Genomic DNA, 56,574 nt, shown 5'->3' on the forward strand with positions numbered 1-56,574 from the left:
CTCCCACAGGGATAGCGCCGATCCTAGGAGCAGCGCTATCCCTGTGGGAGCGGGCTCGCCCGCGAAGGGCCGCAAGGCGGCCCCAAAACTGACGACATGGTGGCAGTGCGCTTCGGCGGTTTATGCAGCGTCATGACATGTCGCGCAGGCTCACAAGCCCCTCTGCCGTCCGCCAGGCAATTACACGCTGGACAATCTGCTCAGCGCTTTCATCCTTCCCCGAGGCCGGGTTGTAGATCAGGTCGGAGCCGGATGGGTGTCCCACCAGCTCAATGAAATGCTCAAGCAAACGGTCCTGCCAGGCGCGCGTCCCGGCGGCCTGGATCAACTCCTCGACCAGCGCCTTGAACTCGCCATAGCTGTAATCAGCGAGGCTGGTTCTATCAAGGATCACCACGGAAACTCCGACGAAAGCGCAAATTGCAGGGCGCTCATGACCCTCAGGTTGTATGCGTCATACGGCGAGCCACCAAACTCGGGTGAGTCGAGGTGGCGGATCTCATAGGAGCGCAGCCCCTTTGCAGTGTCCTTGAACGGCGCACGGGGTGGCCAGCCTTGTTTGATTCGATGCAGCTGAGCACTGATGAACTGCTGGGAGTAGACCGGGTCTTCGGCAATCGCCATCCAGAAGGCCATGGAATATTGCTCGAAACTTTCGAATGTGTGCCCTGCCAGTTTGCTGGTGATGTGCCGGGGTAGGTAGGCGGCCATGAGTATTTACCTGCGTAAGTGACGACAAGCGATGAGCAGGGAGAGTCAGCCCGCTGCTAGTGCAATTGCAGGTATTGATGATCGCTTGGAATACGTAAGGGAAATAGTTTTCGCTGGCCGAATAAACTGTAAGTGATTTTTGGCGCTCGCGTAGGTTAATTCTTGCGAGGCGAACTGCAGTTAATTCAGAGGTTTCCTACGCCTTACCTACGATCAGGCAAACAATAAAAGGCCCTGAGGTCAGGGCCTTTTAGTGTAATATTTAGGACGGTTTGAAGCCGTCCTTGCCATTGGCTAGCCGCCATTCCTTGACAATTCTGAGAACCTCCGCTGGCTCTCCTGCCTTTTTAGTGGTGGGCCTATATAATAGGTCTATTCCAGAGGGGTGCTCAGTTATTTTTCTAAAGTGCATTAGCAAAGGTGTGAGCACATTATCAGGCTCGTTCTCATTTGCTTTGTCTATCTCCGCTATAAAATCGAGAAAATCCTTTTCTGTATAGTCGCTGAGTTTTGGTTTAAGGATCATTCCTTGCCTCCATAGTGGATTTTATTATGGGATCGCGGTGTGACGATTCTAATGTTGTTCATGTCATAAACTCCGCCACCTTCGCTTATTGGTACGGTGTGGTGCAGTACGTAGGCTGCCTGACTCATATAAATTTCGCTGTCGGGTACTAATGGCGCATATCCAAATTTCTTCATACGTTGCAAGCTTCTTTCGTCGAATTGTTTTGACAGCTCAGGATCGTTTGCAACAGCCTTCCATAGCCTCGTTCGAAAGCCGTCGAAATTTTTGAAATCTACGCCCCTGAGAAGATCAGCAATATGTGCTGGAATCGGGGCGCCTTCTACACGTGCAGTTTCTCCAGGCCACGCTCCAGAAACTTGTGGCGTCTGTCCGACGGCGACTCCCGGCTCGAATCGCGGACTCTTGAACACCACCAGAATGGGCGGTAACCCCGAGTCGAGTGGGAAGGTAACGATCAATCGTTCCTGATCAAGGTCTAGGGCTGGATACTGCTCCTGCTCCTGCTCCGAGATGACCGGATTGAGGCTGCTGCCGCTATAAACAATCGTACCGGGAGGTACTGGCAGAAGGCTGGTCGAGCTACCGTGTTCACTGCCTGGCGCACTGGCGGGTGTCCAGGTGAGGAAGCGTTGGGGATTATCCAGCGCCACGGTATATAGTTGCCGCTCAGAGTCGAAGCCAGCGGCACGCACGGGGATAGCTCTGCCTCCAGACTCTACGTAGAGGCTCAGTTCCTCAGCTGTTTCAGTTGCTGTGAGAAGGTAGGGCAGGTCAATGCTCTTCGAGGTCATCGCCAGTGCGGATAAGTTCGGCCCGCCAGGGGGTGACAAATCGCTAAGTGGCACGCTGATCAGGTAGCGCCGCTCGCTGTTGCCTAGTGTCGATGGCCAGGCCAAGGAGAGGGTTGCGATCAACGCTCTCCCAATAGCGGGCACGACAGACACGGCTATGTTTGCAACTGCCGCTCGGGTGGCAGTTTGTAATGCCGTGTAGGCTGCTTGCGAGATTGCGAAAGTCGCAGGCCCCAGCGGCAGAATTAGTGGCAGCGAAGCCGAGGTGCTGCCAATCGCGTTGTAGCTGGTACGGCGTCTTTCAGCATCCGCCAGCTCGCGTCGCTGCGCTTCAGCTTTTTGGGCGGCGTCCTTGGCTTTACGTTCAGCCTCCGCTTTTTGTGCAACTTCCTTGGCCTTGCGCGCTGCTTCAGCTTTTTGGGCGGCGTCCTTGGCTTTACGTTCAGCCTCCGCTTTTTGTGCAACTTCCTTGGCCTTGCGTGCGGCTTCAGCTTTTTGGGCCGCCTCCTTGGCCCGACGCTCAGCCTGGGCCTTTTGAGCTATTTCCCTTGCCTTCCGTTCGGCTTCTTGTTTTTGTTTCAAGGAGTCCGCATGCTGAACCTGCAGACGCTCAACTTCCAATGCACGTTGGCGAAGAGCGGTCAGCGCCGCTGAGAACTGTTGCAAATAGCGGATCGACTCGTTCAGCGCAAGCGCGCGGTGATAGTCTTTCCAAAGTTGGCCCGCACGCCGTTTGGCCTGATCATCAACAAGGTGCAGCAGTGCCTCGACCTCCGGTTTGGAGAGAGGACTTTTAATTTTTGAGTTACGCTCCTTGAACGGAGGGACTTGCGATCTTTTGAGGTTAATCAGCTTGCCAGCGGCAGTCAGACTAACGGCTAGATTCTGCTCAAGTTTTGAAGGCTTTTCGTGCTTGGTGAGTTCAACTAGCTCATGCTGCAAGAGGCTGGGCAGGCAGTCGAAGCAAATCTGTCGCTCCAGCAGTATTTGTGCGGCCCTGCGTGTGATGATCGTGGGCAGGTTGGTGGGCTGTTCTTGAAGCTCGGCATGATCCAGTTGACGAGCAAGCGTGGGGAGGTCGTTTGCCAGTGCCTGGATTTTTTCTGCCTGCAGATGCAATTTATAGGCAGCGTCTACGGAAGCATCGAAAGTAGTCCAGAGCTTTTTAGCACCCTGTCGAGTGAGATGCCCAGGGAACGCGCCGGGATCATTCATACGAGTAGAGAACGAGTCGTAGCGTTTAAAGAAGGGTATCGCGCCGTAGAAACTTACCGCTTGAGGTAAAGTTTGCAGGTAATCGATACGCTTTTGCTGAATACTCAGAATAGAAAGCTTTTGTTGTTTTCCAACTATTTGGGCACGCGAGCCACCGAATTCTATGGCCTGCTGTTCAATGTTCGCGCGTTCTGACGCTATCTGAGCGGAGAGTTGTTTGAGCAGCGGAGCGTAATGTCGCGCATGAATGCGCATGATCGTTAGCTGTTCTTCTCCGTATATGCGGCGCCAGGCCAACTCCTTACCGATTTGGCTTTTAGAAAGGGAGGTGCCTCGTGGTTGTCCTGCGTCCATTCCCCAGCCACCGTAGCCAGGTCCCCCGCCACCGGATTGAAGTGGCACCAGAGGTTTCCGGTCAATAGGCTCGGCACTTATGTAAACAGCTTCTGTGAGATGAAGTACAGGATTTGCGGTTACATGTGTATTTTCGAGATGTACTGTCTGTTGTTTAGCCATGTAGGTTCTCCATGATCGCTACACGGCAAATCTGTCAAATGCACTATTTTTTGTAAGTCGGGAACAGCAGATCTAAAAAGTAGGGCAATGCCTGCCCATGAGTAGGAGGCGTCCTAAATATGCTTTTCTGTTACCGGAATCACCCGCCGCTCTTTGACCGCCTTATACGAGAAACTCGAATAAATCTCCTTCACCCCCGGCAACCGCTGCAGCACTTCCCGGGTGAACTCGCCAAACGACTCCAAGTCCCGCGCCAGGATCTCCAGCAAAAAATCATAGCGCCCGGAAATGTTGTGGCAGGCGACGATTTCGGGAATTTCCAGCAGCCGCTTTTCAAACGCCAGGGCGATTTCCTTGGTGTGCGAATCCATCATGATGCTGACGAAGGCGGTCACGCCAAAACCCAGTGACTTGGGCGAGAGAATGGCCTGATAGCCGGTGATATAACCGTTGTCTTCGAGCAGTTTGACCCGCCGCCAGCACGGCGAAGTGGTCAGCGCGACCTGGTCGGCAAGCTCGGAAACGGTGAGGCGGGCGTTGTCTTGCAGGGCCGCGAGCAGGGCGCGGTCGGTGCGGTCGAGAGTCGAAGGCATGGTTTGCCCTCCAGGGTGGCTAATTGTTGTTTTTGTTCCAAGAAGCACCCGCTTGCGTGGGCGACTTTGGAAAAATCCCGGCAGCTCGTTGGCATAAGCTTATAACAAACCACACGAGGCTGTTGCCATGCGCGACTCCAACAATAATTCAGGGTTTTCCACGCGAGCGATCCACCACGGTTACGACCCGCTTTCCCACGGTGGCGCGCTGGTACCGCCGGTGTATCAAACCGCGACCTATGCCTTCCCCACTGTTGAATACGGCGCTGCCTGCTTTGCCGGCGAAGAGCCGGGGCACTTCTACAGCCGCATTTCCAACCCGACCCTGGCCCTGCTGGAGCAGCGCATGGCTTCGCTGGAGGGCGGCGAGGCGGGGCTGGCGTTGGCTTCGGGGATGGGCGCGATCACCTCGACCTTGTGGACCTTGCTGCGCCCTGGCGATGAGCTGATCGTCGGGCGCACGCTGTATGGCTGTACCTTTGCCTATCTGCATCACGGTATCGGCGAATTTGGGGTCAAGGTGCAGCATGTGGATCTCAACGATCTACAGGCGCTCAAGGCCGCGATCACGCCGAAGACGCGAATGATCTACTTCGAGTCGCCGGCCAACCCCAACATGCAGTTGGTCGATATCGCGGCTGTGGTGGCGGCCGCTGCTGGCCATGACATTCGGGTGGTGGTCGACAATACTTACTGCACGCCTTATCTACAGCGCCCGCTGGAACTGGGCGCGGACCTGGTGGTGCACTCGGCCACCAAGTACCTCAGCGGCCATGGCGATATCACGGCTGGGCTAGTGGTCGGGCGCAAGGCGCTGGTCGATCGTATTCGCCTGGAAGGGCTCAAGGACATGACCGGCGCGGTACTGTCGCCGCACGATGCTTCGCTGCTGATGCGCGGTCTCAAGACGCTGGCCCTGCGCATGGATCGGCATTGCGCCAATGCTCGCCAGGTGGCGGAGTATCTGCAAGAGCAGCCCCAGGTGGAGCTGCTGCATTACCCAGGGCTGCCGAGCTTCCCGCAGTACGCGCTGGCGCAGCGGCAAATGCGCCAGCCGGGCGGGATGATCGCCTTTGAGCTCAAGGGTGGCATCGAGGCTGGCAGGCGTTTCATGAATGCCCTGCAACTGTTCAGCCGGGCCGTGAGCCTGGGCGATGCCGAGTCGCTGGCCCAGCATCCGGCCAGCATGACCCACTCCAGCTACACCCCAGAGGAGCGTGCGCATCACGGGATTTCCGAAGGGTTGGTGCGGTTGTCGGTGGGGTTGGAAGATGTCGATGATCTGCTTGCTGACATTGAGCAGGCACTTCGGCTGTGTGCCTGAGCAGTGGTTGATGGCTTCTTTGCGAGCAAGCCCGCTCCCGCAGGGCCTGCGCGGCTCTACTAAACCTTCAGGGATGAGGCGATGCCATGGTAGCGATGATGAATCCCAATGAGCCGCTGAGCGCCGAAGATGCCGATCTGGATAGCGACCCCGGCGAGACCGCTGAATGGTGTGAAGCGCTGGAGTCCACGCTGGCCCACTGCGGCCCGGCGCGGGCGCGCTACTTGTTGCAGCGGTTACAGGCCCATGCCCTGGAGCTGGGCCTGGAGCGCGATACCCAGGCTTTTTCCGCCTATCGCAACACCTTGCCGGTGGAGCAGCAGGGCGTTTATCCCGGTGACCTTGAGCTGGACGAGCGCATCACCAGTATCCTGCGCTGGAACGCCCTGGCGATGGTGGTCCGGGCCAACCATGCCTATGGCGATCTGGGCGGTCATATCGCCAGCTACGCCTCGGCAGCGGAGATTTTCGAAGTGGGCTTTCAGCACTTCTTCCGGGGCGAGGGCGGCGGTGAGCAGCGCAGCGCGGACCTGGTGTTCTTCCAGCCGCATTCGGCACCAGGCATCTATGCCCGCGCCTTTCTCGAAGGGCGCTTGAGCGAGGCGCAGTTGGCCAATTACCGCCAGGAAGTCGCAGGCAATGGCTTGTGCTCTTATCCACACCCTTGGCTGATGCCCGAGTTCTGGCAGTTCCCGACCGGCTCCATGGGCATTGGCCCGATCAATGCGGTGTACCAGGCGCGCTTCATGCGTTATTTGCAGCACCGCGGCCTGCTGGATACTTCACAGCGACACGTCTGGGGTGTGTTCGGCGATGGCGAGATGGACGAGCCGGAATCGATTGCCGGACTCACCCTGGCGGCGCGCGAAGGCCTTGATAACCTGACTTTCATCATCAATTGCAACTTGCAGCGCCTGGATGGCCCGGTGCGTGGCAACGGGCAGATCATCCAGGAGTTGGAGGCGCTGTTCAGCGGTGCCGGCTGGAAAGTGATCAAGGTGCTGTGGGGTTCGGAATGGGATGCGTTGTTCGCCCGTGACCATGAGCATGCGCTGCTGCGCCAATTGGCAGCGACCCCGGATGGCCAGTTCCAGACCCTGGGCGCCAACGATGGTAGCTACAACCTCGAGCATTTCTTCAAGCAAAGCCCGGCGTTGCAGCGGCTGGTCGAGCACATGAGCTCAGAGCAGATCAATGCGCTCAGACGCGGTGGCCACGACATGCGCAAGCTGCATGCCGCCTACGCCGCAGCCAAGGCCTGCAAGGGCCGGCCGACGGTGATCCTGGCCAAGACCAAGAAGGGCTATGGTATGAGCAGCGCCGGTGAGTCGCGGATGACCGCGCATCAGGCCAAGAAGCTCGATGTGCAGGCACTGCTGGCGTTTCGCGATCGCTTCCATTTGCCATTGTCGGACCAGGCGGTGGAGCAGCTGCAGTTCTATCGCCCCGCCGAGGACAGCGCCGAGATGCTCTACCTGCGCCAGCGCAGGGCCGCCTTGGGCGGACTTTTGCCGCAGCGGCGCAGCGACTGCCGCAGGCTGCCAGTGCCGGATCTGCAAGCGTTCGGCAGTTTCGCCCTGCACGCCGATGGCAAGCCGATGTCCACCACCATGGCCGCCGTGCGCTTGCTTGGCAGCTGGCTGAAGACGCCGGAGCTGGGCCCGCGGGTAGTGCCGATCGTGGCTGACGAGGCGCGCACCTTTGGCATGGCCAGCCTGTTTCGCCAGATCGGCATCTACTCGTCTTGTGGCCAGCGCTACGAGCCTGAGGACGCCGGTTCGCTGCTGACCTACAAGGAAGCGCGCGACGGCCAGTTACTTGAGGAAGGCATCACCGAGGCAGGGGCGATTTCGTCCTGGGTGGCGGCGGCAACCTCCTACGCGGTGCACGGCGAGCCGATGTTGCCGGTGTACATCTATTACTCGATGTTCGGCTTCCAGCGCGTCGGTGACTTGATTTGGGCTGCCGCCGACCAGCGTGCCCGGGGCTTACTGCTCGGGGCAACTGCCGGGCGCACCACACTGGGCGGTGAGGGGTTACAGCATCAGGATGGTTCGAGCCTGGTGATGGCCGCGTTGGTGCCCAACTGCCGGGCCTGGGATCCGTGCTTTGCTGGCGAGCTGGCAGTCATCCTCGATTACGCCGCGCGGCGCATGTTGGTCGAGCAATGCGACGAATTCCACTATGTGGCGGTGATGAATGAAAACTATCCACAACCCACACTGGCTGCCCAGGCCTATGAGGATGTGCTGCGTGGGATGTACCGCTTTAGCCAACAGCAGGCGCTGAATCCGCGTGGCAAGGTGCGGTTGTTGGGCTCAGGGGCGATCTTGCGGGAGGTGATCGCCGCCAGCGAGCTGTTGGCCACCGAATGGCAGGTCGACAGTGACGTGTTCAGCGTGACCAGCTTCAGTGAACTGGCGCGTGAAGCGCGGCAAGAGCGCCGGTCTGCGGCGATGGGGCAGGGCGGCGAAGAAGAGAGTCATGTACGCCGCTGCCTGGCAGGGGATGCGCCGGTGATAGCCGCCAGTGATTATGCGCGGGCCTGGCCGCAGCTGATTGCCGAATACATCGAGGCGCCCTATATGACCTTGGGCACCGATGGCTTTGGGCGCAGTGATACGCGCCAGGCGTTGCGCCAGTTCTTCGAGGTGGATCGGCATAGCGTGGTGATGGCGGCGTTGTATAGCCTTGTCAAGCAGGGGCAGTTGGCAGAGCAGGTGCTGGGGCAGGCGAGGGCGCGTTATCAGCTGAGTGATTCACAAGCGCCCTGGTGCCGCTGATCCTGGAGGTGACGCCAAGTGTCAATGTGTCTCAAATAAACAAGGCCTCTTGCGAGGCCTTGTTCGTTACATCCTGATCAACGCTTGAGCCCGTAGCTCTCGTCGAGCATGCCCGGCGAGTTAGGTGCCTTGGGCGCGTAGTCACGCGGTACTTCAGCCGTGTCCTTCGGCGGGGTCAGGCGGTCACGTGGACCTTGCGCCGCTTCCGAGTGCAGGGCGGCCAGCAGGCGCTGACGGGTCAGTTCGTCGAGGGCCAGGCGGTTGGCGCCATCGGCCAGGTGATCCTGCACATCCTGGTAGCTCTGGGTCAGGCGTTGGACCAGGGCAGCAGTGCTGTTGAAGTGCGTCACCACTTCGTTCTGATAGCTGTCAAAACGCTGCTGGATGTCATCCAGCTGGCGTTGCGTGCTGCTGGGTGCAGCGTTGGGCAGCAGGCGGGCCACGACGAAGCCGACGACTACGCCGACGACCAGGGCCAGGGTCGGCAACAACCAAACAAGGAGCGAGAGTTCCACGAGTCCTTCCTCTATAAACGGCTTTGCTTTACGTTAACGGCTCAGACCTGCGCTGTATACCGCGAGCGATCGCAAATATTTCAGAACAGAATTCATCAGCTAGACGAGTCGACCCCTCCTGAGGTCACGGAGTAGTGATTTGCTTATCCGCGAAACCCCTTTGTTCATCGATGGCCCCTGCGGCCAACTTGAAGCCTTGCACCTGGAAGTCGCCGAGCCGCGCGGGGTGGTATTGATCTGCCATCCCAACCCGGTCCAGGGCGGCACCATGCTCAACAAGGTGGTCTCGACCCTGCAACGCACTGCCCGTGATGCTGGATACACCACGTTACGCTTCAACTATCGTGGGGTCGGGCAAAGCGCGGGCAGCCACGACATGGGCGCAGGCGAAGTAGACGATGCCGAGGCGGTCGCCGCCTGGGTGCGTGCTACCCATCCGCACCTGCCGCTGGTGTTGATGGGCTTCTCCTTCGGCGGCTTCGTTGCCGCCAGCCTGGCCGGGCGCCTGGAGGCCACTGGTGTAACCTTGCAGCACCTGTTCATGGTCGCGCCAGCGGTGATGCGTTTGAACGCCGACTTCCCATTGCCGCAGCGCTGCCCGTTGAGCGTGATCCAGCCAGACACCGACGAGGTGGTCGATCCGCAGCTGGTTTACGATTGGTCCGACGCCCTGTCGCGCCCCCATGAGCTGCTGAAAGTGGCAGAATGCGGACACTTCTTCCATGGCAAGCTGACCGATCTGAAGGATCTGGTGCTGCCGCGTCTTTCGAACTGAGCCAAGCCTGATCAAGCGATTACCCATGACTACGCGCATTCTTACCGGTATCACCACCACCGGCACCCCGCACCTGGGCAACTACGCCGGGGCCATCCGCCCGGCGATTCTCGCCAGCCAACAGCCCGGTGCCGACTCGTTCTACTTCCTGGCCGACTACCACGCGCTGATCAAGTGCGATGACCCGCTGCGCATCCAGCGCTCGCGCCTGGAGATCGCCGCTACCTGGCTGGCCGGCGGCCTGGATCCGGACAAGGTGACCTTCTACCGCCAGTCCGACATCCCTGAGATCCCCGAGCTGACCTGGCTGCTGACCTGCGTCGCCGGTAAAGGTCTGCTCAACCGCGCCCATGCCTACAAGGCCTCGGTGGACAAGAACCTGGAAAACGGCGAAGACCCGGACGCCGGCGTGACCATGGGCCTGTTCAGCTACCCGGTGCTGATGGCCGCCGACATCCTGATGTTCAACGCCCACAAGGTGCCAGTGGGCCGTGACCAGATCCAGCACGTGGAAATGGCCCGCGATATCGGCCAGCGCTTCAACCACCTGTTCGGCCAGGGCAAGGAGTTCTTCGCCCTGCCGGAAGCGGTGATCGAAGAAAGCGTGGCTACCTTGCCAGGCCTGGACGGTCGCAAGATGTCCAAGAGCTACGACAACACCATTCCGTTGTTCAGCAGCGCCAAGGACATGAAGGACGCCATCTCGCGGATCGTCACCGACTCGCGCGCGCCGGGCGAGGCCAAGGATCCGGACAACTCGCACTTGTTCACTCTATTCCAGGCCTTCTCGACCCAGGCGCAGTCGGCCGAATTCCGTGAAGAACTGCTGCAGGGCTTGGGCTGGGGTGAGGCCAAGCAGCGCCTGTTCCAATTGCTCGATGGCCAACTGGCCGCGCCGCGTGAGCACTACCACCAGTTGATCGCGCGCCCTGCAGACCTTGAGGACATCCTCTTGGCCGGCGCCACCAAGGCGCGCAAGATCGCCACGCCATTCCTTGAGCAACTGCGTGAAGCGGTCGGCCTGCGTTCGTTCCGCACCAGCGTGCAAAGCACCGGCGAAGTGAAGAAGAAGGCTGCCAAGAGCGCCCGCTTCGTCAGCTTCCGCGATGACGACGGCAGCTTCCGCTTCCGCCTGCTGGCTGCTGACGGTGAGCAACTGCTGCTGTCGCGCAGCTTTGCCGACGGCAAGACCGCGGGCGCTGTCAGCAAGCAACTGCAGCAGGGTGGTGATGCCGATGTTCGGGTCGATGGCCTGAGCTTCTCGCTGTGGCTTGAAGGCGAGCAAGTCGCCGACGGCCCGCAGTTCGCCGACGCCACCGGCCGCGACGCAGCGCTGGTCAGCTTGCGTGCAGCACTGCAACCACAGGCAGACTGAGGCATTTCGCCGCAACTCTGATTGCCATTATGCGGGCCCGTCGCTACAGTGACGGCCCGCTTTTGTTACCTCGCTAACGAATTATGACGCCCTTAGAACGATATCAAGCAGATCTGAAACGTCCCGATTTCTTCCATGACGCGGCGCAGGAAACAGCGGTGCGTCATTTGCAGCGTCTGTACGACGATCTGGTCGCGGCGCAGAACAACAAGCCGGGCGTGTTCGGCAAGCTGTTCGGCAAGAAAGACCAGACGCCGGTCAAGGGCCTGTACTTCTGGGGCGGGGTAGGCCGGGGCAAGACTTACCTGGTGGACACCTTCTTCGAGGCCCTGCCGTTCAAAGAGAAGATGCGTACCCACTTCCACCGCTTCATGAAGCGCGTGCACGAAGAGATGCGCACGCTCAAGGGCGAGAAGAACCCGCTGACGGTGATCGCCAAGCGTTTCTCCCAGGAAGCCAAGGTCATTTGCTTCGACGAATTCTTCGTTTCCGACATCACCGATGCCATGATCCTCGGCACCTTGATGGAAGAGCTGTTCAAGAATGGCGTCTCCTTGGTGGCAACCTCCAACATCGTCCCTGACGGTCTGTACAAGGATGGTCTGCAGCGTGCGCGCTTCCTGCCGGCGATTGCCATGATCAAGCAGTACACCGACGTAGTGAACGTCGACAGCGGGGTCGACTATCGCCTGCGTCACCTGGAGCAGGCCGAACTGTTCCACTACCCACTCGACGCGGCGGCTCACGAGAGCCTGCGCCAGAGCTTCAAGGCGCTGACGCCGGAGTGCACCCAGGCCGTCGAGAACGACGTACTGATGATCGAGAATCGCGAGATCCACGCCCTGCGTACTTGCGATGACGTTGCCTGGTTCGACTTCCGCGCCCTGTGCGACGGGCCGCGCAGCCAGAACGACTACATCGAGCTGGGGAAGATCTTCCACGCCGTGTTGTTGAGCAATGTCGAGCAGATGGGCGTGACCACCGATGACATCGCCCGGCGCTTCATCAACATGGTCGATGAATTCTATGACCGCAACGTCAAGCTGATCATCTCGGCCGAGGTCGAGCTCAAGGACCTGTACACCGGAGGCCGCTTGAGCTTCGAGTTCCAGCGTACCCTGAGCCGCTTGCTGGAGATGCAGTCACACGAATTCCTGTCGCGCGCACACAAGCCCTGAGTGTGCCACTGCCCCTGTAGGAGCGGGGCAAGCTCGCTCCTACAGCGGCCTCGCTGCTTTCACGCTTCCTGCATGAACTGCTGCCGGTACTGGTTCGGCGACAATTCGGTGTGCTGGCGGAACAGGCGGGCAAAGAAGCTGGCATCGTCGTAACCCACCTCATAGCTGATGGTCTTGATGCTCTTGCGGGTGCTCGACAGCAGGCCTTTAGCCGTCTCGATGCGCAGCCGCTGCAAGTAGTGCAACGGCTTGTCGCCAGTCGCCGTCTGGAAGCGGCGCATGAAGTTGCGAATGCTCATGCCGTGGTTGCGGGCCACGTCCTCGAAGCGGAACTTGTCGGCGAAGTGCTCTTCGAGCCAGTGCTGAATCTGCAGGATGATCAGGTCCTGATGCAGCTTTTGTCCGCCAAACCCCATTCGCCCTGGGGTATAGCTGCGCTGCACTTCATACAGAATGTCACGGGCCACGGCGCGGGCGACGTTGGCCCCGCAGAAACGCTCGATCAGATAGATGTACAGATCGCAGGCCGAGGTGGTGCCGCCGGCGCAATAGAGGTTGTCAGCGTCGGTCAGGTGCTTGTCCTGATTGAGCTTCACCTTGGGGAAGCGTTCGGCGAAGCTGGCGAAGAAGCGCCAGTAGGTGGTTGCCTCCTTGCCATCGAGCAGGCCGGCCTCGGCCAGCCAGAACACGCCGCTGGCCTCGCCGCACAGTACCGCGCCACGCGCATGTTGCTCGCGTAGCCAGGGCAGGACGTGTGGGTAGCGTTGCTGGAGATTGTCGAAGTCGTCCCAGAACGCCGGGAGGATGATCACATCGGCATCGCCCAGGCCGCCATCGACCGGCACCTGCACGTTGCTGAAACTGTCCACCGGCTGGCCGTCGGGGCTTACCAGGCAGATCTCGAACATCGGTTGCAGGCCCAGGCCCAGCTGTTTGCTGTAGCGCAGGCTGGCCAGGTGGAAGAAATCCTTGGCCTGCATCAGCGTCGATGCGAACACTTTGTCGACAGCCAGAATGCTGACGCGCCGCAGTGAAGCGGAGGGTTGGGTAAACATCATTGTCATTGTTCTTATAGGGTAGAGTGGTCAATCACCGGCTGGATCGTCTTATTTTTTGGCGATTGTGTCTACCCCGGGAATCGAAGGCGATTCGGTTGGTAGGGGGAGGAGCGGGCATGCCCTGCGATGTTGGATGGATAACCGACGTCATCGCGGGGCCAGCCCGCTCCCACGCATGGAAGAAGGCAATCAGGGCGCCGGGTTAGGCTGCTCCTGATGAATCGCCTCGATCGCCGCCAGCAACTCATCACCGAGCACCAGGTCGGCGCTCGCCAGGTTGCTGTCCAACTGCTCCAGGCTGGTCGCGCCAATGATGTTGCTGGTCACGAACGGCTGACGCGTGACGAACGCCAGGGCCATCTGTGCCGGATCCAGGCCATGCTCGCGGGCCACCTGCACATACCGGCTGCAGGCTGCGACCGTCTGCGGATTGGAGTAGCGGGAAAAGCGGCTGAACAAGGTCAGGCGGCCTTGCGCCGGCCGCGCGCCATTTTCGTATTTACCCGAGAGCATGCCGAACGCCAGTGGCGAGTAAGCCAGCAGGCCGCATTGTTCGCGAATCGCCACCTCGGCCAGGCCCACCTCGAAACTGCGGTTGAGCAGGTTGTAGGGGTTCTGGATCGACACCGCCCGTGGCCAGCCGCGGCTCTCGGCCAGGTGCAGGAACTTCATCGTGCCCCACGGCGTTTCATTAGATAGGCCAATGTGACGGATCTTGCCGGCGCGCACCTGCTCATCGAGCACCTCGAGGGTTTCTTCCAGCGGCGTGAAGTGATCTTGAGGCAGGTGCTGGTAGCCCAGCTTGCCGAAGAAGTTGGTGCTGCGCTCTGGCCAGTGCAGTTGATACAGGTCGATGCGGTCGGTCTGCAGACGTTTGAGGCTCTCATCCAGGGCGGCGACGATGTGCTGGCGGTTGTGCTTGAGCTGGCCATCACGGATATGGCTGATGCCGTTGCCGGGGCCGGCGACCTTGCTGGCGAGGATCCACTGGTCGCGATCGCGGTTGGCTGCGAACCAATTGCCGATGATTCGCTCGGTGGCGGCGTAGGTCTCCGGGCGCGGCGGCACCGGATACATTTCGGCGGTGTCGATGAAGTTGATCCCGCCGCTCTTGGCCCGGGCGATCTGCTCGAAGGCCTGCGCCTGATCGTTCTGCTCACCCCAGGTCATGGTGCCCAGGCACAGGGCGCTGACGTTGAGGTCGGTACGGCCGAGCTTGCGATGTTCCATGCGGGTGCGTCTCCTCGGGAAATAAGCCATCAAATCAGGTTGAATTTTTTTGCGCAATCTGGATAATTCTGCACCTCTGCGTTCTGCGGAAGTGATGCACCGCCTTACGAGAGTAACCCCGCCGAATATTGGACGTGCCCGACCCGAGCCCCCAATAGCGTCCGTATCCGGCTGCGCGCTTGCTTGTCAAGCTGTGCACTATCCAGTAAGATTCGCCGTCTATTTTTCGCTGGGCGGCCTCTGAGGCTTTAGAGATAATGAAAACTTTTACTGCTAAACCAGAAACAGTAAAGCGCGACTGGTTCGTCGTCGACGCCGCTGGTCAGACCCTGGGTCGTCTGGCTACCGAAATCGCTCGTCGTCTGCGTGGCAAGCACAAAGCTGAATACACCCCTCACGTTGACACCGGCGACTACATCGTCGTTATCAACGCCGAGCAGGTACGTGTCACTGGTGCCAAAACTACTGACAAGATGTACTACTCCCACTCCGGCTTCCCAGGTGGCATCAAGGAAATCAGCTTCGACAAGCTGATCGCCAAAGCCCCTGAGCGTGTCATCGAGACCGCGGTCAAAGGCATGCTGCCTAAGAACCCGCTGGGTCGCGACATGTACCGCAAGCTGAAAGTGTACGCGGGTGCTGCTCACCCACACACTGCTCAGCAGCCTCAAGAACTGAAGATCTAACGGGATAGTTCATTATGTCGGCGACTCAAAATTACGGCACTGGCCGTCGCAAGACCGCAACCGCTCGCGTTTTCCTGCGTCCAGGTACCGGTAACATCTCCATCAACAACCGTCCTCTGGACACCTTCTTCGGTCGCGAAACCGCTCGCATGGTTGTTCGCCAGCCGCTGGAGCTGACCGAGAACGTGGCCAAGTTCGACATCTACGTCACCGTTTCCGGTGGTGGTGTTAGCGGTCAAGCCGGTGCGATCCGTCACGGTATCACCCGCGCTCTGATGGCCTACGACGAAACCCTGCGTGGCGCTCTGCGTCGTGCTGGCTACGTCACCCGCGACGCTCGTGAAGTTGAGCGTAAGAAAGTGGGTCTGCGTAAAGCGCGTAAGCGTCCTCAGTACTCCAAGCGTTAATTTCGCTTCGGCAGTCGAAAAAAGCCCGGTTCTTTGGAACCGGGCTTTTTTTATGTCTTGAACTAACCTGTCAGCATGTCCGTGACCACTTGCCACATAGACGCAGATCAAGCAAAGAGAGGGTTATAGCCCAGCCAGGGGGTAATCACCTTGTCAGTGTGTGGATTTGTTTCTTACCATGGCGACCAAAATTTAGTGCCACAGACTTAACTAAATACAGGCCTGATCCAACAGGCCAAAAGCAGCTGATGGGAGAGGACTGAATGAGTAATGACGGCGTCAACGCAGGCCGGCGCCGCTTCCTCGTAGCCGCCACGTCCGTGGTGGGTGCAGCGGGGGCTGTGGGGGCTGCGGTACCGTTCGTGGGGTCATGGTTTCCCAGTGCCAAGGCGAAAGCCGCAGGTGCACCGGTGAAGGTCAATATTGCCAAGGTTGAGCCGGGCCAGCAGATGGTTGCTGAGTGGCGCGGTCAGCCGGTATTCATCGTGCGGCGAACGCAGGAGATTCTGGGGAATCTGCAGAAAATCGCCGGCGAGCTATCCGATCCCGAATCGAAGGCGTCAGTGCAGCCGACCTATGTCGACCCGCAAGTGCGTTCGATCAAGCCAGAAATTCTCATCCTCGTGGGCCTGTGTACCCACCTGGGCTGCTCGCCGACCTTCCGCCCTGAAGTGGCACCGGCTGACCTCGGTCCGAAGTGGGTAGGTGGCTACTTCTGCCCTTGCCATGGCTCCCACTACGACCTCGCGGGTCGCGTCTATAAATCGCAGCCCGCGCCTCTCAACCTGCCAGTGCCTCCGCACTCATACGAGACGGACGACATCATCGTCATCGGCGTCGATCAGGAGAACGCATGATGAGCAAGTTCATGGACTGGATTGATGCTCGCTTCCCCGCCACCAAGATGTGGGAAGACCACCTGAGCAAGTATTACGCGCCCAAGAACTTCAACTTCCTGTACTTCTTCGGCTCCCTGGCGCTGCTGGTGCTGGTCAATCAGATCGTGACCGGTGTCTGGCTGACCATGAGTTTCACCCCCTCGGCGGAAGAGGCGTTCGCCTCGGTCGAGTACATCATGCGCGATGTCGAGTACGGCTGGATCCTGCGCTACCTGCACTCCACCGGCGCTTCGGCGTTCTTCATCGTGGTCTACCTGCACATGTTCCGCGGGCTGCTCTACGGCTCCTACCAGAAGCCACGTGAGCTGGTCTGGCTGTTCGGCATGCTGATCTACTTGGCACTGATGGCCGAGGCCTTCATGGGCTACCTGCTGCCGTGGGGGCAGATGTCCTACTGGGGCGCCCAGGTGATCATCTCGCTGTTCGGCGCGATTCCGCTGATCGGCGATGACCTGACCCAGTGGATCCGCGGTGACTACCTGATTTCCGGGATCACCCTGAACCGCTTCTTCGCCCTGCATGTGATCGCCTTGCCGATCGTGATCCTGGGCCTGGTGGTGCTGCACATCCTGGCGCTGCATGAAGTGGGTTCGAACAACCCCGATGGCGTCGACATCAAGAAGAAAAAAGACGAAAACGGCATTCCGCTGGACGGCATTCCGTTCCACCCGTACTACACCGTCAAGGACATTGTCGGCGTGGTGGTGTTCCTCTTCGTGTTCTGCGCCGTGGTGTTCTTCTTCCCGGAAATGGGCGGTTACTTCCTGGAAAAACCGAACTTCGAACAGGCCAACGCGTTCAAGACCCCCGAGCACATCGCTCCAGTCTGGTACTTCACGCCGTTCTACGCGATCTTGCGTGCGGTGCCTGACAAGCTGTTCGGCGTGATCGCCATGGGCGCCGCCATCGCTGTGCTGTTCGTGTTGCCCTGGCTCGACCGCAGTCCGGTGCGCTCCATGCGCTACAAGGGCTGGTTGAGCAAGATCTGGCTGCTGGTGTTCTGTGTGTCCTTCGTCATCCTTGGCATCCTCGGTGTGCTGGCGCCTACGCCGGGTCGGACCTTGCTCTCGCAGGTCTGCACCGTGCTGTATTTCGCTTACTTCCTGCTGATGCCGTTCTACACCAGGCTTGAGAAGACCAAACCGGTTCCGGAAAGGGTGACTGGCTGATGAAAAAGCTTATTGCAGTATTGTTCCTGGCTGTGATGCCTGCCTTGTCCTTTGCCGCGGAACACGGCCTGGAGCTGGACAAGGTCGATATCGATCTGACCGACAAAGCCGCCATGCAAGATGGTGCGCGCACTTTCGCCAACTATTGCATGGGGTGCCACAGCGCCAAGTTCCAGCGTTACGAGCGGGTGGCCGATGATCTGGATATTCCGCATGAGCTGATGCTGGAGAACCTGGTGTTCACCGGGGCCAAGATCGGCGATCACATGAAGATCGGCATGCAGCCGGACGACGCCAAGACCTGGTTCGGCGCCGCGCCACCGGACCTGACCCTGGTCGCCCGGGTGCGTGGCAACGACTGGCTGTATTCTTACCTGCGCAGCTTCTACGAGGACAAGTCGCGGCCTTATGGGGTCAACAACAAGGTCTTCCCTAACGTCGGCATGCCTAACGTGCTGGTCGGCTTGCAGGGTAACCAGGTGATTGGCTGCAAGCAGGTGCAGAGTGTGGTCGATGGCAAGAAGCAGTACGACCCGCTGACGGGCAGCCCATTGACCCATGAAGCGTGTGACCAGCTGACCATCGAGCCGAAATCCGGTACCCTGACGCCCGAGCAGTTCGACGAGAAGGTCAAGAACCTGGTGACCTTCCTGGCCTATTCGGCCAACCCGGTCAAACTGGAGAGCCAGCGCATTGGTACCTATGTGTTGCTGTACCTGGCTTTCTTCTTCGTGTTCGCCTACTTGCTCAAGCGCGAATACTGGAAGGACGTGCACTGATCACGCAGTAATTTCTGGTTAGTTGAACGCGCCCTGGGGCGCTCCCCGCAGCTGCGGAGAGCCTCCCAGGGCGCGTTTGCATTTCAGTTTCACGAGCATCCCATGCGAGGAGGCGCTTCATGGGCGTAACCAACAGGTTAGCCTGCTATTCCGATCCCACTGATCACTACTCTCACCGGGTGCGCCTTGTGCTCGCCGAGAAGGGCATCAGTGTGCAGATCATCGACGTCGATCCTGGTCGTCTGCCACCCAAGCTGGTTGAAGTGAACCCCTATGCCAGCGTACCGACCTTGGTCGACCGCGATTTGGCGTTGTACGAATCGACCGTGGTCATGGAATACCTCGATGAGCGTTATCCGCATCCGCCGCTGATGCCGGTCTATCCGGTCGGGCGCGGCAACAGCCGCTTGCTCATGCATCGCATCCAGCGTGACTGGTGCGCACTGGCCGATGTGCTGCTCGACAAGCGTAGCGCCGAGGCTGCCCGCGCCCAGGCGCGCAAAGAGCTGCGCGAGAGCCTGACGGGCGTTGCGCCGCTGTTCGGCGAGATGGCCTGCTTCATGAGCGAGGAGCAAAGCCTGGTCGATTGTTGTCTATTGCCCATACTCTGGCGCTTGCCGGTAATGGGTATCGAATTGCCGCGGCAAGCCAAGCCGCTGCTTGATTATATGGAGCGACAGTTTGCTCGTGAGCCTTTCCAGGCGAGCCTGTCTGCTGCTGAACGTGAAATGCGCAAGCTTTAAGGAGCCGTTGATGAACTCCAGTCGCCCCTATCTGGTTAGAGCACTGTACGAGTGGATCGTCGACAACGATTGCACGCCCCATATGCTGGTCAACGCCGAGTACCCGGCCGTCCAGGTGCCTCAGGGCTTCGCCAGTGATGGCCAGATAGTTTTGAATATTTCCCCTAGTGCAGTGCGTAGCCTGCACATGGACAACGAGGCGGTGAGCTTCGAAGGCCGCTTTGGTGGGGTTGCCCATTCGTTGTATGTGCCGATCAGCGCGATCCTGGGGATCTACGCCCGAGAGAATGGCCAGGGCATGGTCTTCGAGCTGGAGCCGCCGTTGAGCGATGATGAAGATGAGTTCGAAGACGAAGGTGTCGAGCCAGATGACGATGGTCCGCCAGAGGGTGGCGGGCAGCCGCCGCGTCCGAGTGGCCGGCCGAGTCTGAAGGTGGTCAAGTAACGAAAAAGGCGATCCGTGATGGATCGCCTTTTTTGTGTTGCCGCGTCTGACCTGTCGTGGGGCAGGCTCGCTCGTACACGTTCGTAGCGGGCTGGCGTGCTATCAGAGGTCGCTGATGGTGCGAACCTGATCCTTGTTGATGCGGGTGCGCTTGCCGTCCAGTTGCTCGAACTCGTAGAAGCCGGAGTTGCGGTCGTAGTGCGGTTGGTCCACGGCCTGGATCTCGCGGCCATCGTTCAGGGTGATGAGGCTCGGGGTGGAGCAGCCGGCCAGGGTGGCGCAGGCGCCGATCAGCAGGGCGGGCAGCAGGTACTTGTTCATGCGGTGTTTCCTGAGTTGTCGAGGTGTAAGCACCGCGGGGCAAGTCTGCTCGCACGCGATTGCTCAGAGCAAGGTCGCGTGGGAGCGGGCTTGCCCCGCGATGGTAGTGGCTGATCAGTCGATGTATTCGAACAGCTTGACGATCTTCTGCACGCCAGAGACGCCCTGCACCACGTTGGTGGCGGCATTGGCTTCGTTTTGGGTGACCAGGCCCAGCAGGTAGACGATACCGTTTTCAGTGATCACCTTGATCCGCGAGCCAGGGACGTTGGCGTCACCGAGCATCGAGGTCTTGATCTTGGTGGTCAGCCAGGCATCGTTGTTGCGCGCCAGGATCGACGACGGCTGCATCACCTGCAGCTCGTTGTGGACCTTCTTGACCCGTTGCACCTGGCCTGCGGTCTGCTCGGCGAGGCTCTTGAGGTCGGCGCGTGGGGTTTGGCCGGCCAGCAGTACAACACCGTTGTAGCTGCTCACGACAATGTGCGAACCCTTGTCCAGGTCAGGGTTGGCCTTGGCGACGTTGACCGAGACCTTGGTCTCGATCAGCGAGTCGTCGATCTTGCTGCCGATGGTACGGGTGCCGCGATCATCCTCGATGGGGTTGTCGCGGGTCGAGGTCAGTACCGAGCTGCAGCCGGAGATGCTCAGGCACAGGGTCAGGGCCATCAGGCCGAAACGCTTGGGGATCATTCTTCACTCCCGAACAGTTGGCTGTCGATCAGATCGCACAGGCAGTGGATCGCCAGCAGGTGGACTTCCTGGATCCGCGCGGTGACCGTCGAAGGCACGCGGATCTCTACATCTTCGGGCAACAGTAGCGAGGCCATGCCACCGCCGTCGCGCCCGGTCATTGCTACGACAATCATTTCGCGGTCATGTGCGGCCTGGATCGCTTGTATCACGTTGGCCGAGTTACCGCTGGTGGAAATCGCCAGCAGTACGTCGCCGGGCTGACCCAGGGCGCGGATCTGCTTGGAGAAGACTTCGTTGTAGCTGTAGTCGTTGGCGATCGAGGTAATCGTCGAGCTGTCGGTGGTCAAGGCGATCGCCGGCAGGCTTGGGCGTTCGCGCTCGAAGCGATTGAGCAGCTCGGAGGAGAAATGCTGGGCGTCGCCGGCCGAGCCGCCGTTGCCGCAGGCGAGCATCTTGCCCTCGTTGAGCAGTGCATTGACCATGACCATGCTGGCATGTTCGATGTGCGGTGCCAGGATGTCCATTGCCTGTTGCTTGGTGTCGATGCTGGCCTGAAACAGCCGGCGAATTCGGGATTGCATGTCCATCTGGTGTGACCTTAAGAGGGGCGGTGGCCTTTGCTACGCGCAACAGGGACCAGCCCGCGAAACATAGAGCAAAAAATTCGGAATGGGTTCAGCATTCGAAGGCGTTTTGCAGCCATTGCAGCGGTTGGCCTGCGTGGCCACTGCCTTGCAGAGCGACTACATCGAAGCGGCAGGGATGATTGGCCCAGCGGGACTCCTTCTGCAGGAACAGGTTGGCGGCTAGCGCCAGTCGCTTCTGCTTGCGCCCGTCGATGCTACCGAGGGCGCCGCCGAAGTCCGCGTGCAGCCGGTAGCGGACTTCGACGAATACTACTGTATCGGTGTCGAGCATGACCAGATCAAGCTCACCACCCTTGCATCGCCAGTTGCGCGTGACTAGCTGCAAACCTTGCCCTCGAAGATACTCGAGGGCTTGCTCTTCAGCGGCTTGGCCGGCGCGGCTGGGCGATGCGTCGGGCATTAGCGCGGGGTGTCCGGCAGGCGCTTGACCTGGCCGCCAGCAAACTCTGCCCACGGCAGTTGACGTTCAATCCGCTGGTTGGCATTCATGCTCAGGCTACCCGACAGGCCTTCGACGCGGTTGTCCGGCAGTGCCTTGAGTTGGCCCAGGCGTGGCGCCAGGCTGTAGGCATCGACGCCCATCGCATACAGGCGACCCAGGCTGCCGGCAGCTTGCGGCCACTGCTGGACCACTTGCTGGCGCAGGCTGTTGCTGCTGTCGAGCAGCCAGGGCGTTTCGCAGAAGCGGATGCCGGTCATGTCGTTGTACTGGTTGACGTCACCGCTGGCGCTGTACAGGTTGGACGTGGCATAGACTGGCACGTCCCCGGCGTACTGGAAGTTCAGGGTCGGCTTGATCTGCTGGGCCTGCTGCGGCGTCGAGGCGAGGAAGATGAAGTCGATGTCCTGGCGGCGCGACGGCTGGGCGGCGATGTTGCCACCGACAGTGCTCTGCAGGCTCTTGGCGCGGCCTTCGCTCTGGCGCAGCTGGAACAGCTCGGCAATCTGTTGGGCCAGGGCGATCGGTTGAGCGATGCGCTCGGCAGCCAGCAGGGTGCCGCCATTGGCTTCCCAGTCCTTGCGGAAGGCGGCCAGTACGCGGTCGCCCCATTCGCCGCTAGGCACCAGGGCGACAGCGCGAACCATGCCATCGGCACGGGCGCGGCGCGAGACTTCGCGGGCTTCGTCTTCAGCAGCCAAGCCGAACTGGAACAGTTGTGGCGGGGCTTTCTGGCCGGCGTCGGCGTAGTTCAGGGCCAGGGTAGTGATCGGCAGCTGCGGGTAGGCGGCGAGCTTCTTCACCAGCGGCTTCTCCAGCGGGCCGATGACCAGTTGCACGCCAGCGGCCTGGGCCTGACGGTAGAAGTCGTCCAGCGAGCTGATGCGCGAGCTGTCGAAGACCTGCACCGCTGGCACCGCTTGACCGGATTGCTGGGCCTGGAAGTGGGCGGCCATGAAGCCATCGCGCAGGGCGCGGGCGACACCGGCCAGTTGGCCTTCCTGAGGCAGCAGCAGGGCGATCTTGGTCAGGGGCTGGCTGGCCAGTTCCTTGAGCTTGACCAGCGCGGTCGGCAGTTGCTTGGCCGCCGGGTGCTCTGGGTTCTGAGTGCGCCAGGTATCGATGGCGGCCTGTTGTTGCTCCAGGGTGCCCGCGCTTTTCACTGCCAGGGCCAGGCTGGTCCAGCCGGCCAGGGTTTGATCGGTGCTCGGTTGCAGTTGCTCGGCCGGCAATGCGGCGACCAGTGCCCAGATCGCGTCATTGTTGGCGCTGGCGGCCTCACCGCTGAGCAGTGGCGTCAGCGCTACGCGCTGCTGGGCAGCGGCGAGGGTCTGGCCATCGGCCTCGAGCGCCGCGGCGTGCACGCTATAGGTGCGCACCTGTTGCTCTTCGGGCAGCTCGCCAAGGCGCTGCAGGCTCGGGTGGGCGAGGGCGGTCAGGGCGGCCTTGGGCTGGTTACGGCTCATGGCCAGCTCAGCGCTGAGAGTGCTGGCGAACACTTGCTGGGCAGGCTTGAGTGGATCCAGTGGCACCTGCTCGAGAATGCGTGCGGCGCGTGGGTAGTCCTTCTGCTTGTAGGCAAGGTCGGCGGCGCTCAGGCGCAGCAGGGCGGCGTCCTCCGGCGACTTGCTGTTGGCTGCCTTGTCGAGCAACTGCTCGATGCTGGCATCCGGGGTGCGCGGGAGTTCGCCCAGGCTGGATGAGGGCGAGCTGGCGCAAGCTGCCAGCAGGGCAGCGAGGCAGAGGGCTGTAAGCAGCCGCAGGCAAGCGATCATGTAAAGGTCCTGTTACTCGATCAAGTTGGCCGGCAATTGTACCCAACCACTGGCCGGGGCGCGATGTTGCTGATGCCGAACCTTCACTATAGGTCGCTTGAGGGCGTGCGCCGGTGAAGTTCATTGCGCCCTATTGCCAAGGCTCGGGCTACAATGGCGCCTTTGATCCGAAAGACAGGTGTGCGCAGTGACAGATGTAGCAGGGGCTTCGAAATCCACCACCGGTACGCTGTACGTCGTCGCCACGCCTATCGGCAACCTCGATGACATGAGCGCGCGGGCGCTCAAGGTATTGGCCGATGTCGCCCTGATCGCTGCCGAGGATACTCGCCATTCGGTGCGCCTGATGCAGCATTTCGGTATCGATACCCCCCTGGCTGCCTGTCATGAGCACAACGAGCGTGACGAAGGCGGGCGCTTCATTACCCGACTGCTGGCGGGTGACGATGTGGCGCTGGTCTCCGATGCGGGCACGCCGCTGATCTCCGATCCGGGTTATCACCTGGTGCGCCAGGCGCGTGCCGCTGGGGTCAAGGTGGTGCCAGTGCCGGGCGCTTGCGCGCTGATCGCGGCGTTGTCCGCTGCCGGGCTGCCGTCTGACCGATTCATTTTCGAAGGCTTCCTGCCAGCCAAGACCGCCGGGCGCCGCGCTCGCCTGGAACTGGTCAAGGAAGAGCCGCGCACGCTGATTTTCTATGAAGCACCGCACCGTATTCTTGAGTGCCTCGAAGATATGGAGGCCGTGTTCGGTGCTGATCGTCCGGCGTTGCTGGGACGTGAACTGACCAAAACCTTCGAGACTCTCAAGGGTTTGCCCTTGGGTGAGCTGCGCGCATTCGTCGCTGGCGACAGCAACCAGCAGCGTGGCGAGTGCGTGGTGTTGGTAGGTGGGTGGAGTGCGCCAGAGGATGAGCAGGCGATCAGTAACGAGGCGCAGCGGGTGCTGGACCTGCTGTTGGCGGAGTTGCCGCTCAAGCGTGCGGCTGCTTTGGCAGCAGAAATTACCGGTGTGCGGAAAAACCTGCTTTATCAGGCCGCGCTGGAAAAGCAAAAAGCTCAGTAATGGCTTGCTGCAATTCAATTGAGTGTTTCGAATTATTTGCTGGTGCCCGAACAGGCTTGCTCGATAATCAGCCAGTAAAGCGCGCTCGGCTTGGCGATATAGCTGCTATATCACTTGTTCTTGAGCGCGCCTGCCGTTAACCTTGTCGGCGGAGAGTCGATCGGACAGTCGCTGCCTTCTTTTGTTCCGCAAAAGAGGGGGGAGGAAAGTCCGGGCTCCATAGGGCAGAGTGCCAGGTAACGCCTGGGAGGCGCGAGCCTACGGAAAGTGCCACAGAAAATAACCGCCTAAGCACTTCGGTGCCGGTAAGGGTGAAAAGGTGCGGTAAGAGCGCACCGCACGTCTGGCAACAGTTCGTGGCTAGGTAAACCCCACTCGGAGCAAGACCAAATAGGGTTCCATTAGGCGTGGCCCGCGTCGGAACCGGGTAGGTTGCTAGAGGCGTCCAGTGATGGCCGTCGTAGAGGAATGACTGTCCTCGACAAAACCCGGCTTACAGATCGACTCTCCACCTCTCCCTCCCTGCTTCAATCGATAGCAGGAACGCATTGGTAATACCGAAAAAATCTTACTCTTAATAAATCACTTTAACTTCGCACTCTATCCGACTGAGTGTGCGCGATTTTTTTCCTCAGATTTACCCGCCGATACTCCTTCTTCCTCTCATTGTTACGCTAAATCGCCGTCCTGTAAGGGATTTCCCTACGAGCGTGCCTTGACGGTGTGGCGGGCGGATTCCTATAGTGTGCGCAAGTGGCAGAAAGTGGGATGAAGTGGGTTTTCTGACACAAAAACGCTAACATTGTGGGGAATCGCAGCCGTGTTCCGCGGAGCCAACGCCGTCAGCCTCGATGCAAAGGGCAGACTCGCCATGCCGAGTCGGTACCGTGACGAGCTCGATTCGCGTTGCCAAGGGCAGTTGATCGTGACCATTGATGCGGTCGATCCCTGCATTTGCGTATACCCCCTCGATGAGTGGGAACAGATAGAAGCCAAGTTGCGCGCCTTGCCGTCGTTGCGTGAGGAAAACCGCCGCCTCCAGCGTTTGCTGATCGGTAATGCGGTTGACCTGGAGCTCGATGGCAGTGGACGTTTCCTGGTGCCGCCCCGCCTGCGTGAGTACGCCAAGCTCGACAAGAAGGCGATGTTGGTGGGGCAGCTGAACAAATTCCAGCTGTGGGATGAGGATGCCTGGAACGCAGTTTCGGCAGCCGATCTTGCAGCTATCCAACAACCGGGCGCCATGCCTGATGAATTGCGTGACCTGATCCTGTGACGATAGATAGCGGCTTCAACCACATCACCGTGCTACTCGACGAAGCTGTCGAGGCACTGGCCCTGCGCGACGATGGTTGCTATCTCGATGGCACCTTCGGCAGGGGTGGTCACAGCCGCCTGATTCTCAGCAAGTTGGGGCCGCAGGGCCGGCTGCTGGGGTTCGACAAAGATCCACAAGCGATTGCCACCGGGCAAGCGCTGGCGGCCGAAGACGGCCGCTTCGTCATTGTGCAGCGCAGCTTTGCCGAGCTGGGCCAGGAAGTGGCCGAGCGCGGCCTGGCGGGCAAGGTCAGCGGCGTGCTGCTTGACCTGGGTGTGTCCTCGCCGCAGCTCGATGACCCTGAGCGCGGCTTCAGCTTTCTCAACGACGGCCCGCTGGACATGCGCATGAACCCTGCCCAGGGCATCAGCGCTGCCGAGTTCATTGCCACTGCCCCGGTCGAAGAAATCGCCCGCGTCTTCAAGGAATATGGCGAAGAGCGTTTCTCCGGGCGTATGGCCCGTGCCGTGGTCGAGCGCCGCGAAAAACAGCCGTTCACCCGTACCGCCGACCTTGCCGAAGTGCTCAAGGTCGCCAACCCAGCCTGGGAAAAGGGCAAGAACCCGGCGACCCGCGCCTTCCAGGGCCTGCGGATTCACGTCAACAACGAGCTGGGCGATCTTGAAGCCGGTCTTGAAGCGGCGCTCGATGCGCTGCAAGTCGGTGGGCGCCTGGTGGTGATCAGCTTCCACTCTCTGGAAGACCGTATCGTCAAGCTGTTCATGCGCAAACTGGTCAAGGGCGAGGCAGACAACTTGCCGCGCAACCTGCCGGTGCAGCACAAAGTCTTCGAGCCGAAGATCCGCTTGATCGGCAAGGCGCAGTTCGCCTCCGATGCCGAACTCAAGGCCAACCCGCGGGCGCGCAGCGCCGTCATGCGGGTGGCGGAGAAGTTGCGGTGAGCCGGCTATTTGCCAAACCTTTGCCAGGCGGTAGCTTCCTGATGCTCCTGCTGTTTGTCGGTGTGCTGGTTTCAGCGATCGCCGTGTCCTACAGCGCGCACTGGAATCGCCAGTTGCTCAATGCCCTGTACGGCGAACTGAGCGAGCGCGACAAAGCCCAGGCCGAATGGGGCCGGTTGATTCTTGAGCAAAGCACCTGGACTGCCCACAGCCGCATCGAGAGCCTGGCCAGCGAGCAGTTGAAGATGCGCGTGCCTGCCGCTGACGAAGTGCGGATGGTGGCGCCATGATGAAGCTCGAAGGCGCACTCTACCCCTGGCGCTTCCGCGTCGTGATCGCTTTGCTGGCACTGATGGTCGGCGCCATTTGCTGGCGGATCATCGATCTGCAGGTGGTCGATCGTGCCTTCCTCAAGGGCCAGGGCGATGCGCGCAGCCTGCGCCATATCCAGATTCCGGCACACCGTGGGCTGATCACCGACCGCAACGGCGAACCGCTGGCGGTGAGTACCCCGGTCACCACCTTGTGGGCCAACCCCAAGGAAATGCAGCCCTACAAAGACCGTTGGGCGCAATTGGCTGCCGTGCTCGGGCAAAACCCGCAGCAGTTGACCGAGCGTCTTACCCAGCAGGCCAACAAAGAATTCATCTACCTGGTACGCGGCCTCACCCCAGAGCAAGGCCAGCAAGTGCTGGACCTGAAAGTCCCGGGTGTCTACGGCATGGAAGAGTTCCGCCGTTTCTACCCGGCCGGTGATGTCACCGCGCATATGGTCGGCTTTACCGACCTGGACGACCACGGCCGCGAAGGGGTGGAACTGGCCTACGACGAATGGCTGGCCGGGGTGCCCGGCAAGCGCCAGGTGATCAAGGACCGGCGCGGCCGGCTGATCAAAGACATCCAGGTAACCAAAAACGCCAAGGCCGGAAAGACCTTGGCGTTGTCGATAGACCTGCGCCTGCAATACCTGGCCACCCGCGAGCTGCGTAACGCTATCGCCGAACAGGAAGCCAAGGCCGGCAGCCTGGTGATCATGGACGTCAAGACCGGCGAAGTGCTGGCCATGGTCAACCAGCCGACCTACAACCCGAACAACCGTCGCAGCATGTTCCCGGCCGCCATGCGCAACCGGGCGATCATCGACGTGTTCGAGCCAGGCTCGACAGTCAAGCCGCTGTCGATGAGCGCCGCCCTGCAAAGCGGGCGCTGGAAGCCGACCGACAAGGTCGAGGTCTACCCGGGCAGCCTGCAGATTGGCCGCTACACCATCAAGGACGTGTCGCGCAGCGAGGGCCCGATCCTCGACCTGACCGGCATCCTGATCAACTCCTCCAACGTAGGCATGAGCAAGATCGCCTTCGATATCGGCGGTGAAGCCATCTACCGGGTCATGTCGCAGCTGGGCCTGGGGCAGTACACCGGGCTGGGCTTCCCGGGCGAGCGCGTGGGTAACCTGCCTAACCACCGTGAATGGCGCAAGGCCGAGACTGCGACCCTGTCGTACGGCTACGGTCTGTCGGTCACCGCGCTGCAACTGGTGCACGCCTACGCCGCCTTGGCCAACGACGGCAAGATGGTGCCGCTGAGCATCGTCAAGGTCGACAAGACCCCTGAGTCCACCCAAGTGGTGCCCAAGGAGACCGCCGAAACCATCCAGGGCATGCTCCAGCAGGTCATTGAAGCGCCGCGCGGTGTATACCGGGCGCAGGTGCCGTTCTATCACGTCGGTGGCAAGTCCGGTACCGCGCGTAAGGCGACCGTCGGCTCCAAGGGCTACACCGAAAACGCCTACCGTTCGCTGTTCGCCGGCTTCGGCCCGATGAGCGATCCGCGTTATGCGATCGTCGTGGTCATCGATGAGCCGAGCAAGGGTGGCTACTTCGGCGGTCTGGTCTCGGCGCCGGTCTTTAGCAAAGTGATGTCGGGCACCCTGCGCCTGATGAACGTACCGCCAGACAACCTGCCGCCGCCTGCACCCGCAACGCCTGCCGCGCCGCAGCAGGTCAACGCCGCAGTCGCCAAAGGAGGGCGTGGTTGATGACAATGCCACTGAGCAAGCTGTTCGCCCATGCCAGCCGCGATCCGCTGATCCGCGAATTGACCCTGGACAGCCGCGCCGTGCGTCCAGGCGACCTGTTCCTGGCTGTGCCAGGGGCCAAGGTCGACGGCCGCGACCACATCGCCGATGCCTTGGCCCGTGGCGCTGCCGCCGTTGCCTATGAAGAGCAGGGCGCAACCGTACTGCCGATCACCGACGCGCCGCTGATCCCGGTCAAGGGCTTGATCGCCCAGCTGTCGGAAATTGCCGGGCGTTTCTACGGCGAGCCGAGCCGTCAGCTCAATCTGATTGGCGTCACCGGCACCAACGGCAAGACCAGCGTTACCCAGCTGCTGGCGCAGGCGCTCGATGCGTTGGGTCAGCGTTGCGGGCTGATCGGCACGCTTGGCACCGGATTCTACGGCGAACTGCAGAGCGGTCGCTTGACCACGCCTGACCCGATTGCCGTGCAGGCGACCCTATACGACCTGAAGAAAGCCGGTGGCAAGGCCGTGGCCATGGAAGTCTCGTCGCATGCGCTGGAGCAGGGCCGGGTTGCCGCGCTCGCCTTCGACATCGCGGTGATGACCAACCTGTCGCGTGACCACCTGGACTACCACGGCAGCATGCAGGCCTATGAAGCGGCCAAGGCCAAGTTGTTCGCCTGGCCCAACCTGCGCGCCCAAGTGGTCAATCTGGACGATGAGTTCGGTCGCCGCCTGGCGGCCGATTTCGCCCGCAAGCCGGCTGCCGACCACGTCGAAACGCGCCTGCTCAGCTATAGCCTGGAAAACCCCGAGGCTTCGTTGTTCTGCCGCGAAGCCACGTTCGACGACGATGGCGTGCGTGCCATCCTGGTGACGGCGCAAGGTGAAAGCATCCTGCGCAGCCAGCTACTGGGGCGCTTCAACTTGAGCAACATGCTCGCGGCGGTCGCCGCTTTGCTCGCCCTGGACTACTCGCTCGACGAAATCCTCAAGGTAACGGCGAAACTGCAAGGCCCGGTCGGGCGCATGCAGCGTTTGGGTGGCGGCGACAAGCCGTTGGTCGTGGTCGACTACGCGCACACGCCCGACGCCTTGGAAAAAGTCCTCCAAGCCCTGCGCCCACATGCTCATGGCAAGCTGCTGTGCCTGTTCGGCTGCGGCGGCGACCGTGACCGTGGCAAGCGTCCACTGATGGCCGAAGTGGCCGAGCGCCTGGCTGATCGCGTGCTGGTCACCGACGACAACCCGCGTACTGAAGATCCTGCGTTGATCTTCGACGATATCCGCCCTGGTTTCGCCCAACCTGGTGCCGTCGAATTCGTCGCCGGCCGTGGCGCGGCCATTGCCCACCTGATCGCCACCGCCGCAGCCGACGATGTCATCGTCCTGGCCGGCAAGGGGCACGAGGACTACCAGGAGATCAACGGCGAGCGCCACGATTTCTCCGACCTGGTCGAAGCCGAAAAGGCACTAGCAGCCTGGGAGGCTCCACATGCTTAAGCCCATGACCCTTAGCCAGCTGACGGCACCACTGCAAGCGCGCCTGGTGGGTACTGACATCAGCTTCAGCGGGGTCAGCATCGACAGTCGCACGGTCACCGATGGCCAGCTGTTCGTCGCGCTCGCCGGACCACGTTTCGATGGTCACGATTATCTGGCCGACGTGAAGGCCAAAGGCGCCGTGGCGGCTCTGGTCGAGCGCGAAGTTGCCGATGTCGATCTGCCGCAGTTGGTCGTCGCCGACTGCCGCCTGGCCCTCGGCCAGCTCGGTGCGCTGAACCGCGCCGCCTTCGACAAGCCGGTCGCAGCCATTACCGGTTCCAGCGGCAAGACTACGGTCAAGGAACTGCTGGCCGCCATCTTGCGCACGCGCGGGCCGGTGTTGGCCACCCGTGGCAACCTCAACAATGATCTCGGTGCGCCGCTGACCCTGCTGGAAATCGGCGCCGAGCATACGGCGGCAGTGATCGAGCTGGGCGCTTCGCGCATCGGCGAGATCCGCTACACCGTTGGCCTGACCCAGCCGCAGGTGGTCATCATCAATAACGCCGGCACCGCCCATGTCGGTGAGTTCGGTGGTCCGGAAAAAATCGTCGAAGCCAAGGGCGAGATCCTTGAAGGCCTGGGCGAGGGCGGCACGGCCATTCTCAACCTGGACGACAAGGCCTTTGCGATCTGGCAAAAACGTGCCGGCAACCACGCCATCCTCAGTTTTGCCTTGGCTAACAGCCAGGCAGATTTCCACGCCAGCGACGTCGGTCGCGACGAGCGCGGTTGCCCATCGTTCACCCTGCACGGTCCGGCCGGTTCGGTCCCGGTGCAGTTGAACCTGCTCGGCACCCACAACGTCAGCAATGCCCTGGCCGCGGCCGCCGCCGCGCATGCCCTGGGGGTCAGCCTGCCGGGGATCGCCGCTGGCTTGAACGCGGTGCAGCCGGTCAAGGGACGTACCGTGGCGCAAGTTGCGCCCAATGGCGTGCGGGTCATCGACGACAGCTACAACGCAAATCCCACCTCGATGTGCGCCGCCATTGATATACTCGCCGGCTTTTCCGGACGCACCGTCCTGGTGCTCGGGGATATCGGCGAACTGGGTCAATGGGCGGAGGAAGGCCACCGGCAGGTGGGCGACTACGCACGCGGCAAGGTCGACGCCTTGTACGCGGTAGGGACCAACATGACACATGCGGTCAAGGCGTTCGGCGCCAATGGCCGTCATTTCGCTACTCAAGCTGAGCTGATCGACGCCGTTCGCGGTGAGAGCGCCAGCGACACCACTATCTTGATCAAGGGCTCGCGCAGCGCTGCGATGGAAAACGTCGTGGCGGCATTGTGTGGTGCCAGCGGGGAGAAACATTAATGCTTTTGCTGTTGGCTGAGTATCTGCAGCAGTTCCACAAAGGCTTCGCGGTCTTCCAGTACCTGTCCCTGCGCGGGATTCTCGGGGTACTGACTGCGTTGTCGCTGTCGCTGTGGCTGGGCCCGTGGATGATTCGTACCCTGCAAGTCCGTCAGATCGGTCAGGCTGTGCGCAATGACGGCCCGCAATCGCACCTGTCCAAGTCCGGCACCCCGACCATGGGCGGTGCCTTGATCCTGTCTGCCATCGCCATCAGCACCTTGCTCTGGGCTGACCTGACCAACCGCTATGTCTGGGTGGTGCTGATCGTCACCCTGCTGTTCGGCGCCATCGGCTGGGTCGACGACTACCGCAAGGTGATTGAGAAGAACTCGCGTGGCCTGCCGAGCCGCTGGAAGTACTTCTGGCAATCGGTGTTCGGCCTGGGCGCGGCGATCTTCCTCTACATGACCGCGCCGACCAGCGTCGAGACCACGCTGATCGTGCCGTTCGTCAAGGACCTGACCATCCCCCTGGGGATCGGCTTCGTGGTGCTGACCTATTTCGTCATCGTCGGTTCGAGCAACGCGGTCAACCTGACTGACGGCCTCGATGGCCTGGCGATCATGCCGACGGTGATGGTCGGCGGTGCACTGGGCATCTTCTGCTACCTGTCGGGTAACGTGAAGTTCGCCGAGTACCTGTTGATTCCGTACGTGCCGGGCGCCGGCGAGCTGATCGTGTTCTGCGGCGCGCTGATCGGTGCGGGCCTGGGCTTCCTGTGGTTCAACACCTATCCGGCCCAGGTATTCATGGGCGACGTCGGCGCACTGGCGCTGGGCGCAGCGCTTGGCACCATCGCGGTGATCGTGCGCCAGGAAATCGTGCTGTTCATCATGGGCGGTGTGTTCGTCATGGAAACCCTGTCGGTGGTGATCCAGGTCGCCTCCTTCAAGTTGACCGGCAAGCGCGTGTTTCGCATGGCACCGATCCACCACCACTTTGAACTCAAGGGTTGGCCTGAGCCACGGGTGATCGTCCGCTTCTGGATTATCACGGTGATTCTGGTGCTGATCGGCCTTGCAACCCTGAAACTGAGGTAGACGAGCGTGTCACTGATCGCTTCCGACCAATTCCGCATCGTTGTCGGCCTCGGCAAGAGCGGCATGTCCCTGGTTCGCTTCCTGGCGAACCGGGGCATTGCCTTTGCGGTCGCCGATACCCGCGAGCAACCGCCGGAACTGGAAACCCTGCGCCGGGAATACCCGCAGGTGGAAGTACGCTGTGGTGAGCTGGACGTCGACTTCCTCTGCCGCGCCAACGAGCTGTACGTCAGCCCGGGCCTGGCCCTGGCCACTCCGGCCCTGCAGCAAGCGGCAGCCCGCGGCGTCAAGCTGTCGGGCGACATCGAACTGTTCGCCCGCAACGCCAAGGCACCGATCATTGCCATCAGCGGCTCCAACGCCAAGAGCACGGTGACCACCCTGGTCGGCGAGATGGCCGCCAAGGCAGGCAAGCGTGTGGCAGTCGGCGGTAACCTGGGGACGCCAGCGCTGGACCTGCTCGATGACAGTGTCGAGCTGTACGTGATGGAGCTGTCGAGCTTCCAACTGGAGACCACCGATCAGCTCAACGCCGAAGTGGCGACCGTGCTGAACATCAGTGAAGACCACATGGATCGCTACAGCGGTCTGCCGGCCTACCACCTGGCCAAGCACCGGATCTTCCGTGGCGCCAACCAAGTGGTCGTCAACCGCCAGGACGCGCTGACCCGGCCACTGCCGGTCGAAGGCCGTCCATGCTGGAGCTTCGGTTTGAACGCCCCCGACTTCAAGGCCTTTGGCCTGCGTGAAGTCGATGGCGAGAAATACCTGGCATTCGAGTTCCAGAACCTGATGCCGGTGCGCGAGCTGAAGATTCGCGGTGCGCACAACCAGAGCAATGCCCTGGCGGCCTTGGCCCTGGGCCATGCCGTGGGCTTGCCGTTCGCGCCGATGCTGGCAGCACTGCGCGAATTCAGCGGCTTGGCCCATCGTTGCCAGTGGGTGCGCGAGCGCAATGGGGTGAACTGGTACGACGATTCCAAGGCGACCAACGTCGGTGCCGCCCTGGCGGCCATCGAAGGTTTGGGCGCCGATATCCAAGGCAAGCTGGTGCTGATCGCTGGCGGTGACGGCAAGGGCGCCGACTTTGCCGCGCTGCGTGAGCCCATTGCGCGCTACTGCCGCGCCGTGGTGTTGCTTGGCCGCGATGCCGAGCGCCTGGCGCAAACGCTGGGTGACGCCGTGCCGCTGGTGCGGGTCAAGACCCTGGACGAGGCCGTCCAGCAATGCGCCGAACTGGCCCAGCCTGGCGATGCCGTGTTGCTGTCGCCCGCTTGCGCCAGCCTCGACATGTTCAAGAACTTCGAAGAGCGTGGGCGCCTGTTCGCCCAGGCGGCGGGGGGGCTGGCATGATCTTCGGCATCCTCAAGCCATACCCGTCGCCGCTGATCAGTGGCCGTGGCATCGACCTCGACTTCGCCTTCCTTGCGGGCTGCCTGGCACTGCTCGGCCTAGGCCTGGTGATGATCACCTCGGCCTCCTCGGAAGTGGCCGCAGTGCAGTCCGGCAATCCGCTTTACCACATGTTCCGCCACCTGGTGTACGTGGCCATTGGCCTGGTCGCCGGCGGGGTGACTATGTTGGTGCCGATCGCCACCTGGCAGCGCATGGGCTTCATGATGCTGCTGGCCGCCTTCGGCTTGCTGTTCCTGGTACTGGTGCCGGGCATTGGCCGTGAAGTGAACGGCTCGATGCGCTGGATCGGCTTCAGCTTCTTCAACGTCCAGCCATCGGAGATCGCCAAGGTCTTCGTGGTCATCTACCTGGCCGGCTACCTGGTGCGTCGCCAGCAGGAAGTGCGTGAGAGCTGGATGGGCTTCTTCAAGCCGTTCATCGTGCTGCTGCCGATGGCCGGACTGTTGCTGATGGAACCGGACTTCGGTGCCACCGTGGTGATGATGGGCGCGGCCGCAGCGATGCTGTTCCTCGGCGGGGTGGGGCTGTTCCGCTTCTCGCTGATGGTGGTGCTGGCAGTGGTTGCGGTGTTTGTCCTGGTGCAGGCGCAGCCCTATCGAATGGCGCGGCTGATCACCTTCACCGACCCCTGGTCCGATCAGTTCGGTTCCGGCTACCAGTTGACCCAGGCGCTGATCGCCTTTGGTCGCGGCGAATGGCTGGGCGTGGGCCTGGGCAACAGCGTGCAGAAACAGTTCTACCTGCCTGAGGCGCACACCGACTTCGTGTTCTCGGTACTGGCCGAAGAGCTGGGCGTGGTCGGCACCCTGTGCACCGTGGCGCTGTTCGTGTTCGTCACTGTGCGCGCGCTGTACATCGGCCTGTGGGCCGAGAAGGCCAAGCAATTCTTCGCCGCCTACATGGCCTTCGGCCTGGCGTTCCTGTGGATCGGCCAGTTCCTGATCAACATCGGGGTGAACGTCGGCCTGCTGCCGACCAAGGGCCTGACCTTGCCGTTCCTCAGTTACGGCGGCAGCTCGTTGGTGATCTGCTGTGCCTGTGTCGGGCTGTTGCTGCGCATCGAATGGGAAAGTCGCACGCACCTGGGCAGTGAAGAGCACGAATTCAAAGAAAGCGATTTTGCCGAGGAGACCGCTCATGGCCGCTGACGGTAAAAACGTTCTGATCATGGCAGGCGGCACTGGCGGACATGTGTTCCCGGCGCTGGCCTGCGCCCGTGAATTCCAGGCGCGCGGCTATAGCGTGCACTGGTTGGGTACCCCACGCGGTATCGAAAACGAGCTGGTGCCCCAGGCTGGCCTGGCGCTGCACCTGATCCAGGTCACTGGCCTGCGCGGCAAGGGCAAGCTGTCGCTGCTCAAGGCGCCGTTCACCCTGATCAAGGCTGTGTTGCAGGCGCGCAAGATCATCGCCCAGCTCAAGCCGGTCTGCGTGATCGGTTTCGGCGGCTATGTCACAGGCCCTGGTGGAGTGGCGGCAAAACTGTGCGGCGTACCGCTGGTGATCCACGAGCAGAACGCTCGCGCCGGTACTGCCAATCGCCTGCTGGTGCCGCTGGCAGCGCGGGTTTGCGAAGCCTTCCCGGACACCTTCCAGGCCAGCGACAAGCGCCGCACCACGGGCAATCCGGTGCGCCCGGAACTGTTCCTCGACGCCCAGCGCGCACCGCTGGCCGAGCGCCGTGCGCGCTTGTTGGTACTCGGTGGCAGCCTCGGTGCGGAACCATTGAATAAATTGCTGCCTAACGCCCTGTCGCAAGTGTCTGCAGACCTTCGGCCAGAGGTGTTCCACCAGGCCGGTAAGCAGCATGCGCCGATCACCGCCGAGCGATATCGCGAAGCGGGGGTCGAGGCTCAGGTCGAGCCGTTCATCAAGGACATGGCCCACGCCTACGGCTGGGCCGATATGGTGGTGTGCCGGGCCGGTGCCCTGACCGTCAGCGAACTCGCTGCGGCAGGCCTGCCCTCGATGCTGGTGCCTTTGCCCCACGCCATCGATGACCACCAGACCCACAATGCCAACTATCTGGCTCGTGAAGGCGCCGCCTTCCTGATGCCACAAGCGACAACTGGCGCAGCGCAGCTCGCTGAACGCCTGAACGAGGTGCTGATGCAACCCGAGAAACTCAACTCCATGGCTGGCACCGCACGGCGCCTGGCCAAGCCTGCCGCAACCAGCACCGTGGTCGATATCTGCCTGGAGGTGGCCCATGGTTGAAAGCCAGAAAGCCATTCCCCAACCAAAAATGGGCCGTATCCGCCGTATCCACTTCGTCGGTATCGGCGGCGTGGGCATGTGCGGTATTGCCGAAGTGCTGCTGAACCTGGGCTATGAAGTGTCCGGCTCCGACCTCAAGGCCTCGCCGGTTACCGAGCGCCTGGAGTCGTTCGGCGCGCAAATCTTCGTCGGCCACCGCGCCGAGAACGCCGCCAATGCCGATGTGCTGGTGGTGTCCAGCGCGATCAACCCGGCCAACCCGGAAGTCGCCACCGCACTTGAGCGGCGCATTCCCGTGGTGCCGCGTGCCGAGATGCTCGCCGAGCTGATGCGCTACCGCCACGGCATCGCCGTTGCCGGCACCCATGGCAAGACCACCACCACCAGCCTGTTGGCCTCGGTGTTCGCCGCTGGCGGCCTGGACCCGACCTTCGTCATCGGTGGTCGTCTGACCGCAGCGGGCACCAATGCCCAGCTCGGCGCCAGCCGCTACCTGATCGCCGAAGCGGACGAGAGCGACGCCAGCTTCCTGCACCTGCAGCCGATGGTTGCCGTGGTCACCAACATCGACGCCGACCACATGGCTACCTACGAAGGCGACTTCAACAAGTTGAAGAAAACCTTCGTCGAGTTCCTGCACAACCTGCCGTTCTACGGTCTGGCGGTGATGTGCCTGGACGATCCGGTGGTGCGCGAGATCCTGCCGCAGGTCAAGCGACCGACGGTGACCTACGGCTTCAGCGAAGAGGCCGACATTCGCGCCATCAACGTGCGCCAGCAGGGCATGCAGACCCACTTCACCGTCCTGCGCCGCGACTGCGAGCCGCTGGAGGTATCGGTCAACATGCCAGGCAACCACAACGTGCTCAACGCCTTGGCGACCATCGCCATCGCCACTGACGAAGGCATCAGCGATGCCGCCATCGTCCAGGGGCTGTCTGGCTTCCAGGGCGTGGGTCGACGCTTCCAGGTCTACGGCGAACTGCCGGTCGACGGCGGCAGCGTGATGCTGGTCGACGATTACGGTCACCACCCGACTGAAGTCGCCGCGGTGATCAAGGCGGTGCGCGGTGGCTGGCCAAGCCGGCGTCTGGTGATGGTCTACCAACCACACCGCTACAGCCGTACCCGCGATCTGTACGACGATTTCGTCCAGGTGCTGGCCGATGCCAACGTGCTGCTGCTGATGGAGGTCTACCCGGCCGGTGAAGAACCGATTCCCGGTGCCGACAGCCGCCAGCTGTGCCACAGCATTCGTCAACGTGGCCAGCTCGATCCGATCTACATCGAACGAGGTGTGGAGTTGGCGCCGCTGGTCAAGCCGCTGCTGCGCGCCGGCGACATCCTGCTCTGTCAGGGGGCTGGTGATATCGGTGGCTTGGCCCCGCAACTGATGAAAAGCCCGCTGTTCGCTGGCGCCGTAGTTAAGCAGGAGAAGTCCAAATGACCAGCGCCTACGACAAGCTGCACTCGACCCTGGACGTCAAGGCGTTCGGCCGCGTCGCCGTGCTCTACGGCGGCAAGAGCGCCGAACGTGAGGTGTCGCTGAAATCAGGCGCCGCAGTGATCGACGCGCTGACCAGCGCTGGAGTCGACGTGGTCGCCATCGATGTCGGCGACGACCTGCTCACTCGCCTGCAAAGCGAGAAGATCGATCGCGCCTTCATCATTCTCCACGGTCGTGGCGGTGAAGACGGCAGCATGCAAGGCCTGCTCGAGTGCCTCGGCATTCCCTACACCGGCAGCGGTATCCTCGCTTCGGCGCTGGCCATGGACAAGCTGCGCACCAAGCAGGTGTGGCAGAGCCTGGGTATTCCAACGCCGCGTCACGCCGTGTTGGGTAGCAAAGACGATTGTGTTGCCGCCGGTACGGAACTGGGCTTCCCGCTGATCGTCAAACCCGCCCATGAAGGCTCAAGTATCGGCATGGCCAAGGTGAACAGCGTTGAAGAGCTGGTCGCCGCCTGGCAAGACGCCGCCAAGTACGATTCGCAAGTCCTGGTCGAGCAATGGATCCACGGCCCGGAGTTCACCATCGCCGTATTGCGTGGCCAGGTGCTGCCGCCGATCGCCCTGGGCACGCCGCACGTGTTCTACGACTACGACGCCAAGTACATCGCCAATGACACCCAGTACCGCATCCCGTGCGGCCTGGACAGTGCCAAGGAACAGGAACTGATCGACCTGACCGCGCGCGCCTGCGATGCCATCGGCATCGAAGGCTGGGGCCGGCTGGACGTGATGCAGGACGAGCAGGGCCGGTTCTGGCTGCTCGAAGTCAACACCGCACCGGGCATGACTGATCATAGCCTGGTGCCCATGGCGGCCCGCGCGGCCGGTCTGGACTTCCAGCAATTGGTGCTGGCGATCCTGGCCGAAAGCGTTGGGACGCGAGGTTAAGCAAGCATGCAAGGCGCGATGATACGTCAGCAGCAACCCGTTACCGGCCGTAGCAAGCCGGTGCCGCGAGGTGCCAGCCGACTGGTGGCCGACGAGCCCGTATCGGCGCGCCTGCCGCGGCCAAGCCTGGGTGGCCTCAAGCGCCTGCTGTGGCCGGTATTGCTGGTGGCTGCCGGCTTTGGCGCTTATGAGGGCGCCGTGCGCCTGATGCCTTATGCCGACCGACCGATTACCAAGATCGCTGTGCAAGGTGATCTGAGCTACATCAGCCAGCAAGCAGTGCAGCAGCGAATCGCCCCCTACGTGGCCGCGAGCTTCTTCAGCGTCGACCTCAGCGCCATGCGCGCCGAGCTTGAGCAGATGCCCTGGATCGCGCACGCCGAAGTACGCCGGGTGTGGCCCGACGAGGTGGTGATCCGCCTCGAAGAGCAACTGCCGGTGGCGCGCTGGGGCGATGAAGCCTTGCTCAACAACCAGGGCCAGGCGTTCACCCCGCGTGAGCTGGCCAACTATGAGCACCTGCCGCAGCTGTTCGGGCCGCAGCGCGCTCAGCAACAAGTCATGCAGCAATATCAGGTATTGAGCCAGATGCTGCGCCCCATGGGCTTTTCCATCGCTCGCCTGGAGCTGCGCGAGCGAGGCAGTTGGTTCCTGACCACCGGTGCCGGTAGCGCCGGCCCCGGTATCGAACTGCTGTTGGGGCGCGACCATCTGGTGGAGAAGATGCGCCGTTTCATTGCCATTTACGACAAGACACTCAAAGAGCAGATCACCAACATCGCCCGCATTGATCTGCGCTACGCCAACGGATTGGCTGTTGGCTGGCGGGAACCGATTGCACCGACGACGGCCCAACCCGCCGTTGCGAAGAATTAGAGAGAGGCAGGACCATGGCAAACGCGCATAGCGGCAAAATGATCGTCGGGCTGGACATCGGCACCTCCAAGGTGGTGGCGCTGGTGGGTGAAGTCGGCGAAGACGGTACCCTGGAGATCGTCGGTATCGGTACTCATCCGTCCCGCGGCCTGAAGAAGGGTGTGGTGGTGAACATCGAGTCGACCGTGCAGTCGATCCAGCGCGCCGTGGAAGAGGCCCAGCTGATGGCTGGCTGCCGGATCCACTCGGCGTTCGTTGGCGTGGCCGGCAATCACATCCGCAGCCTGAACTCCCACGGCATCGTCGCCATCCGCGACCGTGAAGTCAGCACTGCCGACCTTGAGCGGGTACTCGACGCTGCCCAGGCCGTGGCCATCCCGGCTGACCAGCGCGTGCTGCACACCCTGCCGCAGGACTACGTGATCGACAACCAGGAAGGCGTGCGCGAGCCGCTGGGCATGTCCGGCGTGCGTCTGGAAGCCAAGGTCCACGTGGTCACTTGCGCCGTCAACGCCGCGCAGAACATCGAAAAATGCGTACGCCGCTGCGGCCTGGAAATCGACGACATCATCCTTGAGCAGTTGGCCTCGGCCTACTCGGTGCTCACCGATGACGAGAAAGAGCTGGGCGTGTGCCTGGTCGACATCGGTGGCGGTACCACGGATATCGCCATCTTCACCGAGGGTGCGATCCGTCACACCGCGGTGATCCCGATCGCTGGCGACCAGGTTACCAACGACATCGCCATGGCCCTGCGTACCCCCACCCAGTACGCCGAAGAAATCAAGATTCGCTACGCCTGCGCCCTGGCCAAACTGGCCGGTGCCGGCGAGACCATCAAAGTGCCAAGCGTCGGCGACCGTCCGCCGCGCGAACTGTCGCGCCAGGCCCTGGCTGAAGTGGTGGAGCCTCGTTACGACGAGCTGTTCACCCTGATCCAGGCCGAACTGCGCCGCAGCGGCTACGAGGACCTGGTGCCTGCCGGCATCGTTCTCACTGGCGGCACCGCGAAGATGGAAGGGGCCGTGGAATTGGCCGAGGAAATCTTCCACATGCCGGTACGCCTGGGCGTACCGCACAGTGTTCGGGGTCTGAGCGACGTGGTGCGCAACCCGATCTATTCCACCGGCGTGGGCTTGCTCACCTACGGCCTGCTCAAGCAGTCCGAGGACTTGATCCTGACCGGTAATAGCAACAGCAGCAGCAACAGCTATGGCGATGAACCGAAGGCTCCAGTGCTTGAGCGATTCAAGCGCTGGGTCCAGGGCAACTTCTAAGTTTCAAAGCAGTAGTGGTAGGCGCGACAACTAGAGAACTGTAAGGAGAGGGAAAATGTTCGAGCTCGTAGACAACGTCCCGCAAAGTCCGGTCATCAAAGTGATCGGCGTCGGCGGTGGCGGCGGCAACGCCGTCAACCACATGGTCAAGAGCAGCATCGAAGGCGTGGAATTCATCTGCGCCAACACTGATGCTCAAGCGCTGAAAAACATTGGCGCGCGTACCATCCTGCAACTGGGTACCGGCGTGACCAAGGGTCTGGGTGCCGGTGCCAATCCAGAAGTCGGCCGTCAGGCTGCGCTGGAAGACCGTGAGCGCATCGCCGAGGTGCTGCAGGGCACCAACATGGTGTTCATCACCACCGGCATGGGTGGCGGTACCGGTACCGGTGCGGCGCCGATCATCGCCGAAGTGGCCAAGGAAATGGGCATCCTCACCGTTGCAGTGGTGACTCGCCCGTTCCCGTTCGAGGGCCGCAAACGTATGCAGATCGCCGATGAAGGCATCCGCATGCTGGCTGAGAGCGTCGACTCGCTGATCACCATCCCCAACGAGAAGCTGCTGACCATCCTGGGCAAGGATGCCAGCCTGCTGTCGGCATTCGCCAAGGCTGACGACGTTCTGGCCGGCGCAGTGCGCGGCATCTCCGACATCATCAAGCGTCCGGGCATGATCAACGTCGACTTCGCCGACGTGCGTACCGTGATGGGCGAGATGGGCATGGCCATGATGGGTACCGGCTGCGCCAGCGGTCCGAACCGTGCTCGTGAGGCCACCGAGGCTGCAATCCGCAACCCGCTGCTCGAAGACGTCAACCTGCAGGGCGCTCGCGGTATCCTGGTGAACATCACCGCCGGTCCCGACCTGTCCCTGGGCGAGTACTCCGACGTCGGTAGCATCATCGAAGCCTTCGCCTCCGACCACGCGATGGTCAAGGTCGGCACCGTGATCGACCCGGACATGCGCGACGAGCTGCACGTAACCGTAGTGGCCACTGGCCTGGGTGCGCGCATCGAGAAACCGGTCAAGGTCGTCGACAACACCCTGCAGACCGCTCAACAGGCGTACGAGGCTTCTAACCCAGCCCCGGCTCGTCAGGAGCAGCCAGCGGTCAATTACCGTGACCTGGAGCGTCCGACCGTGATGCGCAACCAAGCGCATGCGGGCGCCGCAGCAGCCGCTAAACTCAATCCTCAGGATGACTTGGACTATCTGGACATCCCAGCTTTCCTGCGTCGTCAGGCTGATTGATGGAATTTATCAGGGGTATAAAGGTGATTGGTATTCAGCAAAGGTCGGGTCTGTTATTATCCCCAGCCTTTGTTGATACCAGTTCGCAATTTGCGCTGAAGCGGCCAATGCCATGATTAAACAACGCACCCTGAAGAATATTATCCGTGCTACGGGCGTCGGCCTGCACTCCGGTGAGAAGGTCTACCTGACCCTCAAGCCTGCGCCTGTGGATACCGGCATCGTCTTCCGCCGCGCCGACCTTGACCCTGTGGTCGAGATCCCGGCTCGCGCGGCCAACGTCGGCGAGACAACCATGTCGACGACGCTGGTCAACGGTGACGTCAAGGTCGATACGGTCGAGCACCTGCTCTCCGCTATGGCGGGCCTGGGCATCGATAACGCCTACGTCGAGCTCTCCGCCTCGGAAGTGCCGATCATGGATGGTAGCGCCGGACCTTTCGTATTCCTGATTCAATCGGCCGGCCTGGAAGAACAGGACGCGCCCAAGAAGTTCATCCGCATCCTGCGTGAAGTGACAGTGGAAGATGGCGACAAGCGCGCTACTTTCCTGCCTTTCGAAGGGTTCAAGGTGAGCTTTGAGATCGACTTCGATCACCCGGTCGTCAGCGGCCGGACCCAGAGCGCCAGCGTCGACTTCTCCAGCACCTCGTTCGTGAAGGAAGTCAGCCGCGCCCGGACCTTCGGGTTCATGCGCGACATCGAGTACCTGCGCAAGCACAACCTCGCGTTGGGCGGCAGTGTCGAGAACGCCATTGTTGTCGATGAGACCGGCGTGCTTAACGAAGACGGCCTTCGCTACGAAGACGAATTCGTCAAACACAAGATCCTCGACGCCATCGGTGACCTGTATCTGCTGGGCAACAGCCTGATTGGCGAGTTCAAGGGCTTCAAGTCCGGACACGCGCTGAACAATCAGTTGCTGCGCAAGCTGATCGCTGAAACTGATGCCTGGGAAGTGGTCATTTTCGAAGATGCCAGCACGGCACCGATCTCTTATATGCGCCCTGTTGCGGCCGTGTAAGTTCGAACACTCTCTAGTTCATTGAGGCCACCTTCGGGTGGCCTTTTTTATGGGGGTTAGCAAACTCACGACAGGCACCTCGAGGCCTCAGCGCTTATCCTTCACCTGTGCATGACTGGCCAAGCGCTCCAGCGCCGCCCTCAGGTTGGGATCGCTGATGCCCTCGGCGGTATCGCGCAGGCTCTCGGCCGCATTGCTCGACAGCTCTGGTGCATGCCCACTGCGTTTAGCCGGCGCCACCGGGGGTTGCACCCTGAAATGAATTCGCTGCAAGTTGCCAAAGGCTTCCAGGGCCAGCAACTGACGCTGCAGGCGTTTCTGCTGATAGCGCAGGCGCGTAGCCCAGTGGCCATCGGTCACCACCAGCAGCAACACGCCATCGCGCCAGGAGGCTACATGACAGTGGGCGCGGGCGGCCGGTTGCAACTGGCTTTCAAGCAAACGTTGCAGGTGCTCCAGGCGTTCGGCCTGGTTGAGCAGTAAGCGCAGCGGCCGGGCTTCGCGCAGGAGCGCGGCCGGCGGCCGGGCGGGCGAAGGTTTAAAGGCCATGAGGATTCGCAGGAAGTTACAGAACCGCCATGGTAACAGAAGGTGGGTTTTGCATAGGCTGCTCTGTCTTGTTGACGGGTAATCCGGCGAAGACGGCGGAACTCATGGCATCGCGTAAGAGTCATTCTCAATACGTTTCATCTTCGCTACACCTTGAACTTGCAAAAAAAGTCCTTATGTTAGAAACGTCCCCGCCCTAGCGCTGTGCCAGCATCGTGGAAATCCACCACTTTCCTCACCATCGTTTCCGGGTAGAATGCTCGTTCGCATGCGGCCCAAGGGCTGCTCGGGCGACTCATGGGGCCGCCCTCCATCCCTAAGTGTGGAAGATCCTGCCGATATGTTTGCGCCTTTGTTAAAGAAACTTTTTGGAAGCAAGAACGAGCGCGAGATCAAACGCCTGCTCAAGACGGTCAGCACCGTCAATGCCTTCGAAGAGAAAATGTTGGCCCTCTCCGATGAGCAGCTGCGTGGCAAGACCGCAGAGTTCAAAGAGCGCCTGGCCAAAGGCGAAACCCTCGACCAACTGCTGCCAGAAGCCTTCGCCGTGGCCCGTGAGGCCGGTAAGCGCGTGATGGGCATGCGTCACTTCGATGTGCAGCTGATCGGCGGCATGACCTTGCACGAAGGCATGATCGCAGAAATGCGCACCGGTGAAGGCAAGACCTTGGTCGGTACCCTGGCCGTCTACCTCAACGCATTGTCCGGCAAGGGCGTGCACGTGGTCACGGTCAACGACTACCTGGCCCGCCGCGACGCCAACTGGATGCGTCCGCTGTACGAATTCCTCGGCCTGTCGGTGGGCATCGTCTCGGCCTTCCAGCCACCGGAAGAAAAGCGCGCTGCCTATGCTGCCGACATCACCTACGGCACCAACAACGAATTCGGTTTCGACTACCTGCGCGACAACATGGCCTTCAGCGTCGACGAGAAGTTCCAGCGTGAGCTGAACTTCGCGGTCATCGACGAAGTCGACTCGATCCTCATCGACGAAGCGCGCACCCCGCTGATCATCTCCGGCCAGGCCGAAGATAGCTCCAAGCTGTACATCGAGATCAACCGCCTGATCCCGCGCCTGACCCAGCACATCGAAGAAGTCGAAGGCCAGGTCACCCAGGAAGGCCACTACTCGATCGACGAGAAGAGCCGCCAGGTCGAGCTCAACGAAGCCGGTCACCAGTTCATCGAAGAGATGCTCACCCAAGCCGGCCTGCTGGCCGAGGGCGAGAGCCTCTATTCGGCACACAACCTGGGCCTGCTGACCCACGTTTACGCCGGTCTGCGTGCGCACAAGCTGTTCCATCGCAACGTCGAGTACATCGTCCAGGACGGCCAGGTCCTGCTGATCGACGAGCACACCGGCCGGACCATGCCGGGTCGTCGCCTGTCCGAGGGCCTGCACCAGGCCATCGAGGCGAAGGAAAACCTCAACATTCAGGCCGAGAGCCAGACCCTGGCCTCGACCACCTTCCAGAACTACTTCCGTCTGTACACCAAGCTGTCCGGCATGACCGGTACCGCCGACACCGAAGCGTTCGAGTTCGCCCAGATCTACGCCCTCAACGTGATGGTCATTCCGCCGAACAAGCCGCTGGCGCGTAAAGACTTCAACGACCTGGTGTACCTGACCGCCGAAGAGAAGTACCAGGCGATCATCGCCGACATCAAGGAAAGCATGGCCAGCGGCCGTCCGGTCCTGGTCGGTACGGCGACCATCGAGACCTCCGAGCACATGTCCAACCTGCTCAAGCAGGAAGGCATCGATCACAAGGTACTCAACGCCAAGTACCACGAAAAAGAAGCCGAGATCATCGCCCAGGCCGGTGCGCCAGGCGCGCTGACCATCGCCACCAACATGGCCGGCCGTGGTACCGACATTCTCCTGGGCGGTAACTGGGAGGCTGAAGTTGCCGCCCTGGAAAACCCTACCGCCGAGCAGATCGCCCAGATCAAGGCGGACTGGCAGAAGCGCCACCAGCAAGTGATCGAGGCCGGCGGTCTGCACGTGATCGCCTCCGAGCGCCACGAATCGCGTCGTATCGACAACCAGCTGCGCGGCCGTTCCGGTCGTCAGGGCGACCCAGGCTCCAGCCGCTTCTACCTGTCGCTGGAAGACAGCCTGATGCGTATCTTCGCCTCCGACCGGGTGAAGAACTTCATGAAGGCGCTGGGTATGCAATCCGGCGAGGCCATCGAGCACCGCATGGTTACTAACGCCATCGAGAAGGCTCAGCGCAAGGTCGAAGGGCGCAACTTCGATATTCGTAAGCAACTGCTCGAATACGACGACGTGGCCAACGAACAGCGTAAAGTCATCTACCACATGCGCAACAGCCTGCTGGCTGCGCAGAACATCGGCGACACCATCGCCGAGTTCCGCCAGGAAGTGCTCGATGCCACCATCAGCCAGCACATTCCGCCGCAATCGCTGCCAGAGCAGTGGGACGTGGCCGGTCTTGAGGCGTCGCTGTCGAGCGACTTCGGCATCAAGCTGCCGATCCAGCAGTGGCTGGACGAGGACGACCACCTCTACGAAGAGACCCTGCGCGAGAAGCTGCTGAACGAGATCACCAGCGCCTACAACGAGAAGGAAGACCAGGCCGGCGAAGACGCCCTGCGGACCTTCGAGAAGCAGATCCTGCTGCGCGTGCTGGACGACCTGTGGAAAGACCACCTGTCGACCATGGATCACCTGCGTCACGGTATCCACCTGCGCGGTTACGCGCAGAAGAACCCCAAGCAGGAGTACAAGCGCGAATCCTTCACCTTGTTCCAAGAGCTGCTGGAGTCGATCAAGCGCGACACCATCCGCGTGCTCTCGCACGTTCAGGTACGCCGCGAAGATCCGATCGAAGAAGAAGCCCGCCTGCGTCGCGAAGCCGAAGAACTGGCCCAGCGCATGCAGTTCCAGCACGCCCCGGCACCAGGCCTGGAAAGCGAGCAGCACAGCGAGGAGGGCGCGGAAGTCGCCGTCGCCGCAGCGCCGGTGCGCAATGACCTGAAACTGGGCCGCAACGAGCCGTGCTGGTGTGGTTCGGGCAAGAAGTTCAAGCATTGCCACGGCCAGATCGAGTGATCGAGCTGTCCCCGCGTCACCCTGACAACTGAAACACTGCGCCGCGAACGGTTTCGACCTTCGCGGCGTTGTTCCCTCTCACGCCTGGCCGTATCTTGTGCGGCACATATTTTCTAGGAGCGCATTCATGGCTGTTGGTCTTGGTCCTTTGCCCACCCTGCACCCGGTTCCGGGGTTTGAACTCGGCATCGCTTCGGCGGGCATCAAGCGCCCTGGGCGCAAGGACGTGGTAGTGATGCGCTGCGCCGAAGGCTCCAGCGTTGCCGGCGTATTCACCCTCAATGCCTTCTGCGCCGCCCCGGTGATTCTCTCCAAGCAGCGCGTGCAGGGCACTGTGCGCTACTTGCTGACCAACACCGGCAATGCCAACGCCGGTACCGGCGCCCCTGGCCTGGCCGCCGCTGAGCGCACCTGCGCCAAGCTGGCTGAACTGGCCGGTGTCGACGCCCAGTCGGTACTGCCGTTCTCCACCGGCGTGATCGGTGAGCCGCTGCCGGTCGAGAAAATCGAAGGCGCGCTGCAGGCCGCCTTGGACAACCTGTCGGAAAACAACTGGGCCGAAGCCGCCACCGGCATCATGACCACCGACACCCTGCCCAAGGGTGCCAGCCGTCAGTTCCAGTTCGAAGGCCAGACCATCACCGTTACCGGCATCAGCAAAGGCGCCGGCATGATCCGCCCGAATATGGCCACCATGCTCGGCTACATCGCCACCGACGCCAAGGTCGCCCCAGCGGTGCTCAAGGACCTGATGCTCGACGGTGCCAACAAGTCGTTCAACCGCATCACCATCGATGGCGACACCTCGACCAACGACTGCTGCATGCTGATCGCCACCGGCAAGGCCGATGTGCCCGAGATCAGCGAAGCCAAGGGAGCGCTGTTCGAGGCGCTGAAGCAGGCGGTATTCGAAGTCTGCATGGAAGTCGCCCAGGCCATCGTGCGTGACGGTGAAGGCGCTACCAAGTTCGTCACCGTAGAGGTCAACGGTGGTGGCAATCATCAGGAGTGCCTGGACGTTGGTTACGCGGTGGCCCACTCACCGCTGATCAAGACCGCCCTGTTCGCCTCCGACCCCAACTGGGGCCGCATCCTCGCCGCCGTTGGTCGTGCGGGTGTACCGCAACTGGATGTCAGCTTGATCGACGTGTTCCTCGGCGAAGTGTGCATCGCCAGCAAAGGTGGCCGCAGCCCAAGCTACACCGAACAGCAAGGCTCCAAGGTAATGGCCCAGGAGGAAATCACCATTCGTATCGAGCTGGGGCGTGGGCAGTGCAGCGAAACCATCTGGACGACTGACCTGTCCCACGAGTACGTCAAGATCAACGCTGAGTATCGCACCTGATCTGCTGATCCTTGGGGCCGCGCAGCGGCCCCAAGGTATTTCAGATTCAGCCAATTAAATGGAGCCGAACCATGAGTTACCACCTGATCATCGGCGACAAGTTGTATTCCTCCTGGTCGCTACGCGGCGCCCTGGCCCTGGAATTGGCCGGTGTTCCTTATGAAGAAACCCTGATCAAACTCAACCAGGCCGATACGCGCACGCGCATCCTGGCGTTTTCCGCGTCCGGCAAAGTGCCCCTGCTCAAGACCGAGCACGGCGTCATCGCCGACTCGCTGGCGATTGGCGAGTACCTGTCCGAGCGTCATCCTCAAGCTCAACTGTGGCCAGCCGACATTGCCGCCCGTGCCCAGGCGCGCTCGGCCTGCGCGCAGATGCACAGCGGCTTTTTCGCCCTGCGCGGTGCGATGCCGTTCGACCTGTCGCGTGACCAGGCGCTGGAAAACGTGCCCTTGGACGTGCAAGTGGACATCGACCGCATCGTCGCGTTGTGGTCCGAATGCCGCCTGGCGGCCAAGGACAGCGGCCCGTTCCTGTTCGGCAAGCCAAGCCTGGCCGATGCGTTCTTCGCCCCTGTAGCTGTACGCCTGCGTACCTATCGGGTGGAAGTGCCGGCCGAAGCGGCCAGCTACATCGAGACCATCTATCAATGGCCGGCCTTCCAGGCCTGGCAGCAAGCAGGCCTGGCGGAGCGTGAAGGGTGAAACGGATTCATGTAGTAGCGGCAGTCATCCGTGGCGCTGATGGGCGCATTCTGATTGCGCGCCGCGCCGACACCCAGCATCAGGGCGGCTTGTGGGAGTTCCCCGGCGGCAAAGTGGAGGAGGGTGAGGGCGTCGAAGCGGCCCTGGCCCGAGAGCTGCGTGAGGAGCTCGGTATCGACGTGAGCCGCTCGCGGCCGCTGATCAAGATCAGCCACGATTACCCGGACAAGCAAGTGTTGCTGGATGTGCGTGAAGTCGATGCCTTCACTGGCGAGCCGCATGGCATCGAGGGTCAGCCGCTGGAGTGGGTTGCGCCGCGTGATCTGGGCCAATACCAATTCCCTGAGGCGAACAAGCCGATCGTCGCGGCTGCGCGTTTGCCCGATCAGTACCTGATCACCCCCGATGGGCTTGAGGTGCCGCAAATGCTGCGCGGTATCCAGAAGGCCGTGGCAAGCGGGATCAAGTTGATCCAGCTGCGCGCACCGGATATGTACGATCCCAAGTACCGCGATGTAGCGGTGGATGCGGTCGGGCTGTGTGCCGGCAAGGCGCAGTTGATGCTCAAGGGGCCGCTGGAATGGTTGGGCGACTTCCCCGCAGCGGGCTGGCACCTGACCGCCGCACAGTTGCGCAAGTATGCCGCCAAGGGGCGACCGTTCCCGGAGAACCGCTGGTTGGCGGCGTCGTGCCACTCGGCTGAAGAGTTGGCCCTGGCTGAGCAGATGGGGGTGGACTTCGTCACCTTGTCGCCGGTGCAGGCGACCCAGACCCATCCAGAGGCGCTGCCGTTGGGCTGGGAGCAGGCGGGGCGGTTGATCGAGGGGGTTAGCCGGCCGGTGTTCTTGCTTGGCGGTGTGGGCGCCGCTCAGCGTGAGCGTGCCTGGCAGGTGGGGGCGCAAGGTGTGGCGGGGATTCGGGCGTTTTGGCCTGAGGTTTGAGTCGCCACTGCAAGGGGCTGCAAAGCAGCCCCAGCAATTTCAGCCTCAAGGTTTTGTAGCTGCCTGCCACAAAACCTCCGCCAGCCCCTGGCGCCGGCCAATGATCCGTGCCGCGACAAACAGCAAATCCGAAAGCCGATTGATATACGCCAAGCCCACTCCGGTCAGCGGCTCCAGCGCATTGAGCTGCTGACAGCGCCGCTCGGCACTGCGCGCCTGGCTACGGCAAACATGCGCCTGTGCCACCAATGCCGATCCACTGGGCAGAATGAAGTTTTTCAGCGGCCCCAGCTCCTCGTTCCACAGATCGATAGCCGCCTCCAACCGCTCCACCTCCGCTTGGTTCAACGCTTGATAGCTGGGCATCGCCAGCTCCCCACCGAGATCGAACAGGCGGTGCTGACACGGCGCCAGCACCTCGCTCAGCTCATCCAGCCCAGCCTCGCTCAGGCCCGCCAGCAGCAGCCCCAGCTGACTGTTGAGGCTATCCACCTCGCCAATCGCCTCGATCCGTGGGTGGTCCTTGGGCACCCGGCGGCCGTCGCCAAGCCCGGTCTCGCCCTGGTCGCCGGTGCGGGTGTAGATCTTCGACAGGCGATAGCCCATGTGTCATGCCTCCGTGTTGCCCGCCGCCGTCGGCGCGGGCTGGCCAAGGGGCAGGCGCAGGGTAAAGCACGTTCCCTGGCCGGGGGTGGAGTGCACCTCCATCTGCCCCTTGTGGTTGTTGGTGATGATGAAATACGAGACCGACAGGCCCAGCCCAGTGCCCTGGCCGATCTCCTTGGTGGTGAAGAATGGCTCGAAGGTGCGTTTGCGCACCGCTTCGGGCATGCCGATGCCGTTGTCCTCGACCTGGATCTCCGCCCACGGCGGATTGAGCCGAGTACGCAGGGTGATGCGCCCCGGCTCGCAGGGCTGCGGGCGCAGGTGGATGGCCTGGGCGGCGTTTTTCAGCAAGTTCAGTAGTACCTGCTCCAGCTCATTGGCGGTGCACGGCACCGGCCCCAGTTTGGCATCGAACTGGCGGACGATGGCCTGGCCCTTGAAGTCGAAACCGATGGCCAGGTCGAAGTCGTTGCCAGCAATCTCCACCGCCTGATCGATCAACGCCGGCAGGTCGCACGGGGCCAACTGGCGATTGCTGCGCCGGCTGAAACTGAGCATGTGGGTGACGATCTTCGCCGCCCGTGCCCCCGCTTGCTGGATGCCGTCGAGCAGTTGCGGCACTTCGCGGCTCTCCAGGTAGCGGTTGACCACTGGCAGGTCGATGCCCAGCTCTTCGGCCTGCTCCTGGTTGCGTGGCAGCTCTGGCGACAGCCGCCGACGAATGTTCTGCACGTTGTGCAGGATCGCGCCGAGCGGGTTGTTGATCTCGTGGGCCATGCCAGCCGCCAGGCCGCCCACCGAGAGCATCTTCTCCGACTGCACCATCATCTCTTCCAGCGACAGGCGCTGGGTGATGTCATCGATGCGGATCACCACGCCACGCCCACCGCCGCCCATCAATGGGTAGAAGGTCAGGGCATAGTGGCGCGGCTCGTCATCCTTGGGCCAGGTGACCCGTTCGATCTTCGCTACCCGGTGCTTTTCGACACTCTCTTTGAGTTGCGGCAAAAACGGCTTGAGCGGCTCGAAGGCAATGAAAATCGGCTGATTCAACGCTTCATCCAGCGGCGTGCCGGAGAGCACCGTGGCTTCGTGGTTCCACTGGGTGACGTAGAGCTGTTCGTCTAGCGCGATAAGCGCCGAGGGCATCGAGTCGATGATGCTGTTGAGATAGTTCTGGAAGCCGGTGAGTTTCTTCTCGATCTTGCTGCGTACCTGCACCTCAAGCTCCAGCTTGCGGTTGGTGTGCCGGGTTTCCTCGGCCAGGCCCTGGGCTTGATCGTAGGCGCTCTGGAACTCGTCACGGGTGCGCTTGAGTTGCTGCTCACGGGCCTCGATGCGCGAAAGCATGGTGTTGAAGGCGTTGGCCAGGCTGCCGATTTCATCGTCGTTGCCGCGCTCGGCACGCAGGGCATAGCTTTCTTCACGGGTTACCTGGCGGCTGAGTTCTTCGAGCTGGTTGATCGGCTGGGTGATCAGGCGCTTGATCTGCCGGGCGATCACCAGCCACAGCAGAATGCTGAAGATCAGGATCGCGATACTTGCGCTCAGGGTGCCGGTGTAGAAGGCGGTCGGCAGTTCGCTGCTGGCGACCAGCAGCAGGTGCGCAGGTGGGTTGGCGGCGCGCGGCAGGCGGATCAACTGGCTGCTGCGAAATTCCATCAGCCGCCAGCCATCGACATTGCGGTAGCGCTTGGGCAAGGCCAGTGGCTCGCCATGCTGCAACTGCGCCAGCATGCGTCCGTCGCTGCCATAGATAGCGGCGGCGCGCAGCGGCGAGTAGCTGTCGAGCTCCTTGAGCAGCTCGCTTGCGGCCTCTGGCGAATCGCCGGCGCGGGCTGACAGTTGCGGGTTGGATACCAGCCGGCCGATGGTCTGCAAGGCTTGTGGCGCCATGCTTTCCTGGGTAATCCAGTACGCGGCGCTGATGAACGTCAGGTTGGCCACCAGCAGGATGGTTACCAGCAGCACCAGCAGGGCGGCCAGCAGTTTCTGCCCGACCGGAAGGTTGTCCAGCCGTTGGCGCAGGTTCATGGGCAAGGCAGTGTCCGTATCCAGTTGAAGGGGCGCTGTCAGTCGCTAGGCAGGCCGCGGGCTTGCAGGTTTTCGACCAGGCGCTGACGCAGGTGTTCCAGCTGCGCTAGGTGCAGGCCATGGCGGGCAGCGCTGCGACAGGCGTGGCCAAGCAAGTAGTGCACCTCGGTACGGCGTGCGTTGCGTACGTCCTGATACATGGAAGAATAGTTGGCCGCAGTGGCCAGGATTACCCGTTCGACCTCTTCGCCCAGTTCTTCAGCGGCCTTGGGTTGGCCACAGCGGCGCAGCAACTCAGCCAACTCCTCGCACAGCGCGCTGACTTCGCCCAGGTGTCCCAGCAGGCCACCATTCTGGCAGTCGTGCAGTACGGTCAGAGGGTTGATCGCGCAGTTCAGCGCCAGCTTGCGCCACAGCCGGGTGAGGATATCCACGCTCCACTCGGCAGGGATACCGGCGTCGTGCAGATCGTCGAACCACTCGGGCGCCGCGGGGTTGAGTGGATCACCCAGCCAATTGAAGCCGTGGCCGGCAAAACGCACCCGCCAGTCTTCTTCGCGAAAGGCACCTTCAGTGCTGGAGGCAAAGATGCAGCGCGCGTGGGGCACCTGCTCGGCGACCTCATCCTGGCTACCCAGGCCGTTCTGCAGCAGGATCAGTTCGGCACCTTCGGCCAGCCGCGGCGCCAGGCGGGCGACGGCAGGCGCGGCGTCATAGGCTTTACAGGCCACCAATAAACGGTGGATCGGGCCACCGAAGTCATCGGTTTCGGCGGGGATGGCGAAGTGCGCGGAGTGATCCTGTTCGACCAGGGTCAGGCCACCTGCGGCCTGATACGATGCCAGCCGCTGCTGATCGCGCAGGATCAGCCGTACCGCCTTGCCAGCGCGAGCCAAGCGGCACGCCCAAAGGCTGCCCAGGCTACCGGCGCCGAGAATATGCCAGGTGCTGCTCATCTGCGTTTCGCAACCCGTTATAATGTGTCCCGCATTTTAACCATCAAACCCTGCGTGCTCCATCTTCATGCCGAGCGCGTCTTTATTTTTGGAGAACAACCATGCCTTCGTTCGACGTGGTATCGGAACTGGACAAGCACGAAGTGCAGAACGCTGTCGACAACGCCATCAAGGAGCTGGATCGTCGCTACGACCTGAAAGGTAAGGGTAGCTTCGAATTCAAGGACAAGGAGCAGACTGTTCTTATGACCGCCGAGGCCGAGTTCCAGCTCGAGGCCATGATCGAAATCCTGCGCGGCGCCCTGGTCAAGCGCAAGATCGACGTCAAGTGCCTGGAAACCAAGGATGCCTACGCTTCGGGCAAGGAAATGAAGCAAGAAGCCAAGTTCCGCGAAGGCATCGATAAAGAGCTGGCGAAGAAGATCGTCGCCCATATCAAGGATGCCAAGCTCAAGGTCCAGGCCGCCATCCAGGGTGAGCAGGTCCGAGTTACTGGCAAGAAACGCGATGATCTGCAAGAGGCCATTGCTGCACTGCGCGCCAAGGAATTCGACATGCCGCTGCAGTTCAACAACTTCCGCGACTGATCGCGCAGCGGCCCGGAACAACGCTGGCTCAATGATGTCCATCGGGTCCGCGGCCGCTGAAATCCTGCGGCCTGCTTTACTGTGTACTTGCCGTTCGGCATCAGGAGATAAATATGGATTTGAACGCTGAGGTCGATCAGCTGGTCCGCCAATCGCAGACTTGGCTTCCCTTGATCATGGAATACGGCAGCCGTCTGCTGCTGGCGTTGCTGACACTGGCCATCGGCTGGTGGATTACCAACAAAGTCAGTGCCCGCTTGGGCAAACTGGTAGGCCTGCGCAACGCCGACCTGGCCTTGCAGGGCTTTATCAGCACCCTGGCCAACATCGTCCTGAAAGTGCTGCTGCTGGTCAGCGTGGCGTCGATGATCGGCATCGAGACCACCTCGTTCGTGGCTGCCATCGGTGCGGCAGGCCTGGCGATCGGTTTGGCCTTGCAGGGCAGCCTGGCGAACTTCGCCGGTGGCGTGCTGATCCTGCTGTTCCGCCCGTTCCGCATTGGCGACTGGATCGAGGCGCAAGGCGTCAGCGGTACGGTCGACAGCATCCAGATCTTCCACACCGTGCTGCGTACCGGTGACAACAAGACCGTGATCATGCCCAACGGCAGCCTGTCCAACGGCATCATCACCAACACCAACCGCCAGCCGACACGCAAGGTCGTGTTCGATGTCGGTGTCGATTACGACGCAGACCTGCAAAAAGCCCGTAACGTGCTGCTGGAGCTCGCCCAGGACCCACGCGTGTTGCAGGATCCGGCGCCGCAGGCAGTGATTTCCACCTTGGGCGACAGCTCGATCACGGTATCCCTGCGTATCTGGACCAAGACCGCCGACTACTGGGACGTGATGTTCATGCTCAACGAGCATGCACGTGACCGTCTGCGCGCCGAAGGGATCGACATTCCGTTCCCGCAGCGAGTGATTCGCGTGGTGCAGGAAGCGGCCACCGAGTAACCCTTAAAGATCGTGGGAGCGGGCTTGCCCCGCGAATACGCGTCATCGCACGATATCGTTGCAATGACTGGCGCATTCGCGGGGCAAGCCCGCTCTCACGTTTTCATTTCTGCGCCCTTACACTTGTTCACAGCCAGGCCCCGCCTTTTCTGGCATATAACCTGACCTTTCTTCGTACCCCGTTGATCCCTGCCATGAAACCACTGCTGTATATCACCCCCAGGCGAGCCTTGCTGTTCGGCCTGACCCTGGCCCTGTTCGAGCTGCTCACCTACCTTGCCAGCGACGCCGTCATGCCCGCCATGCCGGTGGTGGTCGATGAGCTCAACGCCAGCCCCGAGTTCATCCCCCACGCCTTGAACCTGTACCTGCTGGGCGGGGTGGTCCTGCAATGGCTGATCGGTCCGCTCGCTGACCGCTACGGCCGGCGCCCGCTGCTGCTCAGTGGTTGCCTGATCTTCGGCGCAGCTTGCCTGGCGACCTATTGGGTGCACGACATCGGCGTGTTCAACCTGCTGCGCCTGCTGCAGGGCATCGGCCTGGGTTTCGTGGTCACGGTCAGCTACCCGGCGTTGAACGAGGCGTTCAGTGAGGCCGATGCGGTGCGCATGATGGCCCTGCTGGCCAACATCGCCTTGCTCTCGCCGCTGCTGGGGCCGTTGGTTGGCACCTTGATGCTGCAATGGCTGGACTGGCGCTGGCTGTTCCTGGCCTTTGCGGTGGGCGCCGTGCTGACCTGGCTGCTGCTGTACAAGTTGATGCCGGAAACCCTTGGGGTCGAGCGCCGCGATGGCTCGCGCCTGGCGTTCACACCGATCCACCTGCTGCCGCTGTTGGCAGGCTACGGCCAGTTGCTGGGCAACCGCCGCTTCGTTGCGGGCAGTGCGGCATTGGGCTTGGTGGGTCTGCCGCTGATTGGCTGGATTGGCTTGTCGCCGGTGCTGCTGATTCACGATGAACGGCTGAGCACCATGGCATACGCCTTGTGGCAGTTGCCGGTGTTCGCTGGGCTGATCATGGGCAACCTGATCATCAACCGCATTGCCGATCGCTATCCGCTGCCGAGCCTGGTACGCGGAGCGCTGCTGCCGTACCTGGCGGGCTTGGCGCTGATGGTCCTGGCTACGTGGCTGTGGCCGTCGGTGACCAGCGTGGTGGCGGGGATGTCGCTGTATGCGCTGGGATTGGGCGTGGCCAACGCGGTGCTGTACCGCATGACCTTGTTCTCCAGCGAGCGGAGCAAAGGCTTGGTGTCAGCCATGCTCGGCATGATCACCATTGCCCTGCTGGGGCTGGGTGGCGCGGTGCTGGCAATGATCGGGGCGGGCGCGAGCCTGTTGCATTTTGCCTTGGCGGCGGGTGTGGCGGGGGCGTTGGCGCTTTGGCCATTGTGGTTTGTGGTGGGTGGCCAGGCAGGGGAAGGGGCAGTGGTTTAGTGATCCGAGCAGTGGGCCTATCGCGGGGCAAGCCCGCTCCCACGCAACATGACAGCAGGCTGTGGGCTGCGTG

Annotated in this window: 53 protein-coding genes and 1 other RNA gene; 37 read left to right on the plus strand and 17 right to left on the minus strand. The window is 61.7% G+C overall.

Features of this window, described 5'->3' with window-relative positions:
* Positions 1-130: 130 nt before the first annotated feature.
* The 5 genes from AAZU54_RS22010 to AAZU54_RS22030 all read right to left on the minus strand — a co-directional run bounded on the left by AAZU54_RS22010 (position 131) and on the right by AAZU54_RS22030 (position 4,355).
* On the minus strand, positions 131-397 hold the full coding sequence (locus AAZU54_RS22010) for a bacteriocin immunity protein (RefSeq protein ID WP_368973762.1): 267 nt from the start codon (positions 395-397) through the stop codon (positions 131-133).
* Positions 391-711 carry an S-type pyocin gene (locus tag AAZU54_RS22015; RefSeq protein ID WP_186553842.1) on the minus strand — a complete coding sequence of 107 codons (321 nt, stop codon included), beginning with the start codon at positions 709-711 and terminating at the stop codon, positions 391-393. The genes AAZU54_RS22010 and AAZU54_RS22015 overlap by 7 nt, the downstream gene beginning before the upstream one ends.
* Before the next feature lie 262 nt (positions 712-973).
* The gene (locus AAZU54_RS22020; protein ID WP_186553843.1) at positions 974-1,237 is read right to left on the minus strand and encodes a bacteriocin immunity protein; all 264 of its coding nucleotides are present in this window, start codon (positions 1,235-1,237) and stop codon (positions 974-976) included.
* Positions 1,234-3,762, minus strand: a complete 2,529-nt coding sequence (locus AAZU54_RS22025) for an S-type pyocin domain-containing protein (protein ID WP_434727675.1) — start codon at positions 3,760-3,762, stop codon at positions 1,234-1,236. Before AAZU54_RS22025 ends, AAZU54_RS22020 begins: the two co-directional genes overlap by 4 nt.
* A 113-nt stretch (positions 3,763-3,875) precedes the next feature.
* A complete protein-coding gene (locus AAZU54_RS22030; RefSeq protein WP_186553844.1) occupies positions 3,876-4,355 on the minus strand; it encodes an Lrp/AsnC family transcriptional regulator in 480 nt (159 codons plus the stop codon).
* Positions 4,356-4,482: 127 nt separating this feature from the next.
* Between AAZU54_RS22030 and AAZU54_RS22035 the strand changes: the two genes are divergently transcribed.
* Both AAZU54_RS22035 and mdeB read left to right on the plus strand, forming a co-directional pair.
* Positions 4,483-5,679: a methionine gamma-lyase gene (locus AAZU54_RS22035; protein ID WP_186553845.1), complete on the plus strand. Its 1,197-nt coding sequence runs from the start codon at positions 4,483-4,485 to the stop codon at positions 5,677-5,679.
* Positions 5,680-5,765: 86 nt separating this feature from the next.
* The gene (mdeB, locus tag AAZU54_RS22040) at positions 5,766-8,462 is read left to right on the plus strand and encodes an alpha-ketoglutarate dehydrogenase (RefSeq protein ID WP_434727676.1); all 2,697 of its coding nucleotides are present in this window, start codon (positions 5,766-5,768) and stop codon (positions 8,460-8,462) included.
* A 77-nt stretch (positions 8,463-8,539) separates the two neighbouring features.
* Here the strand turns inward: mdeB and AAZU54_RS22045 are convergent, their stop codons facing one another.
* The gene (locus AAZU54_RS22045) at positions 8,540-8,977 is read right to left on the minus strand and encodes a YhcB family protein (RefSeq protein ID WP_186553847.1); all 438 of its coding nucleotides are present in this window, start codon (positions 8,975-8,977) and stop codon (positions 8,540-8,542) included.
* 139 nt (positions 8,978-9,116) lie between these two features.
* Between AAZU54_RS22045 and AAZU54_RS22050 the strand changes: the two genes are divergently transcribed.
* The 3 genes from AAZU54_RS22050 (at position 9,117) to zapE (ending at position 12,305) form a co-directional block, all read left to right on the plus strand.
* A complete protein-coding gene (locus AAZU54_RS22050) occupies positions 9,117-9,752 on the plus strand; it encodes an alpha/beta hydrolase (protein WP_186553848.1) in 636 nt (211 codons plus the stop codon).
* A 25-nt stretch (positions 9,753-9,777) separates the two neighbouring features.
* Positions 9,778-11,127 carry a tryptophan--tRNA ligase gene (locus tag AAZU54_RS22055; protein WP_186553849.1) on the plus strand — a complete coding sequence of 450 codons (1,350 nt, stop codon included), beginning with the start codon at positions 9,778-9,780 and terminating at the stop codon, positions 11,125-11,127.
* An 83-nt stretch (positions 11,128-11,210) separates the two neighbouring features.
* Positions 11,211-12,305: a cell division protein ZapE gene (zapE, locus tag AAZU54_RS22060; protein WP_186553850.1), complete on the plus strand. Its 1,095-nt coding sequence runs from the start codon at positions 11,211-11,213 to the stop codon at positions 12,303-12,305.
* A gap of 59 nt (positions 12,306-12,364) precedes the next feature.
* Here zapE and AAZU54_RS22065 read toward each other — a convergent pair whose 3' ends face one another.
* A complete protein-coding gene (locus AAZU54_RS22065) occupies positions 12,365-13,261 on the minus strand; it encodes a GlxA family transcriptional regulator (protein ID WP_186553992.1) in 897 nt (298 codons plus the stop codon).
* A 291-nt stretch (positions 13,262-13,552) separates the two neighbouring features.
* Positions 13,553-14,593, minus strand: coding sequence for an NADP(H)-dependent aldo-keto reductase (locus tag AAZU54_RS22070; protein ID WP_186553851.1), 1,041 nt, complete (start codon positions 14,591-14,593; stop codon positions 13,553-13,555).
* Between the two features lie 257 nt (positions 14,594-14,850).
* Between AAZU54_RS22070 and rplM the strand changes: the two genes are divergently transcribed.
* The 7 genes from rplM to AAZU54_RS22105 all read left to right on the plus strand — a co-directional run bounded on the left by rplM (position 14,851) and on the right by AAZU54_RS22105 (position 19,721).
* A complete protein-coding gene (rplM, locus tag AAZU54_RS22075; protein WP_186553852.1) occupies positions 14,851-15,279 on the plus strand; it encodes a 50S ribosomal protein L13 in 429 nt (142 codons plus the stop codon).
* A 14-nt stretch (positions 15,280-15,293) separates the two neighbouring features.
* On the plus strand, positions 15,294-15,686 hold the full coding sequence (gene rpsI / locus AAZU54_RS22080) for a 30S ribosomal protein S9 (protein ID WP_186553853.1): 393 nt from the start codon (positions 15,294-15,296) through the stop codon (positions 15,684-15,686).
* A gap of 263 nt (positions 15,687-15,949) precedes the next feature.
* Positions 15,950-16,543: a ubiquinol-cytochrome c reductase iron-sulfur subunit gene (petA, locus tag AAZU54_RS22085; RefSeq protein ID WP_186553854.1), complete on the plus strand. Its 594-nt coding sequence runs from the start codon at positions 15,950-15,952 to the stop codon at positions 16,541-16,543.
* Positions 16,543-17,754: a cytochrome b gene (locus tag AAZU54_RS22090; protein WP_186553993.1), complete on the plus strand. Its 1,212-nt coding sequence runs from the start codon at positions 16,543-16,545 to the stop codon at positions 17,752-17,754. Before petA ends, AAZU54_RS22090 begins: the two co-directional genes overlap by 1 nt.
* Positions 17,754-18,533: a cytochrome c1 gene (locus AAZU54_RS22095; RefSeq protein ID WP_186553855.1), complete on the plus strand. Its 780-nt coding sequence runs from the start codon at positions 17,754-17,756 to the stop codon at positions 18,531-18,533. The genes AAZU54_RS22090 and AAZU54_RS22095 overlap by 1 nt, the downstream gene beginning before the upstream one ends.
* A 119-nt stretch (positions 18,534-18,652) precedes the next feature.
* The gene (locus AAZU54_RS22100; protein ID WP_312155776.1) at positions 18,653-19,276 is read left to right on the plus strand and encodes a glutathione S-transferase N-terminal domain-containing protein; all 624 of its coding nucleotides are present in this window, start codon (positions 18,653-18,655) and stop codon (positions 19,274-19,276) included.
* Positions 19,277-19,286: 10 nt separating this feature from the next.
* Positions 19,287-19,721, plus strand: coding sequence for a ClpXP protease specificity-enhancing factor (locus AAZU54_RS22105; RefSeq protein ID WP_186553857.1), 435 nt, complete (start codon positions 19,287-19,289; stop codon positions 19,719-19,721).
* 102 nt (positions 19,722-19,823) lie between these two features.
* Here AAZU54_RS22105 and AAZU54_RS22110 read toward each other — a convergent pair whose 3' ends face one another.
* The 5 genes from AAZU54_RS22110 to AAZU54_RS22130 all read right to left on the minus strand — a co-directional run bounded on the left by AAZU54_RS22110 (position 19,824) and on the right by AAZU54_RS22130 (position 23,599).
* The gene (locus tag AAZU54_RS22110) at positions 19,824-20,042 is read right to left on the minus strand and encodes a YgdI/YgdR family lipoprotein (RefSeq protein WP_186553858.1); all 219 of its coding nucleotides are present in this window, start codon (positions 20,040-20,042) and stop codon (positions 19,824-19,826) included.
* A gap of 114 nt (positions 20,043-20,156) precedes the next feature.
* The gene (locus AAZU54_RS22115) at positions 20,157-20,735 is read right to left on the minus strand and encodes a BON domain-containing protein (protein WP_186553859.1); all 579 of its coding nucleotides are present in this window, start codon (positions 20,733-20,735) and stop codon (positions 20,157-20,159) included.
* Positions 20,732-21,325, minus strand: a complete 594-nt coding sequence (locus tag AAZU54_RS22120) for a phosphoheptose isomerase (protein ID WP_186553860.1) — start codon at positions 21,323-21,325, stop codon at positions 20,732-20,734. Before AAZU54_RS22120 ends, AAZU54_RS22115 begins: the two co-directional genes overlap by 4 nt.
* 88 nt (positions 21,326-21,413) lie before the next feature.
* On the minus strand, positions 21,414-21,785 hold the full coding sequence (locus AAZU54_RS22125) for a YraN family protein (protein WP_405129568.1): 372 nt from the start codon (positions 21,783-21,785) through the stop codon (positions 21,414-21,416).
* Positions 21,785-23,599 (minus strand): penicillin-binding protein activator, encoded by a 1,815-nt coding sequence (locus AAZU54_RS22130; RefSeq protein WP_434727677.1) that lies wholly within the window; start codon positions 23,597-23,599, stop codon positions 21,785-21,787. Before AAZU54_RS22130 ends, AAZU54_RS22125 begins: the two co-directional genes overlap by 1 nt.
* Before the next feature lie 187 nt (positions 23,600-23,786).
* On the opposite strand from AAZU54_RS22130, the gene rsmI reads away from it, so the two are divergent.
* The 18 genes from rsmI (at position 23,787) to lpxC (ending at position 43,311) form a co-directional block, all read left to right on the plus strand.
* Positions 23,787-24,662, plus strand: a complete 876-nt coding sequence (gene rsmI / locus AAZU54_RS22135; RefSeq protein WP_186553863.1) for a 16S rRNA (cytidine(1402)-2'-O)-methyltransferase — start codon at positions 23,787-23,789, stop codon at positions 24,660-24,662.
* Positions 24,663-24,814: 152 nt separating this feature from the next.
* An RNA gene (rnpB, locus tag AAZU54_RS22140) (RNase P RNA component class A) lies at positions 24,815-25,174 on the plus strand.
* A 308-nt stretch (positions 25,175-25,482) separates the two neighbouring features.
* Positions 25,483-25,938, plus strand: coding sequence for a division/cell wall cluster transcriptional repressor MraZ (mraZ, locus tag AAZU54_RS22145; protein ID WP_186553864.1), 456 nt, complete (start codon positions 25,483-25,485; stop codon positions 25,936-25,938).
* Positions 25,935-26,882 carry a 16S rRNA (cytosine(1402)-N(4))-methyltransferase RsmH gene (gene rsmH / locus AAZU54_RS22150; protein ID WP_392464703.1) on the plus strand — a complete coding sequence of 316 codons (948 nt, stop codon included), beginning with the start codon at positions 25,935-25,937 and terminating at the stop codon, positions 26,880-26,882. Before mraZ ends, rsmH begins: the two co-directional genes overlap by 4 nt.
* Positions 26,879-27,172, plus strand: a complete 294-nt coding sequence (ftsL, locus tag AAZU54_RS22155; protein ID WP_186553865.1) for a cell division protein FtsL — start codon at positions 26,879-26,881, stop codon at positions 27,170-27,172. The genes rsmH and ftsL overlap by 4 nt, the downstream gene beginning before the upstream one ends.
* Positions 27,172-28,920: a peptidoglycan D,D-transpeptidase FtsI family protein gene (locus AAZU54_RS22160; RefSeq protein ID WP_186553995.1), complete on the plus strand. Its 1,749-nt coding sequence runs from the start codon at positions 27,172-27,174 to the stop codon at positions 28,918-28,920. Before ftsL ends, AAZU54_RS22160 begins: the two co-directional genes overlap by 1 nt.
* Entirely contained in the window at positions 28,920-30,407 is a 1,488-nt protein-coding gene (locus AAZU54_RS22165) for a UDP-N-acetylmuramoyl-L-alanyl-D-glutamate--2,6-diaminopimelate ligase (RefSeq protein WP_186553866.1), read from the plus strand. The genes AAZU54_RS22160 and AAZU54_RS22165 overlap by 1 nt, the downstream gene beginning before the upstream one ends.
* A complete protein-coding gene (locus AAZU54_RS22170; RefSeq protein WP_434727678.1) occupies positions 30,400-31,767 on the plus strand; it encodes a UDP-N-acetylmuramoyl-tripeptide--D-alanyl-D-alanine ligase in 1,368 nt (455 codons plus the stop codon). Before AAZU54_RS22165 ends, AAZU54_RS22170 begins: the two co-directional genes overlap by 8 nt.
* Positions 31,767-32,849 carry a phospho-N-acetylmuramoyl-pentapeptide-transferase gene (gene mraY, locus AAZU54_RS22175; protein WP_186553868.1) on the plus strand — a complete coding sequence of 361 codons (1,083 nt, stop codon included), beginning with the start codon at positions 31,767-31,769 and terminating at the stop codon, positions 32,847-32,849. The genes AAZU54_RS22170 and mraY overlap by 1 nt, the downstream gene beginning before the upstream one ends.
* A gap of 6 nt (positions 32,850-32,855) precedes the next feature.
* Positions 32,856-34,202 carry a UDP-N-acetylmuramoyl-L-alanine--D-glutamate ligase gene (gene murD / locus AAZU54_RS22180; protein ID WP_434727679.1) on the plus strand — a complete coding sequence of 449 codons (1,347 nt, stop codon included), beginning with the start codon at positions 32,856-32,858 and terminating at the stop codon, positions 34,200-34,202.
* On the plus strand, positions 34,199-35,413 hold the full coding sequence (gene ftsW, locus AAZU54_RS22185) for a putative lipid II flippase FtsW (RefSeq protein WP_189661729.1): 1,215 nt from the start codon (positions 34,199-34,201) through the stop codon (positions 35,411-35,413). The genes murD and ftsW overlap by 4 nt, the downstream gene beginning before the upstream one ends.
* Entirely contained in the window at positions 35,403-36,482 is a 1,080-nt protein-coding gene (murG, locus tag AAZU54_RS22190) for an undecaprenyldiphospho-muramoylpentapeptide beta-N-acetylglucosaminyltransferase (protein WP_405129563.1), read from the plus strand. Before ftsW ends, murG begins: the two co-directional genes overlap by 11 nt.
* Positions 36,475-37,929 (plus strand): UDP-N-acetylmuramate--L-alanine ligase, encoded by a 1,455-nt coding sequence (murC, locus tag AAZU54_RS22195; RefSeq protein ID WP_186553871.1) that lies wholly within the window; start codon positions 36,475-36,477, stop codon positions 37,927-37,929. Before murG ends, murC begins: the two co-directional genes overlap by 8 nt.
* Positions 37,926-38,882, plus strand: coding sequence for a D-alanine--D-alanine ligase (locus AAZU54_RS22200; protein ID WP_186553872.1), 957 nt, complete (start codon positions 37,926-37,928; stop codon positions 38,880-38,882). Before murC ends, AAZU54_RS22200 begins: the two co-directional genes overlap by 4 nt.
* Positions 38,883-38,888: 6 nt before the next feature.
* Positions 38,889-39,758: a cell division protein FtsQ/DivIB gene (locus tag AAZU54_RS22205; RefSeq protein ID WP_186553873.1), complete on the plus strand. Its 870-nt coding sequence runs from the start codon at positions 38,889-38,891 to the stop codon at positions 39,756-39,758.
* A 14-nt stretch (positions 39,759-39,772) separates the two neighbouring features.
* Positions 39,773-41,035, plus strand: a complete 1,263-nt coding sequence (gene ftsA / locus AAZU54_RS22210) for a cell division protein FtsA (protein ID WP_186553874.1) — start codon at positions 39,773-39,775, stop codon at positions 41,033-41,035.
* A 55-nt stretch (positions 41,036-41,090) separates the two neighbouring features.
* Complete coding sequence (ftsZ, locus tag AAZU54_RS22215) at positions 41,091-42,287, plus strand: cell division protein FtsZ (RefSeq protein ID WP_012274054.1); 1,197 nt, start codon at positions 41,091-41,093, stop codon at positions 42,285-42,287.
* A gap of 112 nt (positions 42,288-42,399) precedes the next feature.
* Positions 42,400-43,311, plus strand: coding sequence for a UDP-3-O-acyl-N-acetylglucosamine deacetylase (lpxC, locus tag AAZU54_RS22220; RefSeq protein ID WP_186553875.1), 912 nt, complete (start codon positions 42,400-42,402; stop codon positions 43,309-43,311).
* Positions 43,312-43,398: 87 nt separating this feature from the next.
* Here the strand turns inward: lpxC and AAZU54_RS22225 are convergent, their stop codons facing one another.
* Complete coding sequence (locus AAZU54_RS22225; RefSeq protein WP_186553876.1) at positions 43,399-43,860, minus strand: DUF721 domain-containing protein; 462 nt, start codon at positions 43,858-43,860, stop codon at positions 43,399-43,401.
* 340 nt (positions 43,861-44,200) lie between these two features.
* Here AAZU54_RS22225 and secA point away from each other — a divergent pair, with 340 nt between their 5' ends.
* From secA to AAZU54_RS22245, 4 genes are all read left to right on the plus strand, one after another.
* Positions 44,201-46,936, plus strand: a complete 2,736-nt coding sequence (gene secA / locus AAZU54_RS22230; RefSeq protein ID WP_186553877.1) for a preprotein translocase subunit SecA — start codon at positions 44,201-44,203, stop codon at positions 46,934-46,936.
* Positions 46,937-47,063: 127 nt separating this feature from the next.
* Positions 47,064-48,281: a bifunctional glutamate N-acetyltransferase/amino-acid acetyltransferase ArgJ gene (gene argJ / locus AAZU54_RS22235; protein ID WP_434727680.1), complete on the plus strand. Its 1,218-nt coding sequence runs from the start codon at positions 47,064-47,066 to the stop codon at positions 48,279-48,281.
* Positions 48,282-48,352: 71 nt separating this feature from the next.
* Positions 48,353-48,985 carry a glutathione S-transferase family protein gene (locus AAZU54_RS22240; RefSeq protein WP_434727681.1) on the plus strand — a complete coding sequence of 211 codons (633 nt, stop codon included), beginning with the start codon at positions 48,353-48,355 and terminating at the stop codon, positions 48,983-48,985.
* On the plus strand, positions 48,982-49,926 hold the full coding sequence (locus AAZU54_RS22245; RefSeq protein WP_434727682.1) for a Nudix family hydrolase: 945 nt from the start codon (positions 48,982-48,984) through the stop codon (positions 49,924-49,926). Before AAZU54_RS22240 ends, AAZU54_RS22245 begins: the two co-directional genes overlap by 4 nt.
* A 45-nt stretch (positions 49,927-49,971) precedes the next feature.
* Here the strand turns inward: AAZU54_RS22245 and AAZU54_RS22250 are convergent, their stop codons facing one another.
* The 3 genes from AAZU54_RS22250 to AAZU54_RS22260 are packed head-to-tail and all read right to left on the minus strand — an operon-like array spanning position 49,972 to position 53,522.
* Entirely contained in the window at positions 49,972-50,532 is a 561-nt protein-coding gene (locus AAZU54_RS22250) for a cob(I)yrinic acid a,c-diamide adenosyltransferase (RefSeq protein ID WP_434727683.1), read from the minus strand.
* A gap of 3 nt (positions 50,533-50,535) precedes the next feature.
* Positions 50,536-52,566, minus strand: a complete 2,031-nt coding sequence (locus AAZU54_RS22255; RefSeq protein ID WP_434727684.1) for a sensor histidine kinase — start codon at positions 52,564-52,566, stop codon at positions 50,536-50,538.
* Between the two features lie 38 nt (positions 52,567-52,604).
* On the minus strand, positions 52,605-53,522 hold the full coding sequence (locus AAZU54_RS22260; RefSeq protein ID WP_434727685.1) for a putative 2-dehydropantoate 2-reductase: 918 nt from the start codon (positions 53,520-53,522) through the stop codon (positions 52,605-52,607).
* A 101-nt stretch (positions 53,523-53,623) separates the two neighbouring features.
* On the opposite strand from AAZU54_RS22260, the gene AAZU54_RS22265 reads away from it, so the two are divergent.
* From AAZU54_RS22265 to AAZU54_RS22275, 3 genes are all read left to right on the plus strand, one after another.
* Positions 53,624-54,109 (plus strand): YajQ family cyclic di-GMP-binding protein, encoded by a 486-nt coding sequence (locus AAZU54_RS22265; RefSeq protein ID WP_186553884.1) that lies wholly within the window; start codon positions 53,624-53,626, stop codon positions 54,107-54,109.
* 113 nt (positions 54,110-54,222) lie between these two features.
* Positions 54,223-55,065, plus strand: a complete 843-nt coding sequence (locus tag AAZU54_RS22270) for a mechanosensitive ion channel family protein (protein WP_428624088.1) — start codon at positions 54,223-54,225, stop codon at positions 55,063-55,065.
* 194 nt (positions 55,066-55,259) lie between these two features.
* Positions 55,260-56,501 carry an MFS transporter gene (locus tag AAZU54_RS22275; RefSeq protein ID WP_434727686.1) on the plus strand — a complete coding sequence of 414 codons (1,242 nt, stop codon included), beginning with the start codon at positions 55,260-55,262 and terminating at the stop codon, positions 56,499-56,501.
* Positions 56,502-56,574 lie beyond the last annotated feature (73 nt).

The organism is Pseudomonas sp. Je.1.5.c, assembly GCF_051129895.1.
In the GTDB taxonomy this organism is placed as follows: domain Bacteria; phylum Pseudomonadota; class Gammaproteobacteria; order Pseudomonadales; family Pseudomonadaceae; genus Aquipseudomonas; species Aquipseudomonas urmiensis.

Bases quoted from the DNA above. Each gene is read 5' to 3' on its own strand.
- AAZU54_RS22035 (WP_186553845.1), top strand. From the start codon at position 4,483: ATGCGCGACTCCAACAATAATTCAGGGTTTTCCACGCGAGCGATCCAC.
- AAZU54_RS22270 (WP_428624088.1), top strand. From the start codon at position 54,223: ATGGATTTGAACGCTGAGGTCGATCAGCTGGTCCGCCAATCGCAGACT.
- mraY (WP_186553868.1), top strand. From the start codon at position 31,767: ATGCTTTTGCTGTTGGCTGAGTATCTGCAGCAGTTCCACAAAGGCTTC.
- AAZU54_RS22205 (WP_186553873.1), top strand. From the start codon at position 38,889: ATGCAAGGCGCGATGATACGTCAGCAGCAACCCGTTACCGGCCGTAGC.
- murC (WP_186553871.1), top strand. From the start codon at position 36,475: ATGGTTGAAAGCCAGAAAGCCATTCCCCAACCAAAAATGGGCCGTATC.
- AAZU54_RS22225 (WP_186553876.1), bottom strand. From the start codon at position 43,860: ATGGCCTTTAAACCTTCGCCCGCCCGGCCGCCGGCCGCGCTCCTGCGC.
- ftsZ (WP_012274054.1), top strand. From the start codon at position 41,091: ATGTTCGAGCTCGTAGACAACGTCCCGCAAAGTCCGGTCATCAAAGTG.
- petA (WP_186553854.1), top strand. From the start codon at position 15,950: ATGAGTAATGACGGCGTCAACGCAGGCCGGCGCCGCTTCCTCGTAGCC.
- ftsA (WP_186553874.1), top strand. From the start codon at position 39,773: ATGGCAAACGCGCATAGCGGCAAAATGATCGTCGGGCTGGACATCGGC.
- mdeB (WP_434727676.1), top strand. From the start codon at position 5,766: ATGGTAGCGATGATGAATCCCAATGAGCCGCTGAGCGCCGAAGATGCC.
- zapE (WP_186553850.1), top strand. From the start codon at position 11,211: ATGACGCCCTTAGAACGATATCAAGCAGATCTGAAACGTCCCGATTTC.
- murG (WP_405129563.1), top strand. From the start codon at position 35,403: ATGGCCGCTGACGGTAAAAACGTTCTGATCATGGCAGGCGGCACTGGC.
- AAZU54_RS22100 (WP_312155776.1), top strand. From the start codon at position 18,653: ATGGGCGTAACCAACAGGTTAGCCTGCTATTCCGATCCCACTGATCAC.
- AAZU54_RS22130 (WP_434727677.1), bottom strand. From the start codon at position 23,599: ATGATCGCTTGCCTGCGGCTGCTTACAGCCCTCTGCCTCGCTGCCCTG.
- AAZU54_RS22105 (WP_186553857.1), top strand. From the start codon at position 19,287: ATGAACTCCAGTCGCCCCTATCTGGTTAGAGCACTGTACGAGTGGATC.
- AAZU54_RS22250 (WP_434727683.1), bottom strand. From the start codon at position 50,532: ATGGGCTATCGCCTGTCGAAGATCTACACCCGCACCGGCGACCAGGGC.
- AAZU54_RS22030 (WP_186553844.1), bottom strand. From the start codon at position 4,355: ATGCCTTCGACTCTCGACCGCACCGACCGCGCCCTGCTCGCGGCCCTG.
- AAZU54_RS22170 (WP_434727678.1), top strand. From the start codon at position 30,400: ATGCTTAAGCCCATGACCCTTAGCCAGCTGACGGCACCACTGCAAGCG.
- AAZU54_RS22055 (WP_186553849.1), top strand. From the start codon at position 9,778: ATGACTACGCGCATTCTTACCGGTATCACCACCACCGGCACCCCGCAC.
- AAZU54_RS22095 (WP_186553855.1), top strand. From the start codon at position 17,754: ATGAAAAAGCTTATTGCAGTATTGTTCCTGGCTGTGATGCCTGCCTTG.
- AAZU54_RS22265 (WP_186553884.1), top strand. From the start codon at position 53,624: ATGCCTTCGTTCGACGTGGTATCGGAACTGGACAAGCACGAAGTGCAG.
- AAZU54_RS22255 (WP_434727684.1), bottom strand. From the start codon at position 52,566: ATGAACCTGCGCCAACGGCTGGACAACCTTCCGGTCGGGCAGAAACTG.
- AAZU54_RS22165 (WP_186553866.1), top strand. From the start codon at position 28,920: ATGACAATGCCACTGAGCAAGCTGTTCGCCCATGCCAGCCGCGATCCG.
- lpxC (WP_186553875.1), top strand. From the start codon at position 42,400: ATGATTAAACAACGCACCCTGAAGAATATTATCCGTGCTACGGGCGTC.
- AAZU54_RS22160 (WP_186553995.1), top strand. From the start codon at position 27,172: ATGAAGCTCGAAGGCGCACTCTACCCCTGGCGCTTCCGCGTCGTGATC.
- AAZU54_RS22025 (WP_434727675.1), bottom strand. From the start codon at position 3,762: ATGGCTAAACAACAGACAGTACATCTCGAAAATACACATGTAACCGCA.
- AAZU54_RS22115 (WP_186553859.1), bottom strand. From the start codon at position 20,735: ATGATCCCCAAGCGTTTCGGCCTGATGGCCCTGACCCTGTGCCTGAGC.
- AAZU54_RS22260 (WP_434727685.1), bottom strand. From the start codon at position 53,522: ATGAGCAGCACCTGGCATATTCTCGGCGCCGGTAGCCTGGGCAGCCTT.
- AAZU54_RS22125 (WP_405129568.1), bottom strand. From the start codon at position 21,785: ATGCCCGACGCATCGCCCAGCCGCGCCGGCCAAGCCGCTGAAGAGCAA.
- AAZU54_RS22090 (WP_186553993.1), top strand. From the start codon at position 16,543: ATGAGCAAGTTCATGGACTGGATTGATGCTCGCTTCCCCGCCACCAAG.
- AAZU54_RS22120 (WP_186553860.1), bottom strand. From the start codon at position 21,325: ATGGACATGCAATCCCGAATTCGCCGGCTGTTTCAGGCCAGCATCGAC.
- ftsW (WP_189661729.1), top strand. From the start codon at position 34,199: ATGATCTTCGGCATCCTCAAGCCATACCCGTCGCCGCTGATCAGTGGC.
- AAZU54_RS22275 (WP_434727686.1), top strand. From the start codon at position 55,260: ATGAAACCACTGCTGTATATCACCCCCAGGCGAGCCTTGCTGTTCGGC.
- AAZU54_RS22070 (WP_186553851.1), bottom strand. From the start codon at position 14,593: ATGGAACATCGCAAGCTCGGCCGTACCGACCTCAACGTCAGCGCCCTG.
- argJ (WP_434727680.1), top strand. From the start codon at position 47,064: ATGGCTGTTGGTCTTGGTCCTTTGCCCACCCTGCACCCGGTTCCGGGG.
- AAZU54_RS22240 (WP_434727681.1), top strand. From the start codon at position 48,353: ATGAGTTACCACCTGATCATCGGCGACAAGTTGTATTCCTCCTGGTCG.
- AAZU54_RS22020 (WP_186553843.1), bottom strand. From the start codon at position 1,237: ATGATCCTTAAACCAAAACTCAGCGACTATACAGAAAAGGATTTTCTC.
- AAZU54_RS22200 (WP_186553872.1), top strand. From the start codon at position 37,926: ATGACCAGCGCCTACGACAAGCTGCACTCGACCCTGGACGTCAAGGCG.
- rplM (WP_186553852.1), top strand. From the start codon at position 14,851: ATGAAAACTTTTACTGCTAAACCAGAAACAGTAAAGCGCGACTGGTTC.
- AAZU54_RS22015 (WP_186553842.1), bottom strand. From the start codon at position 711: ATGGCCGCCTACCTACCCCGGCACATCACCAGCAAACTGGCAGGGCAC.
- rpsI (WP_186553853.1), top strand. From the start codon at position 15,294: ATGTCGGCGACTCAAAATTACGGCACTGGCCGTCGCAAGACCGCAACC.
- AAZU54_RS22110 (WP_186553858.1), bottom strand. From the start codon at position 20,042: ATGAACAAGTACCTGCTGCCCGCCCTGCTGATCGGCGCCTGCGCCACC.
- secA (WP_186553877.1), top strand. From the start codon at position 44,201: ATGTTTGCGCCTTTGTTAAAGAAACTTTTTGGAAGCAAGAACGAGCGC.